Origin of the sequence: Natrinema salaciae, from assembly GCF_900110865.1 — an archaeon.
In the GTDB taxonomy this organism is placed as follows: domain Archaea; phylum Halobacteriota; class Halobacteria; order Halobacteriales; family Natrialbaceae; genus Natrinema; species Natrinema salaciae.
On sequence record NZ_FOFD01000006.1, the window covers coordinates 114,252 to 168,247 of the forward strand.

The following is a 53,996-nucleotide window of genomic DNA, read 5'->3' on the forward strand; positions in this document are numbered from 1 at the left end:
GCCAGCGACGCGATCGAACGGTTCCGCGCGCTCTCGGGCGACGACACGTTCCCGTTCGTCGAGTGTCCCTACGTCTGGCTCGCCCGCGAGGGCGACGCCGATCGGGCGGACGCCGTCCGCGAACAGGTGCGACGGATGCAGGCCAACGACGTCGTGGCCTTCGAGATGGACGGCGACGCGCTCGCGGATCGGTTCCCCGCCCTGCGAACCGACGACGTCGCGGTCGCGGGGATCGCCGGCGGCGCTGGCTATACCGATCCCGCCGAGTACGCGGCCTGTCTCGCGGCCGCAGCCACCGGCGCGGGGGCTACCCTCGAGACCGAGACCCCGGTCGACGTTCGAACCGATCCCGCTCGAGTGGTCCGTCCCGACGGCGAGACCCACGAGGTCGACGCGGTGCTCGTGACCGCCGGTGCGCGCACGAAGGAACTACTCGCGAACGCGGGGATCTCCCTCGCCGTGAAACCGTACCGCGTGCAGGCGCTCGTCGCTGACGGCGACCTCGCGGAGCCGATGTGTTACGACGCGAGCGGCGACTTCTACCTGCGACCGCACGCCGGCGGTTTCCTCGCCGGCGACGGCACCGAGGAGCGCGAGGCCGACCCCGACGCCTACGATCGGGACGCCGATCCGGCGTTCGCCGAGGAGCTCACGGCGCGGGTCGCACACCGGGTCCCCGCTCTCGCGGAGAGCGAACTCGAGCGGGCGTGGGCCGGTCTCTGTACGGCGACGCCGGACAGGGATCCGCTGGTCGGTGCTGTCGCCGACGGGCTCTACGTCGCGACCGGGTTCCAGGGCCACGGCTTCATGCGCGCGCCGGCGATCGGACAGCGACTCGCGGAAGAAATACTCGGCGGATCGGGGATCGACGCGTTCGACCCGACGCGGTTCGACGGCGACGAGTCGTTCGACGTCGTCGAGGGAATGGCACTCGATCGGAACTGACTCAGTCGTCGATGGTGACCGGTCCCGTTTCCGTCCCCGAACCCTGCTCGCGGTCCGATTCGGCCGCGGACCCGTCGGTCGCCTCGAGTCCGTCCGCGGTCTCGCTCTCGTCGGCGTCGCCGATCGACGAGCCCTTCGGAATGTCGACGCTCAGCGTTCCCGTCTCGCTGAGCCGCGCCGTTCCGGCGTCCGGATCGACGACCGCGTCGCTCGGTAACTCGGCGTCGCCGGAGAGCGACATCCCGCGGCCGGGAAATCGCATCTCGTGCCCCTCGTGAAACTGCCTGAACCGGTCGATCCGGATCCTGACGTTCCCGTCGAGGTAGCGGACCTGAACGTCGTCCGGTTCGGCACCGGGTGCGTCGAAGACGACCCGATAGGAGGTTTCGTTTTCGAGGATGTCGACGGGGAGCGAGCGGTAGTTCTGGACGCGGCCGTTCGCGCGGCCGACCTGTCGGTAGAGGGCGTCTCCGAGCGACGAACCGATGTCTTTGATGGTCACGGGGTGTCACCCCGGACGGTGCGCGTGGCGGCGGTCGCGGGGACCGAGAGAAGGACCTGACAATGCATGGAAGGCATGACCGTATCGATGGCTATGATATCGCCGTTGATATCCCTTTCGACGGATTCAAAAGAAACGTCTGACGGATGCGCCCGTTTTCGGGACGCCTCCCTCGACCGAGCGGGCTCCACCGCACCGGTCAAAGTTCGACCCGCTCGAGACAGTCGGTTCCCCCGCAGACCGGACACGACAGCTCCGTGATGTCGAACTCGTCGGGGACGTCGTACGTGTAGTGGTTCTCGAAGAGGTCGAGAAAACAGTCCTCGGCGGTACAGACGATCTCTTCCGTCGGCGGCATACGCGGCCCTTGGTGGGCCGAACTAATCAACATTGGCTTCACCCACGACGACTGCAGGCATCGGCGGGCATCGGCGTCGCCACCGCCTCGCTCGTGGTCTCGGACCGATCGACCGACGCCGTGTAGTCATCGTTTTACCCCTCGAGGCGCTATCGGGAGCCATGACTGCCCCCGAGACGCTGTCGGTGACGATCGTCGATGGCTACGTCGACGAGCCCGCACACTTCGGGGTGCCGCCGTACATCTCGACGTATCCGCGGTACGTCGCGGGCGCGCTCGTGGATGCGGGCGTCCCCCGCGAGACGATCACCTACCATACGATCGACCGGCTTCGCGACGAGCCCGACTATTGGCGGGACGTCGACGAGGCCGATCTCCTGATCTACCTCGGCGGGATGACCGTTCCCGGCAAGTACGTCGGTGGCACGCCGGCCGAGCCGGACGAGGTTCGCAAGCTCGCCTGGACCGCCGACGGGACGAGCCTGATGGGCGGCCCCGTCAAGTTCGGCGTCGGCGACGAGAACGCCGGCGCGACCGAGACCGAACGTCAGGACCTCGACTTCGATTTCGTCGCCAAGGGTGACGTCGAGGCCGCCGTCTACGACCTCGTCGAGAGCGGGCTCGAGGGGTTCAACAACCGAATGCGGGACATCGACGAGGTGTCGCGGTGGGCCCGGGAGGGTGCGTTCGTCGTCGAGCAACACCCCAACCACCCCGACTACCTCATCGCCGAACTCGAGACCTCTCGCGGCTGCGCGTACCGCTGCTCGTTCTGTACGGAACCGCTCTACGGCAACCCGTCGTTCCGGCCGCCGCCGACCGTCGTCGGCGAGGTCGACGCGCTCTCCGACTACGGCGTCACACACTTCCGGCTCGGTCGGCAGGCCGACATCCTCGCCTACGGCGGCGACGGCGAAGCACCCAACCCGGACGCCCTTCGGCAGCTCTACAGCGGGATTCGCGACGTCGCGCCCGACCTCGAGACGCTCCACCTGGACAATATGAACCCGATCACGATCGTGGAGTGGCCCGAGAAGAGCCGGGAGGGGATCCGGATCATCGCCGAGCACAACACGCCCGGCGACACGGCCGCGTTCGGCCTCGAGTCGGCCGACCCGGTCGTCCAGGAGGAGAACAACCTGAACGTCACTGCCGAGGAGTGTTTCCAGGCGGTGCGGATCGTCAACGAGGAAGCCGGCTGGCGGCCCGGTGGGGACCCCGACGCCGCGCCCACCTTCGGGCAAGACGCCCCCAACCGACTCCCCAAGCTGCTCCCCGGGATCAACCTCCTGCACGGACTCAAGGGCGAACGCGAGGAGACCTACGAGCGCAATCGCGCGTTCCTCCAGCGCGTCTACGACGAGGGCTACATGCTCCGCCGGATCAACATCCGGCAGGTGATGGCCTTCGACGGGACCGAGATGAGTGAGACGGGAGCCGAGATCGCCAACGAGCACAAGAAACTGTTCAAACGGTACAAAAAGCGCGTTCGCGAGGAGATCGACAACCCGATGCTCGAGCGGGTCGCCCCTCCGGGGACCGTCCTCCCGGACGTCCACCTCGAGTACCACCAGGACGGCAAGACGTTCGGCCGTCAACTCGGCACCTATCCCCTCCTGGTTGGGGTGCCCGGCGAGCGCGAACTCGGACGGACGATCGACGTCGCGGTCGTCGACCACGGCTATCGCTCCGTCACCGGCGTCCCCTATCCGCTGGATCTCAACGCGGCCTCGATGGACGAACTCACCGCCATCCCCGGCATCGGCGACAGCACCGCCGGGGACATCGTCGTCAATCGCCCCTACGAGGCGGTCGCCGACGCCGACCTCGAGACCGCGTTCGACCTCTCCCGATTCGTCACGACGCGGCCGCTCGAGCCCGCGGACTGAGTCCAGCGCGTTCCATCGCGTCGGCGGGTTCCGCGACCACCTCGAGGGACGAGACGTTCGGAAGGCGGTTGCCCTCGATCCTCCGATGTTGGTCCGTACTGCGGACATTTCCCGCCAATCGATGGTTCGGTGTCGGTAGTTCTATTATGGATGGGAATCTGCACTGAAATAGAGGGTCTACCTGTGGAGATATCTGAAAAATTGCTGTGTCTGTTCAGTACGGACGTTTCGGAAGAGGAGGATCGGTACGTCATCGAGGTTCCGCGTCAGGAAGTCGAGACCGGTGATATCGACCCCGGTGAGGTTTATCGCGTCGCGCTCATCTCGCGCGAGGACGACAGCGGTGCCGACGAGGGGTCGGCCAGTGCCGCGCCCCAGAGCGCGCCGTCGGAGCCGCAGCCACCGGTCGACGTCGGCGAAACGCGCTACGTCGAGATCGAAGACATCGGGAAACAGGGCGACGGAATCGCCCGCGTCGAACGCGGGTACGTCATCATCGTTCCCGGTGCCGACGTCGGCGAACGCGTCAAGATCGAAGTTACCGAAGTCAAGTCGAACTTCGCGGTCGGCGAGATCATCGAGGAGACGTTCTAACGCGCCTTTTTGTGCGAGGAGCTGGCGAAGCCGACCCGCGCGCAAAAATCTAGGACGAAAAACGGCCGAGCGTGCCAGAGATGCGCTCGGAGAAACGGCGCGAACCGCGTCGTACAGCGGCTTCTCGCGCGTCTCCGATCGATTCGCACACGTCGACTTCTCCGTTCGCCGCTCGAGTTACACCGTTCTGAACCCGTCTCACTCCTCGAGCGGCGTCCCGTCGACTCCCTTCGCGCCCTCGGAGTCGTGGACGACGACCTCGCCCGGGCCGGGATCGGCGGGTTCGTACTCGTCGCGGACCGCGATGGCCTCCTCGAGTTCCCGGACTGCCCGTTCTTTCAGCGCTCGAGCCAACGCTTCGGCGTCGTCTCGAGAGATGTCCCGGCCGAGACCCTCGCACTCGTGGGCGCGGACGACCCCAGCCTCGTCGACGGCCTCGCCCATCGGCTGGCTGGTGCCCGCCAGCGCGACGCTGAACGGATAGGTCCGGCAGATCAGCGGGCGGTCGTCGTGAGCGGCGCAGGCACCCACCCCTGCATCGTCTTCCTCGTAAAAGGTGCAGTCACCACAGCCGTCGGTCTGCAGGGCCCACTCGAAGGTCTCGCCCTCGAGGCCTCCTTCCTCCGTCTCCGAGAGTCCGTAGGGCATCGGCCGGGCGACGTCGCGCCAGTCGTCGTCGCCGGCGGCCCCGTCGCGCTCCTCGAGGTCGCGCACTTCGTCCGGGAACACCGTGGCGGTGTGGTCGTCGGCGTCGTCCCCCTTGCAGCAGGCTCCGCAACGGGTACACTCGAAGCCGATCGACTCGATCGCGTCCGCGAGGTCGGCGACGGCGAGCTGGCGTGCGTCTTCGAGTTCGGCTTCGAGCGATTGCACACCTGAGGGGACGCCGCCGACGCGGAAAAGTCAGTCGTCCTCGTCCGCGGACGCGGACGCCCCCGCTCTCGCCGCCCGCTCGCCGTCCCACCGAACGCGTCCCTCGACGGCGAGCTTCTCGAGGTGGGCGACGACCGTCGCCCGCGCGAGGTCGCGCACGCCAGAGAGGTCCTTCTCGTAGGCCCCGTCGAGGACGTCGTCGAGGGTCTCGGCACCGCCGGCGACCGCGTCGAATACCCGCCGCTCGCGCTCGGCTCGGTGGGAGAGCAGTCGCTCGAGCGTCTCGCGGGGCGCGTCGATTTCGGGGCCGTGTCCCGGGTAGAGTGCCGGGGGAGCCGCCGCCCGGAGCCGACGCAACGTCGTCACGTACGCGCGCATGTCGCCCTCGGGCGCGCCGACGACGACGCTACCTTCGCGGACGGCACAGTCGCCACAGAGGACCGGGCCGCCGCGGCCGGCCTCGAGTGCGACGTGATCGGGCGCGTGGCCCGGCGCGTCGAGGACGCGGACGCACTCGTCGCCGAGGCGGATCGTCGCCCCCGGCACGAACGTGCGGTCGGGTTTGCGGCCCGTCGCGTCGCGAAATCGGTCGGTTCGCCCGTATCTGGCCCAGACCGTCGCGTCGGTCGCGGTCGCGTAGGCGTCGACGGCACCGACGTGATCGGGATGGGTGTGCGTGACGAGGATGTGCTCGACGGTTCGCTCGCGGACCAGTCGATCGAGTTCGTCGGTCCGCGCCGCCGGATCGACGAGAACCGCCGGATCGGTCCCGAGCAGGTAGGCGTTGGTATCGCCGCTCGGAGCGCGCGTGGCAACCGGAACGGAACGGGAAACGACATCCATAGGTCGACGTGACACCGAGCGAAAAAATGTATATCGGCGGCCGGCGGGTTCCCCGTGACCGCGTCGGCCGCGTCAGCGAGGGTTGCAGTGTGTTCAGCGCGACCAGTGTGACCAGTCTGACCGATGTGCCGGGTACCGTCGCGGGTCAGTTCTTGAGGTAGTACACCTGCTTGCGGGCGTCCCGGAAACTGTACCGGGAGCCGACGAGATCGACGTCCTCGAGACGATTGAGCGCGTAGCGAACGGTCCGGTCGGGAAGGAGCGATTCCTCGGCGAGTTGGCCCTGCGAGAGCGGCGAGTCGGTTTCCAGCACTTTCGCGACGAGTTTCGCACTCGGGGGCAGCTCTCGAAGCCGGTCGCGGTATTCCTCCTCGGACAGGGTTTCTTCGGCGGCAGTGGCGCGGTCCTCGGCTGTGCTCAGGCTCATACGTACGTCAGCGGAATCGTCGATGGTAAAGCTTCCCTATATGTGGATACGAATAATGCAGTTTGTATAAGGCATATGAATGAGGTATTAACACGAATCCAGAAACGCGTCGATTCCGCGACGTTCGGGAGTGAGACCGCGGGACTCGCTGTCGACTGCGACGGGATTCCGTCAGCGGACTCCAGTATCGTTTTATCCTATCACAACAGTAGGTTCGCCCAGTGTGAAAGGACAGGAGTGGTACCAGGCCGACGACATCGCTGAGGAGTACGACGACAAGCGGTTCTCCCGGGGCGGACAGCTGATCGACCGCCGGGAGAAGGAGGCCGTCCTCGAGGCTATCATGCCGGTCGAGGACCGAAAGGTCCTCGAGATCGCCTGTGGTACCGGGCGGTTTACGGTCATGCTGGCCCATCAGGGCGCCGACGTCGTCGGACTCGATATCTCGGCGGCGATGTTACAGCAAGGGCGACGGAAAGCGCGGAACGCCGACGTCACGGGAACGCTCGACTTCCTCCGGGGCGACGCGGGGCGGCTGCCGTTCCCGGACGATCACTTCGACACCGTCGTCGCGATGCGGTTCTTCCATCTCGCGGACGATCCTCAGGCGTTCCTCCAGGAGATGCGACGGGTCTCCCGCGATCAGATCGTCTTCGACACGTTCAACCGGTTCTCGACGCGGAGCGTCTACAACTGGGCGCTTCCGATGGGGTCGCGGCTCTACTCGAAGAGCGAAGTCGCGGTGCTCCTCGCGAAGACCGACCTGACGCTCGTCGACGTCGAGGACGACTTCCTCCTGCCGTACGGGCTCTATCGGTCGATCCCTAACGGACTCGCGTCGCCGCTCCGAGCGCTCGACAAGACGATTGGCGAACTCCCGGTCACCGATCACTTCGCGTCGGTGTCGTACTGGAACGCGCGCGTTCGCTGATCTCTCGAGTCGAATCCAATCTATTTACTATCAGGAGCCCGTATCGAACGGTATGGAGCTCTCGGTAGTCGTGTCGACGCTCAACGACCGGGAGCGATTACTGTCCTGTCTCGACGCCCTCGCGGAGCGGACGCCGTCCTCGACCGAGATCATCGTCGTCAACGGTCCCTCTTCGGACGGGACGACGGGCGTCGTCCGGGAGCGGGATGACGTCGACGTTCTTGTCGAGATCTCGGAACGGAACTCCGGCGTCTCCCGGAACGCCGGCTTCGAACTCGCCACGGGTGACGTCGTCGCCTTCCTCGACGGCGAGTACGCGATCGACCACAGCTGGTATTCGGCTATCGACGAGTCGCTGGACGACGGAACGGCCGTCGTCACCGGCCCCGTCACCGGCGGTCCGATCGGGACGGAACTGCAGTCGTCGCGGCGGATCGCCGGGCAGACGGTCTCTCACTTCCACGGCGACAACGTCGCCTTCGAGCGGTCGGTCTTCGAGTCTCTGGACGGGTTCGACGAGTACGTCGTGACGGGGAGCGAGCGCGACTGTGCCCACCGCGTGGCCGGGCTCGGCTACGAGGTATCGTGGGCGGCGACGATGGCCGCTCGCTGTGAGGTCGGGACCGACGGCGGCCGGGCCGATCCCGACTGGGGCGCGACCTACCGGTCGCTGTCCTATCGACTGATGAAGAACTACGGGCCGCGACCGACCGTTCTCGCGCGGACCGCCGGCAGCGCGCTCCGGGACGGTGCCGACGGCGTTCGCCGGCTGGCCTCCGGCGAGGCGACGCCGACGGGCTGGGTATCCGACGGGGCCGACGTGATCACGAACGTTACGCGCGGGCTCTGGGACGGCGTTCGCGCCCGCTACACCGATCGATCGCCCCGGCGAAACCCCAACGGCCTCTCGACGCGCCACGACCGGGCGGTTCGCGTCTACGACCGGCGCTGACCGGCGACCGAACCGGTTTCGACCGCTCACTCGCCGCGGAACTCCGGCTCTCGATCCTCGAGGCGCGCCTCGAACCCCTCACGGTAGTCGTGGGTGTCGTCGAGTTCGAAGCCGAGCCGCCGCTCGTACTCGAGACCCCGCTCGAGGGGCAGGTCGAAGGCGGCGTTGAGCGCTCGCTTTCCGTTTCGAAGCCCCAGTGGCGCGTTCGAACAGAGGTCGTCGGCGAAGGCTTTCGCCCGGTCGTCGACGGCGTCGGTGTCGACGACCTCGTGGACCAGTCCCATGTCGGCGGCGTCCTCGGGGTCGACGAACGCGCCGGTCAGGACGATCTCTTTCGCGTTCGAGAGGCCGACCAGCCGCGGGAGCCGCTGGGTCCCGCCGCCGTGGGGGAACGTGCCGAGCGCGACCTCGAGCAGGCCGTACTTCGCGTTCCGGCCGATGATCCGGAAGTCACAGGGAAGCGTGAGTTCGAACGCGCCCGCCGGTGCTGCGCGTTTGATACCGGCGACGACCGGCTGTCGGATCTCCTCGATCGCCGCGAGCACGTCGGGAAAGACGTCGCGATCGATCTCGGAATCCGGCTCGACGCGGTCGCGCATCATCTCGAGATCCATGCCGGCGGAGAAGACGGGCCCCTCGCCGAGCAGGGTGGCCGCGCGGACGTCGTCGGCCGCGTCGACCCGTTCGAAGGCCTCGACGAGGTCCGTCATGAGCGGGACGGTCATCGCGTTTCGCTTGTCGGGTCTCGAGAGATAGACGTCCGCTCGGTGGTCGTGCCAGTCGATTGTGACGAGTCCACTGCCAACGGATTCCATGCGGAGACGGTCGCAGGCCACGGTAATAATGGTCGGGTGCCGTACGGATCGATCACGATTCCGACGAGGTGACCCACTCTCGAGTCGCCCCGTCGACGACGACCGTCGTTCCGACGTCGTCGAAGGAGACTCCGCCGTAGGCGACGCTACTGTCGGACCCCACGTAGAGGCCGACGGTGCCACAGTTCGACGCGCGAGCGGTCGTGAGCGTCGCGTCCACGTGTTCTCGAAAGCGAAACCCCTGGTGGTTGGCCCCTTTCGCCGTTACGGTGCTCAGTTGCAGGTCGACCATGTCGTCGAAGATGATCGCGTTCGTGAACTCGCCGTCGACGATGACGTTCGAGAGCACCGCCCCGTCGAACCCGCTCGCGTACAGCCCCGAGCCGGCGGCCAGTCCGTCGTCATCGGTCCTGATCGTGACGTCGCTGATCGTCAACTCGCGTCGCCCGCTCTCGGCGTGGCCGGTCGTGATCCCCCTGGCGTTTTCGATGCACGAAACGCCGTCGATACGCAGATCGGCGACCGGTTCGTCGGGGTCGGTCCTGATGGCGGTGTACTGGCATCCGGTGATGTAGCCGTCTTCGATGGTGATCGACTCGGTTCTTCCCCGATGGAGGTGGACGCCGTACTCGGGGCCGTTGGTCGGATCGATCTCGAAGTTCGAGAGGGTACAGTTTCTGGTCGGCGTCCCGTCGTCCGCGACGAGGCTATCGCCCCGACCGTCCCACACGCTGTTCCAGGCCGTTCCCGGGCGCTGCACGTCGAACTGCACCGGTGCGTCCGACTCGCCCTCCCCGCCGCGGGTCGCCCAGTAGCCGTTCACCACGACGTTTTTGGACGAGACGACGTCGATGTGGTGATAGTGCACCCGATCGCCGTAGATATTTTCCAGCCGAACGTTTTCCGCGTGTGCGGGCATGATCCCGGTCGCGTCCGGCGCATCGATGCGGACGTTGCGAACGCCCCAGTTCGATGCGCCGGCGTAGCCCGTCGCGTCGTACCCCCTGTTCGAGAGGAGCGCCCGCCCTTCCTCACCGTCGGGGCGCGGCCCGTCGAAGACGGTCGCGCGCCCCGCGCCCAGCAGCATCGTGTCGTCGCCCACCAGCGGCGTCCGCTCGAGGAGGTATCGGCCGGGAGGGAAGTACACGATCCCGCCGCCGGCCCCGTCGACCGTCTCGAGGAGTTCGTGGACGGCCTGGCCGACTTCGGTTTCCCCGTCGCCCTCGATTCCGTGGGCCTCGACGTTCCACACGGGGGTTTCCTCGGTCCGCGCGTGGACGAGCCGCGCCGCCTCGAAGTGACTCGTTCCCGGCACCGGGTGGTCGGCGCACCCCAGACCGCTGAAGTGCTTCCAATCGCCGCTCGCAGCGTCCCAGCGCCAGGTGAGCCCCTGATCGGTCGCGTGGTACAGTTCGTCGTCGTACTCGCCCTCTGCGGGCCGGTCGGCGATCGGTCCGTGCACGATCGCGCGTTCGTCGACCGCCTCGACCGTGTCGGTGTGGTCCCAGTCGTCGCCCCGCTCGTACGTCCCCAGTCCGAGTCGCGGTGTTCGATCGACCACGATCACTCCGCCCCGTATTCGCGTCCGTACGCCGTCCCGTATCCGGACCGGGTGGTCGTGCGATCCGAACAGCCGGCGAGCGTAATGCAACCGCCCGACACTGTCGCGAGGAGGTCGCGCCGCCGCAGTTCTGAACTGCTCATATCACCGGACTGCCCCGATACCGTATAAAAATACGTATGCGACGAGCGCGAGCGGCCGCCGCGGGCACCGATCAGGCCTCATCCCAGGGCTTCGTCTCGAGGCCGACGAACTCGAACACGTCGTCGAACTCGTCGGGGAGTTGCGCTTCGGCGTGGGCCAGCTCGCCGCCGGGGACCCGTTCGCTGACGAGTTCGACGACCGCCTTGATCCGATAGACCGCCTCGGCCCGGTCGACGGTCGACGGTCGCCCGTACGACGCGTCGAGGTCGAGGTCGTCGTAGTTCAGTCGCTCGAGCACGCGGTCGACGAACGCGTCGTAGTCGTAGGTCGCCCCGTGATCGGCGGCCAGCAGGTACCGGTCGATCTCCATCGGCAGCGGACTCGCCATGTCCGTCGCACCGCCCTCGTCGACGCGTTCGCCGAGCGTCTCGAGGACCGCACGCGTCGTTCTGACGGCCTCGGCCTGCGTCCCGGCCTCGATTCGGTGCTGTACCTCGCCGACGAAGTCCGTGTAACTCGTGCTCATTGTCGGTCTCCCCGCGTGCTCGAGATTGTCGGCGGTCGGCTGGAAAAACACCGGCCGCGGATTCGCAAGCCGAGCCGGGCGCGACGGTGGCTCTTCCCGACCGCTACGCGCGCTCGGGTGCCAGCGCCTCGATCGTCGTCTCGGTCACCTCGTTCGAGGCCGGTTCCGGGACGACGACGATCGGGTGGTCGATCCCCGTCTCGGCGACGAGCGATCGGAGTCGCTCCCGGGCTTCCTCGGGCGTTCCGGCGACGCCGAGATCGGCGAGCATCTCGTCGGTCACCGCGCTCGCGGCGTCCCGTTTCTCGCCGCTGCGCCACGCGTCGGCGATCCGGTCCGCTTCGTCGGGGTAGCTCGTCGCGACGGCGCGGCGGTACCCCTCACCGCTCCCGACGTAGTAGGCGACGTGCCGTCGCAGCGTCTCGCGAGCCGCTTCTGGGTCCTCGCTGACCGCCGACGGGACGTACGGCGCGATCGTAATCTCGTCCGGATCGCGCTCGCGTTCTCGGGCGGCCGCCGCGACCTCTTCGAAGGCCTCTTCGAGCCGCGAAAACGGGATATTGTGCGGAATCCACCCGTCGCAGAGCCGACCGACCACGCGACGGTTCGCCGGCCCGAGCCCCGCGTGATAGATCGGGAACGACGCCCCGATCGACGGGAAGTCCCTCGCCTCGAGCAACTCGCCGTCGTACGCGACCGGCTCGCCGGTTCCCGCGGTGAACTCGCGAACCAGTTCGATCGTCTCGTGGGCGCGTCGCACCGGTCGGTCGAACGCCGTTCCGTGGAGGTCTTCGACCGCCTTGGCCGTGCTCGTCCCGAGCCCGAGCGTGAACCGGCCATCCGACGCGTCCGCGAGCGAGGCGGCCGTCATCGCGAGGACGGCGGGCGACCGGGAGTAGACGTTCAGGATCGCGGTGCCGATTCCGATCTCGTCGGTCCGACAGGCCATTTCGGTCGCCTGCACGACGCCGCTCGCGCCCCAGAGTTCGCCGACCCAGACCGCGTCGTACCCCTGCTCTTCGGCTCGAGCCGCGACGTCAGCGAGGTCCACGTCGCCGAACGAGGTGACCATGAGTCCAACGTCCATGGGCGGTCATCGATTCCCAGGAGCAAAAATCGACGTGCTCGTCGCACGCGCGGTGATAGCTTTATTCTCGAGCGCGCCGGTCACGCCGGCGCGATCGTTCCCTCACGGTCCCCGAGCCGGCGACCTGACAGCGACTCGAGTCCGCGGCCGAGACCTATTCGATCGTCTCGAGTTCGATCTCGATCTCGTCGCCGTCGGGTTCGAAGACGAGGACCTGGCCGTCGCCGGTCACGAGCAGCACCCAGTCGGCGATCGGTACCTCGAGGGCGATTCCGGAGCCGGCGGTTCCGGCGTGATCGAACAGTCGATCGAGGGCCTCGAGTTCGATCGTCTCGTAGAGCGGTTCGATCTCCAGTGGCGATCGATCCGCGACCGTCGAGATCGCGTCGATAACTGCGGTCGAGGGTCGTCGCGGGCCGTCCATGTCGAACTGCGTCCGACAGAGGGGGACGGACTCTCGCTGCGCAATGAGGGAACTCATTACCTAGTATACCGGTCTCGGCTGGTTGAACGAGAAGGCGGCATATTCCCGACTTTATATACACCCCCGATCCGTGCGGACCGCCGCTCAGCGCGCGACCGTGTTCGCGACGAGCGCCTCCAGTGCGCGTCGGAGCCGACTGCTTACCGCCGACGAGGAGATTCCGAGTTCGGCGGCCAGGTCCTCGACGGACGCGTCCCGCGGCTCCTCGAAGTACCCGCGCTCGTAGGCCAGGCGTAACGTCTCCCGCTGGACCGGCGTCAGCCCGTACAGCGGACTCGCCTCCTGCTCGCCCTCGTTGGCGTGATAGAGCCTGTCGACCGTGAACTCGACGTCCCTGTCGCGGCAGTACGCTCGAAACGCCTGGAGCGTCTCGAGGGCCGGAACCTCGAGCGTCGCGATCCACCCGCCGCGTCCGCTCGTGGCGTGGAGGATGCGCAGCCCCAGCGCCGCGGCCTCCGGGAGGACGAGCCGTTCGGCGGAGGTCAGCCGCATCCGGTAGACCCTGAACTCGCCGCCGTCGATGATGACCGTCGGCTCGGACACCGTCGGGTCCGTCGCCAACGCCGCCTCGAACGGATCGAACGAGTCGCCGGTGACCTTGAAGAAGAGGTAGTAGGTCCCCGGCGCGGCGATCGTCTGGTACTCGAGTTCGCTCTCCATCTCCGGGACGGCCTCGATCGTCGGCGTGAGGACGAGCTCCGGGTGGACGAGCGTAATCTCCGCGATGGATCGCGAACCCCTCGAGTCGCTCATACGCCGTCGTTCGGTCGCGATGGCAATGAAGCTTGAACCGTCCCGGAGGTCGCGGTCCGCCGGTGCCCGCTGGTCACGCCTCGCGGCCGTCGAAGACGACCTCGCCGTCGACGAGCGTCATCGCGACCTCGATCTCCTCGATCCGTTCGGGCCGCTCCCAGGGCGAGTCCTCGAGGACCACCAGATCGCCCCGCTTGCCCCGCTCGATCGTCCCGAGACGGTCGTCGTCGAAGCCGGCGCGGGCCGCGCCGACGGTGTACGCTCGTAGCGCCTCGGTGACCGACAGCCGCTGGGCGTCCGTCGGCGCGTTCACCGCGTGGTGGACGCCGAACAGCGGGTCCAGCGGCATACAGTCCGAGCCGAACGCGAGCGGGACGCCGGCCTCGAGCACCCGGCGGAACCGGTTCGTCTGCTCGCGTCGTGCCTCGCCGAGCCGCCGGTCGTACAGCCTGTCCGCGTCGGCCCAGCGGTGGAAGTTCGGCTGCATCGACGCGACGATCCCCGCCGCGGCCATGCGCTCGAGTTGGTCGTCGGTCGCCAGCTCCGCGTGTTCGATCCGGTGGCGCGACGCGCCCGGATCGGCGGTCGCCTCGAGGGCCGACAGCGTCTCCTCGATCGCTTCGTCGCCGATGGCGTGAACGCAGAGCTGGTACCCCTCGGCGTCGGCCCGTTCCACGAGGGCGGCGAGGGTGTCGGGATCCACGACCCACTGCCCGCGGTCGTCGGTCGTGTCGCCGTCGATATCCGCGTACGGCTCGCCGAGCCGCGCCGTCCGGCTGCCGAAACTGCCGTCCGAGAACGACTTGATCGCCCCGGTCCGGACGCGGTCGCTCCCGTGGTTCGTCCCCAGACCGACGTCCGCGAGCGCATCGAGGTGATCGCTCCAGTAGTCGATCCGCACGCGTAGCGGGAGGTCGCCGGCGGCGGCCAGCTCGCGGTAGACGCGAGGGGCGACCGAGCCGCGGACCTTGTCGTGGACGCCGGTGACGCCGCGCTCGACCGCGTCCCTCGCCGCCGCCGCGAGCACCGCCCGCATCTCCTCGCGGTCGGCCGTAATCTCCGTTCTGACCGCCTCCGCGGCGTCCTCGACGGCGACGCCGGTCGGTTCGCCGCCCTCGCGCCGGAGGTCGGTCTCGGGCAGGTCGTCGGCGAGGCGCTCGAGCGCGACGGTGTTCAGCGAAGCCGTGTGCAGGTCGACTCGCATCGCGACGACCGGCCGCTCCTCGCTGACCCGATCGAGATCTTCGCGGGTGAGCGGTCCCGACTCGGGCCACTCGCTGTCGTCGTAGCCGAACCCGAGAATCCACTCGCGGTCTGGGTCGCGGTCGGCCCGTTCGGCCAGCGACCGGACGCAGGCCGCCGCGCCGTCCGCGCTCGAGAGGTCGGCGTGGACCAGGTGCTGGCCCAGTTGCTCCATGTGCGTGTGCGCGTCGACGAATCCCGGGAGGACGACGCGCCCCTCGCAGTCGATCACGTCGGTCTCGACGCCGGCGAGAAACTCGACCGCCGCGGTGTCCCCGAGACGGACGATCTCGCCGTCCCGAATCGCGACTGCCTCGTGGACGGTGTCGCTGTCGGGATCGGTGAGCGTGTGGACCTCCGCGTCGACGAGCAGGCGGTCGGCGGCCGCGGTCATGGGGGAGAGGGCACGGCCGAGGGGCAAAACAGTTCGGTTCGCGGTCCCAGCGCGGGCTCGAGGCGACGGCTCGACCCTGTAGGCCGGCCCAAACAGAGAAATCTGGCTGTAAGGGCGGGATACGGTCGGTTTTCGAGCGCAAGGTTGACTTGGCCGTCCGTGGTGGGATGGGTATGTTCGATCGCGAAGGCCGCGTCATCTCTGGGTCGTTTCTGGTGATCGTTCTCGCCCTCGCCGGCTCGGCCGTCGCCGAGAACCAGCTCGGAATCGGGCTTCACGACCGGCCGTTTCCCTCGTTTCTGCTGTTCGCGGGCGTCGCCGTGGTGGTCCCGCAGCTGTACCTCGCGTTCACCGGCGACCGCGACGGCGGCAGCGACGGCGACCGATCCCGAACGAGGCTTCGGTTCACCGCGATCGCGACGGCGGTGTTCGCGGCCGCCTTCGCCGCCGAGGCGGACGGCCTCGCTCACCTGGCGATCGGAACGCTCGGTGCCGGGTCGCTCCTCGGCCTGCTCTGTTACGAGGCGCTCGAGACCTATCAGACCGCGAGCGAGGGGCGGGTGATCCAGCTCCGGTGACGGCTGCGGCGGTCGGCCGTCGCGGGAATCAGCAACTGTTAGGGCCTCCCGCCGTCTCGACCCACCCATGACAGCTCCCGAGGAGCTCGCCGAACGGGTACGCGACGGCGACCTCCGCATTCACGAACTCGAGGACCACGCCGACCACGACACCGCCGCCGAAGCGCGCCGGCTGTTCGTCGAACGCGAGACGGGAACCGACCTCGAGGCGATCGGCGACTACGCCTTCCCCGCCGAGCGAGCGGACCCGAACATCGAGAACATGATCGGCGCGGCGCAGGTGCCGATGGGCGTCGTCGGTCCCGTCACAGTCAGCGGCGGCGCGGCCGACGGCGACCACTACTTGCCCCTCGCCACGACCGAGGGCGCGCTGCTGGCGTCGGTCAACCGCGGCCTCGGCGTGATCCGCGACGCCGGCGGGGCCGACGCGCGCGTCACGAAAAACGGGATGACTCGAGCGCCAGTCTTTCGGGTCGCGGGCGTCGCCGAAGCCGCCGAGACCGTCGAGTGGGTCGAGAACAACGTCGAGGCGCTTCGAACGGCCGCCGAATCGACGACGAGCCACGGCGAACTGCTCGACGTCGAACCGTACGTCGTCGGCGACTCCGTCTTCCTGCGCTTCGCCTACGACACCAAGGACGCGATGGGCATGAACATGGCCACGATCGCGACCGGCGAGGCCTGCGACCTGGTCGAGGCCGAAACGCCCGCCTCGCTCGTCGCGCTGTCGGGCAACCTCTGTTCCGACAAGAAGCCCGCCGCGATCAACGCCGTCGAGGGACGGGGCCGCTCCGTGACCGCGGACGTCCTGCTCCCCGGCGAACTCGTCGAGGACCGGCTCCACACGACCGCCGACGCCATCGCCGAGGCCAACACGCGGAAGAATCTGATCGGCAGCGCCAAAGCGGGCAGTCTCGGGTTCAACGCCCACGCCGCCAACGTCGTCGGCGCGGCCTTCCTCGCGACCGGGCAGGACGAGGCCCAGGTCGTCGAGGCCGCCAACACGATCACCACGATGGACGCCCGCGAGCGCGACGACGGCACCACCGACCTCTACGCCAGCGTCTCGCTGGCCTCCCTCGAGGTCGGTACCGTCGGCGGCGGCACGAAACTCCCCACGCAGGCCGAAGCGCTCGACGTGCTCGGCCTCCGGGGCGGCGGCGATCCCCCTGGATCGAACGCCGACGCGCTCGCCGAGATCATCGCCGTCGGCGCGCTCGCCGGGGAGCTCTCTTTGCTCGGTGCGCTCTCCTCGCGACACCTCGCGAGCGCCCACGAGGATCTGGGTCGGTAGGAGCGGTCCGAGTCGGGACTCGTCGCCCGCGGCCGCGCTCGAGTCGAGCCGTGACGGAATCACCCCCTGCCGTTTTGGGGCCGTACGGGGCAGAGAACGTATGACCGAGACGGTCGCCGTCACCGGGGGCAACGGCCGCGTCGGACGACACGTGATCGCACACCTGGCCGACGAGGGCTACCGCACCGTCAACCTCTCGCGGGGCAAGCGCGACGAGGACCGGGCAGACGCCTATCTCACGACTGACCTGCTCGACGCGGGCGAGGTCTACGGCTCGCTCGCGAAAAGCGACGCCGACGCCGTCGTCCACCTCGGGATGATCCCCACGCCCGAGTCGACGCCCGGCTTTCGGACCTACGAGAGCAACGCGCTCTCGAGCTACTACGTTCTCGAGGCCGCGGGCGAACTCGGGATCGACACCGTGGCACTGGCCTCGAGTCTCAGCGCGCTGGGTGGCGGCTACGAGCCCGAGCCGACCACGGTCGACTACCTCCCAGTCGACGAGGCCCACCGGCTCACGCCGTCGACGTCCTACGGGATCGGCAAGCAGACGCTCGAGATCGCCGCCGACGGAGTCGCACGGCGAACGGACGCCCGACCGCGCACCATCGCCTCGCTCCGGTTCCCCTGGGTCGTCGACGACGACCGAGCCCGCGAGACGTTCCTCGAGACCGACCGGACGCTGTCGGGGCTGCGACAAACGGGGGACTTCCACGCCCAGCGAAACACGCTGTTCAGCTACGTCCACCTGTCGGACGCGGTCGACCTCGTGCGGCGGACCGTCGAGGCGTCGTTCGACGGCCACGAGCGTGTCTGGGTGTCGGCACCCGACACGAGCGCCGAGACGCCCAGCCGCGAACTCGCCGCGACGGTCTTTCCCGACGCCGAGCGCCGCGACGCCCTCGGCGAGGGCGAGCACGCGGCGCTGATCGACACCGCGAAAGCCGAGGCCCTGTTCGACTGGACTCCCGAGTGGAGTTGGCGGCAGTTGGCCTGACCGCGCCGTTCGCGACTCCGCAGCGTCGCACCGAGTCTAGAGGAGTCGGTACTGTCCACGGCTCTCGCTCGCGACGCCCCGTCGCGTCAGCTTCTCGAGCGCGTCCCTGACGTACGCCGCCGAGACCCCGCGTTCGCCCGCGTAGTCGACGACCTCGTCTTCGGTCGGCTCGTCGAGGGCCTCGAGCGCCCCTTTCACGATCTCTTGCTTACTGCCGCTGCGACTCGGGCCGCGCGGATCTCGGTCTCCAGCCGCGTCGACCTCGTCGACGTCCAGCCCGGACTCCTCGAGGTACTCCGCGTCGTCGACGACGCCGTCGGCGACCTCGTCCTCGAGAGCGGCGAACGAGTCGAGTTCCGCGAACGCCTCGCCCTCGCCCTGTCGGTTCGCGAGCATCGAGGCGCGTACGTCGCGGGCGTGGGCCGCGTCGTCGGTCTCGACGAACTTCTTGCGCTTCGCGTAGGCCGTGCGCGAGCCACAGCGTGGACACTGGCTCGTCTCGGAGCGGCCCTCGATGATCCAGAGGTTCGAACACTCGCTACAGCCGACGACGGCGTACATGTCTCGAAGTGGCCCCTCGCGGTAGTTGAAGCTTCGGCACGCGCGGCGAAAGTGGTCATCGTCACCGTCGCCGCCGCCGACCAGGCGTCGGCCCGACGACCGCGCCGCCCGCTCGGCCCGGTCAGTGCGCGGAGATGTCGGAGACGATGTTCAGGCAGTACACCCCGGCGAGAATGAGCCCGACGCCGGCGACGGCCGCGCCGTCGAGTCGCTCCCCGAACGCGACGACGCCGATCGACGCGACGCCGACGATGCCGAGGGCGGCCCACGTCGCGTAGACGACGCCGACCGGTAGCTCCTCGAGCGTCAACGAGAGGAGATAGAAGGCGGCACCGTAGCCGACGACGACGCCGAGGCTCGGCAGCGGCCGCGAGAAGCCGTCGGAAAGCTTGAGCGCCGTCGTTCCGAGCAGTTCCGACAGGATCGCACCGCCGAGTAGCACGTACGGGTTCATACTGATCGGTATGGTTGGAAAATTTATGTTCGTTTCGGAGCGCGCCGGGTTCCGAAGCGACGGCGTCTTCGATCGCCACCGGCCCCCGTCGGGACCCGCGGAATTATGTGGCCCGTGGTCGTTTCACCCGCCTATGGAACGCGTTTCCCTCGACGACCTCGAGCCGTCGGAAGCTGCCGACGGCGTCCGACTGGCGCTGATGGCGGGCACCGAATCGATGAACGTGCAGCACTTCGAGATCGAGCCCGGCGCGGTCGTCGAGGAGCACAGCCACCCCCACGAACAGACCGGATACATCGCCGAGGGGGAACTGGTCTTCCTCACCGACGGGGAGGAGATCGTCTGCGGCCCCGGCGACTCCTACGCGATTCCCGGCGACCAGGCACACGCGGCCGAGAACCGCGGCGACGAGACCGTCCGCGGCGTCGACATCTTCAGCCCGCCGCGGGAGAACCCGAGCTGGCAGTCGGAGTAGGTTACAATACGACGGCGGTGACCGCCGCGAAGAAGACGAGCACGCCGCCGCCGGTGATGGCGGCCGCGATCGCGAGCGGGAGGATGAGCCGGCCGACTCGCTGTATCGAGGCGACTGTCGACGTGACCGCGTTCACGGGACGACGAATGTTCTGTTCCATGGCAGCGATGGCCACGTACTATCCCTTGAAAGTCAGTCAGACGCTCGACAGACGCGCTCGAACGACCCGCGGGCGGTGAGCGATTACTCGCCGTACTCCTCGAGCGCGTCCCACTCCCGTCGCATCAGTTCGCGGACGCCGTGTTCCAGGATGCCCTCGCCGAGCGACGTCGCCCGGTAGTACGAATAGAGTCCGTCGCTGTCGGGTTCCGTTCGCTTCCGATTCTCGACGAGGCCGACGTCGACGAGTTCGTCGAGGTGGTAGTGAAGCACGTTCGACTCGATCTCGAGGCGATCGCGCAACTCGCTGGCGCTCCGTGCGCCCTCCTCGACGAGCGCGTTCAGGACGCGAAAGCGCGTCTCGTTACCGATCGACCGCTGCATCGCGAGGTACTCCTCGAGCGAGAGGATACTGTGCTCGGGCAGCAATTCGTCCCCTCGACGGCGTGTTGCGCGCTCGGATTCGCTCATACCGTAGTATCGCGACCCCACTTGCATAAACGTTCCCTGAGTCAGCGAATACTGAAATAGCGTATATTTATATACTACCCGCGAGCAGGCGGCGTATGCGCGACCGCATCGTCGACGAGCTAGGCGACCTCCCTCGCTCTCGATTCCTGGTGTATCTGATGGGGCCGTACGAGGCGTTCGACGTCGAACGCGCCCTCGCGGACGCCGATCCCGAATCGGTTCCCGAATCGATGGACTTCGGAACGCTGGTCGGCTCCGATTACGATCTCGATCGTGACGAGGCGACACTGGACCTGCTGTTGGACGTTCGGGACCGGCTGCGAACGACTGCCGGCGTCAACGCCTTCCTCGCGATCGATGTCGATATTCCTCTCTCGGAGTTGGATGCCGCGTCGCAGAGTATCGCGTTTGCTCGGGCGAGCAACGCCGTCGTCTACATCGTTCCCGCCGCCGGCGACAACCTCGGCGTCGGCATCGAAGTGGGTTCCGTCCTCGAGGCGCTGTTCGACGAGGAGACGGCGGCAGATCACCGCGAACGAGTCGTATTCGCCCACGAGTCGGGTGTTCGAAGCGCGATGATCGCTGCCGTCCGTGACCGCTGGGATGCCCGGATCTACTCGTACGACGACCGCGAGGAACTGTGCCGCCAGGTTCGGTTGTTCGTTCGTGACCTCGTTCGGAAGGAGCGGACCGGCGACCTGTCGCGACTCGAGTAACGATAGCGAGAGAGTCGACGACGGTCAGGCCAGCGACTTTCGCATCTCGACGTGGGGAATGCCGGCCTCCTCGAACTCGTCCCCGCGTCGCTCGTAACCGAGGCGGCGATAGAAGTCGGCGGCCCGCGTTTGCGAGTGCAGTTTCAGCGTCCCGAAGCCGAGCTCGCCGGCTCGCTCTTCGAGGGTTTCCATCAGCGCACGACCCACGCCGCGCTCGCGTCGCGACTCGAGAACTGCGACGCGTTCGACCTTACCGACGCCGTCCTCGTACTCGCGGAGCCGAGCAGCGCCGATCGGTTCGTCGTCGTCGTAGGCGACGAAGTGCGTCGCGGTCTCGTCGTGCTCGTCGTACTCGATCTCCTCGTCGACGCCCTGTTCCTCGACGAATACCGTCCGCCGGACGGCGAAGGCGTCGTCGCGCGCTGCGTCGGCCTCGGCGACGCGAACGTCGATTGCGTCCATCGACCGTCACTAGTCGAGCGGATCGTCAGAAGGGTATCGGTCGCCGACCGATCGCCGCGGTCGGTCGCTTCTCGTCTCGAGCGCCGGCGCTCGTCGCCGAGACGGTGCTGGCGCTCGCATCGGTGCGGTCGGGACGGCTCGTCCCGAAAGAAGTGAAAGAAATATTGCGGGCTCGCTGTGCGCGAGAAACGCTCTACGAGAGCTTCTCGATATTGGCGACGACTTCCTCTGCGTACTCGCTGGTGGCGAGCTTCTCGGCGTCGTCGAGCTGGCGCTCGAGGTCGTAGGTGACCTTGCCCGAGGAGATGGTCTCCTCGACGGCGTCGCGGACGAGGTCGGCGGCGTCGTCCCAGCCGATGTAATCGAGCATCATGCGGCCCGAGAGGATCATGGCGGTCGGGTTGACCTTGTCCTGGCCCTCGTACTTGGGCGCGGAGCCGTGGACGGGTTCGGCCAGCAGGAGGCCGTCGCCGAAGTTCGAACCGGGGGCGATGCCGAGGCCACCGATCTGTGCGCCGGCGGCGTCGGACATGTAGTCCCCGTTCAGGTTCATCGTCGCGATGACGTCGTACTGGTCGGTTCGGGTCAACAGCTGCTGGAGCATGTTGTCGGCGATGCGGTCGTTGACGACGAGGACGTCGTCCGGAGCCTCACCGTCCTGCTCCTCCCAGAGGGTGTCCTCGGTGATGACTTCGTCGCCGTACTCCTCTTCGGCGACCTCGTAGCCCCAGTCGCGGAACTGGCCCTCGGTGAACTTCATGATGTTGCCCTTGTGGACCAGCGTGACCGAGTCGCGGTCGTGCTCCAGGGCGTAGTCGATAGCGCGGCGGACGAGTCGCTTCGTCCCGAACTCCGTGATCGGCTTGATGCCGATGCCGACGGGGCCGTCGTGGATGGTGTTGTCGAAGCCCATGTCCTCTTCGACGAACTCCTTGACCTCCTCGACCTCGTCGGTGCCTGCCTCCCACTCGATGCCGGCGTAGACGTCTTCCGTGTTCTCACGGAACGTGACCATGTCCATCTGCTCCGGCTCGGAGACGGGCGACGGGACGCCGTCGAGGTGGTACGTCGGGCGGACGTTCGCGTAGAGGTCGAGCTTCTTGCGCAGCGCGACGTTGAGCGAGCGGAAACCGGCACCGACGGGGGTCGTCAGCGGTCCCTTGATCGCGACGCGGTGTTCCTTGATCGCCTCGACGGTCTCGGCGGGCAGGTTCTCGTCGTACTTCTCGCGTGCGGACTCGCCGGCGTAGAGTCGCATCCAGTTGATGTCACGGCCGGTCGCCTCGGCGGCGGCCTCCAGAACCTTCTGTGCGGCGGGGCCGACGTCGCTTCCGACACCGTCGCCGTAGATAATCGGGATAATCGGGTTGTCAGGTACCTCGAGCTCGTTCTCGGTACCCTCTTTCAGCGTAATCTTCTCCCCCTCGTCGGGGACCTCGATCTTGTCGTAGCTCATCTCGTCTATACGGTTTCCCGATGGGGGTAAAAGGTCTACCATTTCCGTCTCCGCCCGGCAAAAATTGAACGATACCCGTTCGTTCCGAGCACCACCATAACGGCACGAACGACGGTCTGAGCCGTCCGAATTTCTAAAATGCGATCGCCAATCCGACATAACATTCCGTCACGCGGCGGGTGCACTCGTCGCAAAATCAGCACGTCCGTCCGAGAGCAGCGCTCGAGCGCACGAGGCCGCTTCTCGCCGCCCCTCGCGGTCGAAAACTGCCGACGACCGCCGTCGCGAGACGGATGGATCCACCCGCCGGGTGTCGATCGTGCCCACGTCTCGCGGTGGCGATCGTGGCGCTCGAACCGACGGCTGCGTGCCGGCGACCGTCGGCTCAGTGGCGTCTCTCACGCCGACGTACACGAGGCGCGGGACGGGAATAATGCGTGGCGACCGTTTCACCGAACCGGGTGCCGATATCCGTCGTTTCCTCCGCAAACGGTTGGTTCGGGAAGCGGTTCGTCCGCCTCCGCACTGCAGCCGCCGCCGCTCGCCCCGATATTCGACAATCGTCGTAGGATAGTTTTATTATCGACGTATTCATTGCCTTCCCTATGCTTCGACCACCGCAGTACGCCTCGAGCCAGTGTCCACGCTGTGCCGCGACGCTATCGAACGTTCAGGGAGTCGCCGTCTGTGCGGCGTGTAACTGGGTCGACGACGGCTCTCCGGAGCGGTAACCGGGAGTGCGGGATCGTACCGTTCGGTCGATGGGGAGACGGAACCTCTTTTTATCGACCTGTCTAACCCCGGGACATGGCCGAATCCGAGGTGGACCTCGAGTCCGAGCAGTACGAGAAACACCGCGAAGCGGGGGCGATCCTCGCGCAGGTGCGCGAAGAGACAGCCGAGCGCGTCGAGGTGGGGGCGAGCCACCTCGAGGTCGCCGAGTGGGCCGAGGATCGTATTCGGGAACTCGGCGGACGACCCGCGTTCCCCGTCAACATCTCCGTCGACGAGGAGGCGGCCCACGCGACGCCGTCGATCGACGACGAGACCACCTTCGGCGAGGAGATGATCAACCTGGACATCGGCGTCCACGTCGACGGCTGGCTGGCCGACACCGCGATCACCGTCGACCTCTCCGGGAACCCCGAACTGGCGGAGGCCTCGGAGCAGGCGCTCGAGGCCGCACTCGACGTCGTCGAGCCCGGCGTCGAAACGGGCGAAATCGGCGCTGAGATCGAGGATGTCATCGACGGCTACGGCTACAACCCCGTGGTCAACCTCACCGGTCACGGGCTGGGCCACTGGGAGCAACACACCAGTCCGAACATCCCGAACCGCGCGGTCTCGCAGGGGACGACCCTCGAGGTCGGCGACGTCGTCGCGATCGAACCGTTCGCCACCGACGGCGGCGGCAAGGTCTCCGAGGGCGCCAGCGAGGAGATCTTCTCGCTCGAGCGCGAGGGAACCGTCCGGAACCGACAGGCTCGCGAGGCGTTAGAACAGATCTCCGAGGAGTTCCGGACGCTACCGTTCGCGACGCGGTGGCTCGAAACCGATCGGCCCGAGATGGCACTGCGTCGGCTCAAGCGCAACGACATCGTCCACGGCTATCCGGTACTCAAGGAGGACGACGGCTTCCTCGTCAGTCAGAAAGAGCACACCATCATCGTCACCGAGGACGGCTGCGAAGTGACGACGGAACGGTAATTCAATAGTTTCGGAGATTCGAATCGGTAATCCCGTCGTGGGAAAAACGCCCACTCGAAACGTAAACGGTAGCGGGAGACCAGGCAACGAGGGCGGTTTATCTGTTCTATCGCGTGTCGGTATCGGTCGGCCGAGCGCTCAGGCGTTGTTCATCCGCTGGCTCGAGCGGTTACCACATCGCTGACACTCGCTCACGCGGTACGGTTCGCGGGAGAACTGTGCGTTCTCTTGCTTGAGGCTCTCGGTTCTGATCTGGACGGAGACTTCGTGGAGGGTTTCTAGGTCGCACTCGGTGCAGTGTTCGGTCATCCCGTTGAAGGAGTCGTCAGTCGTTGCCATTACTGGATTACTTGCAGTAGGCCTATCTTAAACCCACGCTTCATTTTGATCCGTGAGTCGTCAAAATCGCAAGAGGGCGTCGACCTCGGCACGAAACTCCCTGAAAACGTTCTATATCGTTTATAGATTCTTTTGAGGCCACTATATCGAGATTGTGCGCCGCTTTCGCACGGCTTTAATCACGTATTACCGATGCTATCGGACCACGGTGACGGACTGAAACGCTTTAGGACGGCCTCGCGTGGTATCGGACATGGACCAGGTGTTCGCACCGTGGCGAATCGAGTGGATCCGACGCGAGGAGAAAAACCCTGATATCGAGGACTGCGTCTTCTGCGAACTGCCAGCACAGGCCGACGATCGGGAGAATCTGATCGTCGCGCGGAGCGAGCACGCGTTCGTCATGCTGAACAACTACCCGTACAACCCCGGTCACACCATGGTAATTCCACGTACTCACACGGGCGAGTACACCGCGCTCGACGACGCCGTCCTGCTCGATCACGCCCGCCTGAAACAGCGCGCGTTCGACGCACTCGACGCTGCCCTCGAGCCGGACGGCTTCAACGCCGGCTTGAACCTCGGTGACGGGGCCGGTGGTTCGATCAACGACCACTTGCACACCCACGTCGTCCCGCGGTGGCAGGGTGATACCAACTTCATGCCCGTTCTCAGTGACACTTCGGTGATCGTCGAGGCGCTCGAAGAAACCTACGAGCGCGTCCACGAAGCGTTCGCTTCTCAGGAGGGGGCGAGCGTCCCCGACGAGCGCAGCGCCGTCTCGTTCCGGTAACGGATCGTCGCCGTCCGGAATCGGCACAGGCGGCAATCCGGAACGGTCGACGGGACACTTTTGGTGACTGTTGACGTGGAATGCGGTAGCATGGACTACGAAGTCGTCCAGACCGAGGACGTACCGATCACCGACCTCTCCGACGTCGACGAGGTGCCGCCGGACCTGCGCATCCGCGCGCTCGACGAGTTCTTCGAGACCGACGCGCTCAACCTCAAACTCTGGTACTTCGAACCCGGCGAGGAGATCCGGTATCACGCCCACGCCGAACAGGAGGAGCTGTACTACGTCCTCGAGGGCGAGTTCTCGCTGAAACTCGGCCGCTCGGGGGAGGAAGAGTACGTCGACGCCGGGCCGGGAACGTTCTGGATCGCCAAACCGGAGGTCGGCCACGGCCACCGAAACGTCGGCGACGAGGAGGGGGTCGTGCTCGCGATCGGCGCGCCCGCGATCGAAGACCCCGGGCTCGATCCCCACAGCCTCGAGGACGACGACGACTAGCCGCGACAGCTCCGTCCTCAGGCGTAGTTCGACTCGAGGTAGTCGAGGATCCGCTTGGATTCGGCCATCGTCACGCCCCGATCGTCGTCGACGATGATCGGAACCTGTCGCTGTCCGGACACCCGCTTGACCTCGTTTCGTTTCGAATGCAACCCCTCGACCCAGACGCTCTCGTAGTCGAGGTCGAGTTCCTCGAGGCGGTCGACGACGTGTTCGCAGTACGGGCACCCCTCCAGACGGTAGAGCGTTACCATGACCCGCGATACGGAGCGCTCCGTCAAAAGGGTACGTGTCGTTCCGCGACCACGTCGAGGACCGATCCGCCGGGGAACGGAGTTTTTTGTGGTCACGTGACAGTCGTGGCGTATGCCACCGACAGCGGGTGACACCGTGACCGACTTCGAGGCGCTCCTGTGCGACGGCGAGACGTTCCGATCGACGAGCCTTTCCGCGGCGCTGGGCGATCGCGGCGGCGTCGTGATCTGTACGGGCTTCGCGTTCAGTGCGATCGCACAGAACTGGTGGAAACAGTTCGTTCGCGCCGGCTGGGACGAGTTCGAGGACGTTCCGGTACTCGGCGTGAGTAGAGACGGCCCCTACGCGCAAAACGAGTTTCTCAGATGGCTGGACGAGCCGGCGTTTCAGTTCTTCGCGGACGTCGACGGCGCGGTGAGCGAGTCGCTCGACCTGCTCGCCGACCGGTCACACATGACGAACGTCTCGACGCCCTGGCGATCCGCGTTCGTCCTCGACGCCGACCGGGAGGTCCGGTACGCCTTCGTCGCCGACGACTGGATCTCGCCGCTCCCGCGCGAGGAGATCGAAGACGCCGTCGCGGCGTTGTAACGAGCCGGCTGCGACCCGGGACGGCCTCAGGGCTCGCAGTATAGCGGTCTCCCGTTGCACGTACACTCGATCCGGAGCGGATCGTCGTAGGTCACCGAAACGTGGTCCATGGCTCGGACGTAGTGGGCGGGGGTGCCGGTCCGCGAGCGGTCGTTGAGCTGCGAGAGCAGCCCGGCCTCCTGCAGGTTCTCGACCTTTCTGTACGCCGTCGACTGAGGCAGGCCGACCGCCTCGGCGATCTGGCTGACCGTCGCCGGCTCCTCGGCGTAGAGATACACCGCTCGCGCGTCGTCGTCGTTGAGCAACGTCACGATCCGATGGGGATCACATCCGAGTTCGCCGTCCCGCTCGATCCGCGGACACCGGGTCGGTTGATCGACCGTGTCGCTCATAGGAGACGATTGGCGGCGCTCACACTTGAGCGGGTCCCGTCTTCCCGAGAACTGGGCATCGGCCGGTACGCGCGGTGACGCCGCCGCGCGCTATACCGGCACACCGAACGCGTACATGGTCTCGTGGGCCGTCACCTCGAGGTCGACGAAGTCGCCGGGCTCGAGGCCATGCTCGCTCGCGTTTTGCACGATGAGCTGCCGATACGCGGCGTCGCGACACTTCACGGAGTCGGCGGTCCCCTCCTCGACGACGAGGCAGTCCTCGCGCCGCTGGCCGACCATGTCCGCGTAGGCGTCGGCGACGAGCTCGCGTTTGACCTCGCTCATCTCCTTCGAGCGTTCCTTCTTGATCGTCCCGCCCAGCCCCTTCATGTCGGCGGCGTCGGTGCCCGGCCGCTTGGAGAACCGGGTGACGTTGATCTTCTCCGGGCGCGTCTCCCGGAGCAGGGCCATCGACTGCTCGTGGTCGTGGTCGGTCTCGGTGGGGAAGCCGACGATGAAGTCCGTCGACAGCGTCCAGTAGTCCAGCGTCTCGTCGAACGTCTCGACGACCTCGAGATACTCCGCGACCTGATGTTGCCGGCGCATGTCGCCGAGCACGTCGTCCGAACCGGACTGGACGGGCGCGTGCAGGAAGTCGTAGAGTTCGTCGTACTCGGCGAAGACCGCGGCGAGTTCCTCGCGGATACCGTGGACGCCCTTCGGGTTGGCCATCCCGACGCGGACCCGGAACTCGCCGTCGATCTCGCAGATCCGCTCGAGCAGCCGGTGGAGTTTGCGCTCGCCCTCGTCCCAGCCGTAGACACCGGTGTCCTGCCCGGTAATACGGATCTCCTTCGCGCCGGCGTGGATCAGTGCACGGGCTTTCTCGACGTTCTCCTCGATCGAGGGCGAGTCGATCTTGCCCGTCGCCTGCTTGGTGATGCAGTACGAGCAGTCGGACATACAGCCCCGCGCGATGGGGAGGATGCCCACGACGCCGTCGAGGATGGGTTTCGCGTCGGGCGTCGTCGTCGGACACTCGCCGTTGGTGACCGCTTCGGGTACCTCGTCCCAGTGGAGGACCTGGCCGTCGACGTCCGCCCGTGCGAACTCCTCGCCCTGCGCGAGCGCCATACAGCCCGTGATGAAGAGGTCCGCCGTCTCGTCGGCCAGTTCCTCGGCCCGTCGGAGCATGTTGCGCTCGGTCTTTTCGACGACGGTACACGTGTTGAGGATGGCGACGTCCGCCTCGTCCGGGCCGTCGACCCGGTAGTGGCCCGCGTCGCGGAGCCGTCGCTCGATCTCGCGACTCTCTCCGCGATTCGACGTGCAGCCGTACGTTTCGATGTGATACCGGGCCATTCGTCGTTGCACCATCGTCGGGTGCGAGAGGCCAAAAGCCCGACGGATCCCGGCCGCAGCGCGCGTCGTGATCCGTTAGCAGGGTTCGAGACCCCTCACTCTCACTCCGACTCCTCGTCGGCGGGGGTGTCTCCGTCGTAGAGATCGCTCCGGACGCGCACGGTCACGCTACGTTCCGGGCCGGCTTGAACGCTGTACCCGGAGTGGATCGCCCACGTGTCGCGTCCGCCGGCGGCGAACGTGAATTCGAGGGTGAACGAACGAGGAAAATTTTTGGTGGTGGGACCGAGAATTCGGGCCATCACCCTCCATGAAGCTTCGGTTACAGATCTGTGCGGTCCTCGGCGTCTTCGTCGCGGTCAACGCCGTGTTCGTCCTCGTACTGCTGTGGACGTACGGCGTTTTGTTGCCGGTAATCGTCGGCGGCGCCATCGTCTTCCTCCAGCACGGGACCGTCCCGGTCGATTTCGTCCGCCTGCCGGTGTCGTGGGCCACGGCGCTGTTGCTGATCGTCGGATTCCTCGCGGCCCAGACCTACTACGGGTACCGACGCGTCCTCGCCGGAACCGGTGGGACGGCCGGTGACGGTGACCACGCCGTCGCCCGAACGGTCCGACGGCTGGCGATGATCGCCGACATCCCGGAGCCGGACGTCCGCGTCGTCGACGACGAGACGGCGAGCTGTTACACCGTCGGCCGGCTCACCGACGCGACGATCGTCGTCACGACCGGGGTCGTCGACCGCCTCGACGCCGACGAACTCGAGGCGGTGCTCGCCCACGAGATCGCACACGTCGCCAACCGGGACGTGACGCTGATGACGATCGCGACGCTGTTCCTCGAGATCGCGGATCGAGCGTACCATGCTGCACTGCTCGCCCGCCGTGCCCTGACCGATCCCGACGAACTGTCCGGCGGCGGCCGGGTCGCGCTGTACTGGTTTCTCCCGCTGGTCGCGCTCACCTACGTGCTCGTCGCGCCGATCCTGTGGGTGTTCCCCGCGATCGCCGACTGGGCGACGCGGGCCCTGTCGCACGCACGGGAGTTCAGCGCGGACGCCGCGGCCGCCCGGATCACCGGCAAGCCGATGGCGCTGGCGAGTGCGCTGGTGACGCTCGCCGAGACGAGCGAGACGCCGGCGACGGACCTCCGAACGGACCGAACCAGCGCGCTCTGTATCGTCCCGAGCGAACTCGTGACCGGCGACGACACCGCGTCGCTGCCCGCGATCCGCCGACCGCTGGACGCCCCCCAGCGGCGCGAGCGCGTGACGTCGTGGCTCGAGGGCACCACGCCGCCGGGCCCCGTCGCGTCGCCGTCCGACACCCACCCGTCGGTCGAGCAACGCGTGCGCGAGTTATCCGATATGGCGGTCGAACTGGAGGGGCAGCCGTGACGGGAGGACGACGACTCCTGTTCGTCGTCGGGTGCCTGTGTTGTCTGTTCGTCGTCGCCAGCGCACTTCCCGCGGCCGATCCGCGACTCGACGGCCCCGGGCAGTCGGACGGAGAGCCGATCGCGGGCGACTGGGACTCGATCGACGGAACCCCCGAGATCGTCACGGACCCGTCGGATGTCGCGAACGAGACGGACGATGTCGACGACGGCGACACCGACACCGAGGAAATCACGATCGACGGCGCGCTCGAACCGGGCAACGTGGTGACGGTCGATATCGGCCTTTCTGGGATGTACAGCGCCGAGACGATCGCGGTGAACGGCGAGAACGTCACGGAAGCCAGCGTGCTTGGCGAGTCGAACATCACCGTCCCCTACGCCGAGGCGATGACCGTCTCGGTTCCCGCGGACGGCCGCTCGCGGACGTTCGATATCCGGACCGACGCCACGATCGAGACCCACGGTGAGGTGGCACCGAACCGCGACCTCGAGATCGCGGCGGCGGTCGGATCGACGCCGGTGCCCGGCGCGACGGTGACGCTCGACGGCGAGGCGGTCGCGACGACCGACGAGGACGGCGAGGCGACGGTGACGATGCCCGAGACCGCCCGGTCGGTGGAACTGCACGTCGAACGCGATCCCGTGACCGGCGAGCGCACCGTCGACGTCGGCGAGCCGACGGTCACGTTCGTCTCCCCGCTGTTGTTCCCGGGCGGGCCCGCCCCGGTACAGGTGTCGGCCGACGGCGACCCCGTTCCGAACGCGACGGTGACGCTCGAGGACGGCGGCACGTCGAGCACCGGCGACGACGGGATGGCGCGGCTCTGGCTGCCGATCGACGACGAGGCGACCGTGACGGTCGAGGTCGGCGCGGAGACGGCGACGGCGACGGTCGGGAACCTCTATCTCCGACTGACGGCGGTCGTCGTGTTCGTCCCCGGGTTCGCGATCGGCGGCGTGCTGACCTACCTTCGGGTGGCCGCCGCCCGCGAGCGCCGTCGCGGAATCCAGTGGTCCGGTTCGTTCGTCGCACTGGCGGACTTCGTCGCGGGTCTCGCGGACGCGTTCGAGTGGCTTTTCGGCGCACTCGTCGGCTGGGGCGGGCCGTCGCTGTCCATCCCGACGATTCCGCTGCCGACGTTCTCGCTCCCGCGTCCCGCGTTCGACGGCGTCGGTCTCGGGGCTCCGTCCCTCGGCTCGGCGCTCTCGTTCGGCGGCCTCCCGTCGCTCGGGTCGCGCGATCGGCCATCGACCGGCGGCGGGGGCTCGCTGCTCGAGCGCTTGCTGGGAACCGACGACGAGCCCGAGACGCCGCCGGCGGAGGAGACGGGGCCCGAACTGGCCGACGAGCCGCTCGCGCCTCGCGGCCCGCACGCGGAGATCCGCGCCGCGTGGCACGCGTTCCTCGACCGACTCGGGCTCGAGGATCGGGAGACGGCGACCCCCGGAGAGGCGGCCCGGACGGCCCTCGCTGCCGGGCTCCCGGCCGACCGCGTGACTCGGCTCGTCGCGATCGTTCGCGACGTCGAGTACGGCGGGCGCGAGCCGACGCCGGATCGAGTGGCCGAGGCTCGAGCCACGGTCCGTGAGCTGCTCGACCGCGATGACGACGAGGAGGGATCGACGTGAGCCGCAGCTCGTCCGACGGGCTGGGGTCGCGAACGATCGCCCTGCTCGGGTCGGTCGACACGGAGCGACTCGCGACTACTGTCGTCGGTGCCGGTGCCCTGCTGGCGGTCGGGACGGTGCTGTTTGGCGGCTTCCTCCCGTCCGCCCGCTTCCTCTCGTGGCTGCTGTATCCGCTCGCGGTGCTGTTCCCGGTGTTCGGCGTGGTGATCGCCGCGGGCGCATGCTGGTGGGTTTGGACCGTCGAGCGACCGAGCGACGCGCCGCTGGTCGCGGAGCCGCCGCCCGAGACGGCGCTCACCGGAACGGAGTACACGGTCGGTCGCACGGCGGATCGAACCCTCTCCACAGCCGCGCAGGGGTGGTACCGTTGCCGACCGAACGAGTCGACTGCGGACGTTCGTCGTCGGCTCTTCGCCGGCGCGGTTCGCGTCGTCACCACGAAACGCGGGCTCGCGACCGACACAGCCCGCGACGCCGTTCGATCGGGAACGTGGACCGACGACCCGGTCGCTGCTGCGTTCCTCGCCGACAAGCTGCGCCAGCCGCGTCGCGAACGGCTGCGGGCCGCGGTCGATCCCGGAGCAGCCTATCGTCGCCGCGTTCGGCGCACCCTCGCGGCGATCGAAGCGATCGATGACGGCACGGACCGGACCGCTGGAGAGGTGGACCGATGACCGGCCGAACCGTCGACCGGCTCGACGGCGGCGAGTGGGCCATCGCCGCGACGCTCGTGTTCGCGGGATTCGGCCTCGTCGTCGGCAGCCAACTCCTCGTCGTCGCCGCCACGCTCCCGCTGTGGTACGTCGCTGCAGCCGTTTTCGGGACCGAACCGGATACGATGCTCGACGTTCGGCGACGAATCACGGTCTCCGACGGCTCGAGCCGCGGATCGACGACGGACGACGGCGAGCCCGCTCGGTCCGACTCCGGGGTGGTCGCCGGCGATCCCGGCGAGACAGTCACCGTCCGGACGACCGTCCGGAACGCCGGGTCGGACACGATCGTCGATCTGCGCGTCGTCGACGGCGTGCCGGACGCGGTCCCGGTCGTTTCAGGCTCCCCGCGGACGTCGGCCACCCTCGAGCCGCTCGCGGAGACGACCCTCGAGTACGAGGTCGAACTCCGGCGCGGCGAGTACGCGTTCGACGACCCGACGGTTCGAGCGCGCGACCTCACGGGGACGATGGCCGAGACGTGGCGGCCGAGCACGGACGGCGACGACGCGATCCGCTGTTCGTCGGTCGTCGAGTCGGTGCCGCTGGGCGACGGAACGAACGACTACGCGGGCGAGGTACCGACCGACGAGGGCGGGAGCGGAGTCGAGTTCTACTCCGTCCGGGACTACGAGCCGGGCGATCCGGTCGGCTCGATCGACTGGCGGCGATACGCCGGGACGCGGGAGCTGGCGACCGTCGAGTATCGCGCCGAGCGAGCGACGCGGATCGTCTGCGTCGTCGACGCCCGCTCGAGCCAGTTTCGCGCGGCGACGACCGCACACCTTCCTGCGATCGAGCGCTCGGTCGCCGCGGCCGAGCGGACGTTCGAGGCGCTGGTGGACGCGGGCCATCCGACCGGCATCGTCGGCATCTACGCCGATCAGCTGCCGTCGGTCGCCCCGGGGACCGATCCCGCCACGCGACGGGAGGCGTCTCGCGTACTGGACGCGCTCCGGGACTCCGAACGAGTCGGGTACTGGCCCGTTGCCCAACCGGACACCGACGATTTCGTCACGGACCTCCCCCGCAGGCTTCCCGGCGAGGCGCAGGTGTACCTGTTCTCCTCGTTCGTCGACGACGACCCGGTCGAACTCGTCGCGGCGCTTCGGGCCCGCGGGTACGCCGTTCGCGTCGTTTCGCCCGCCGTCACCGCCGGCGAGACCGACATCGCGACCCGGCTCGAGGCCCTCGATCGGGGGACGCGACTCGCTCGAGCCCGTTCGACGGGGGCCCGCGTGATCGACTGGGAGCGCGAGCGATCGCTCGGCGTCCTCCTCCGCGACGCGATCGGCGAGGTGAGGACCCGATGAGCCGCGACGATCGGCTCCCAGCGACGACGGGACGAGCGATCGTGGTCGCAGCCGCCGTCGGGACGATCGCGCTCGCCGTGTTCGAACCGACGGTGGTCGCCGGCGCGCTCCTCGGAATCGGGTTCGCGGCGACGGTCGAACTGTTCGACGGCTCGTACTGGCGTGTAGCGGTCGCCGCAGCACTGCTCCCGCCCCTCTCGCTCGCGGGGGTCGCCGTCGTCGGTCTCTCTGGGACACCGGTTCCGGCCCTCCTGGTGATCGTGGGCGCGCTCACCGCCGGAACCGCCAGCGGTGGCGTCGTCGGTCATCCGACGCCGTCCGTCCTCCTGCGAACGGGTGCGGCCGCGCTATGTGGGGCGGTCGCCGCCGGCGGCGCGGCGCTGTTGGCGATCGGTTCCGGTTCCGCGGGCGGCCTGCGGCCGCTACTCGCGTCGGCGATGTGGATCGCCGGCGACGGTGCGATCGGACTGGCCGTCGCGATCGGTGCCGCCTGCGTCGCGGTCGTGGGCGCGCTCTTCCTCGTTCCCCCCGCGGCCGTCACCGTCCCCACGGGACGCAGCTCCTACCGCACGAACCGAATCGCGATCGCGACGGGTATCGCGGTTCTGACCGTGCTCGCGCTCGTCGTCCTGTCGGCGCTAACGGTCCTCTCCTGGTACGTGCCGGCGCTCGAGTCGATCGTCGACAGCGCCGTCGTTCGGGGACCGATCGCGGCCGTGACGATCGCGGCGGTCGCCGTCGCCGGGTTCGCGGCGGTCGTTCGCGGATCGTGGGTCCAGAGCGAGGGCCGGCGCAACGCCGTCGTCGCGTTCGTCGTCGGATCGATACTGGGCGTGGGGCTCTCGTTTGCGGGGACGGTCGCTGCCGGCGTCGAAACGTCGCTCGCGGTCCTCGGCTTCGGCGCGACGGCGGTCGTTCTCGGTGGCGTCTGGCTGGGTGCCTGGCTGTACGAGGGCAGACTGCTGGCAGACGACACGATGGTCCCGCACCCCGTGACCGCGCTCGCTGCCGTGCTCGGGGTCGGCGCCGTCGTCGTCGGGACGAGCGCCGATGTCGCGACCCTCGACCTCGAGACGGTCCGGGCCGGAACGGCGACGCTCGTCGCAACCGCGGCCGCCCTGTTCGCGTACGATGTCGGCCGCTACGGACGGACGCTCACACGAGAGGTCGGACTCGAGGCCGACCGGCGGGCACAGCTCGTGCGACTCGGGTGGAGCGGGGCGGTCGCGGCCGTCGGCGTTCCCGTCGCGGCCGTCGGTCTGGTGGGGGCGACGGTCCTGGCGCCGACGCTGTCGATTCCGGCGACGGCGGGCGTGGTCGCGGCCGTGATCGCGGTCGTCGGCGGCGCGTGGTTACTGGTCGGCTGACGGGGACGTCATCGCCGGCACGTCACACTCCTCGAGGACGGAGTCGATGACCGCACGCCGAGAGACGCCGTCGACGCTGGCTTCCGGCGTCAACACGAGCCGGTGGGCGAGCGCTGGCCCGGCGATCCGCTTGACGTCCTCCGGGACGACGTACTCGCGACCCTCGAGGGCGGCGCGGGCACGGCTCACCTCGAACAGCCGCTGGACGCCCCGCGGCGAGACGCCGACGTCGACGCGGCCGTCGGTCCGCGTCGTTCGGCAGACGTCGCCGATGTAGTCGCGTACGGGTCCCTCGACGGCGATCGTCTCTGGGACGTCCTGGAGTTCCAGCACGGCCGCACGGTCGATGACCGGCTCGACGGTCGGGTCCGGACGGTCGCGGTCGGCCCGACGGTCGATCAGTTCGCGGGTCCCGTCGGCGTCGGGGTACCCCAGCGAGGTCTTGATCATGAAGCGGTCGCGTTGGGCTTCCGGGAGTTCGAACGTCCCCTCCTGCTCGACGGGATTCTGCGTCGCGATGACGACGAACGGCTCCGGAAGCGCGTGGGTGTCGCCGTCGACGGTCACCTGCCCTTCCGCCATCGCCTCCAGTAGGGCGGACTGGGTCTTCGGCGGCGCGCGGTTGATCTCGTCCGCGAGCACGACGTTCGCGAACACCGGGCCGGGTGTGAAGTGAAACTCGCCGGTCTCCTCCTCGAACACGTACGAGCCGGTGATATCGGAGGGCATGAGATCCGGCGTGAACTGAATCCGGGCAAACTCGAGCCCGAGCGCGGTCGCGAACGACTGCGCGGTGAGCGTCTTGCCCGTTCCGGGCACGTCCTCGAGCAGGACGTGCCCGCGGGCGAGCAACCCGGCCGTGACTTCCTCGAGGACGGTTCGATCGGCGACGACCGCGGAGAGGATCTCGTCGACGACGGCCTCCGCCGTCGCCGCAGCGTCGGGGACTGACATACCCATACCGGTTCCGCGGTCGACTTATAACTCACGACAGCCGACACGAACGGGCCCGGGTCGGGGGGATAGCCGTTCGCGGGCGACCGGCAGTGCGAGCGGCATCGATCGATACCCGTACTCGGCCGGCCGGTCTCCGATTCGCTTCGGCGTCTCCCGGCCGAAGTCGGGTTGTTCGGCCGAACGGCCGGTGAGAACCGTCGATTCGTGTTTTCCCGACAGGTGCAGGCACTGTCGTTTTGCCCGGACCGCAGCTATCGTGTTTCGAGGAACACATGAGTGATACCCCGAACACCGAGGCCGGCCGCGACACCCGCACCGACTACACCTCACTGAACACGGACGCGATGCAGTGGGTGAGTGCCCTCATCGCGCTGATCGGGCTCTACCTCGTCGCGTCGCCGTTCATCTTCGAGTCGACGGACGCGGCGATCTGGAACGACACGCTCGTCGGAACGGCAATCTTCCTGACCGCCGGCTACAACTTCTACCGGCTGTCGAGGAATCGGTTGGCGAGCGTCGGCGTCGCCTCGTTGGCCGCCCTGCTCGGCCTCTGGGCGCTCGTCTCGCCGTCGGTCATCGAGATGGGGAGCGGCCAACTGGCGACCGGAACCGCGATCTCCGGCGCGGTCGTCGCCGCCCTCGCGGCGTACAACGCCTACGCGAACAACAAGGCCGACACGCCCGAGCAGGCCCGCGCTCGAGCCCGAACGTGAACGGCCACGTGTTTCGACCGCAGTCGGCGTTCCGATTTCGAACGGGGCGAGGAGCGCGACGCGAGCGAACCCGCTGTATGTCAGCCGGCGGTCGAAGGTCGCAGTCGCTCGGTGTCGCCCGCCGACTCACTGCATGCCTGACGCGTCCTCGAGCCGCTCGTAGTGGTCGTTCACGACGTCCAGCGTCGCGAGCAGCGCGCCGAGGACGACGGGGCCGTAGAACAGCCCCATGACGCCGAAGGCGTAGACGCCGCCGAGGACGCCGAGGATGATGACGGCGGGGTTGAGTTCGGCGTACCGATCGACGAGAACCGGTCGGAGGTAGTCGTCCGAGAGGCCGACGACGACCGTGCTGTAGGCGAACAGCCCCACCCCGAGCAGCGGCTCCCCGGTCAGGAACAGGAAGATCACGGCCGGCCCCCACACCATGAACGAGCCGATCAGCGGGATCAACGAGAGGATGATCATGATGAACGTCCAGAACGCCGCGTTCGGGACCCCGGTCGCGAGCAGTCCCAGCCCGGCGATCGTCCCCTGAATGATCGCGATCAGCACGTGCCCCGCGAGGACGGCCCACATGACCTCGTCGAGCTCCCGGTAGAAATCGTCCTGTACGTCGTCCGGCAGCGGCGTCAGCTCTCGCATCCACGCCAGCAGATCGGTGCCGTCCTTGAGCAGGTAGTAGAGCAGGAAGACCGCGAGGCCCAGCCCGATCAGCACGTGCGTGATCGTGCTGAACCACTCGGTCGATCGCTCGAGTGCGACCGTTCCGACGTTCTGTGCGGCGTCGGCGAGCGCCGACGGCAGATCGACGTTGCGACCGGTCTCCGCCTCGATCGCCCGCTCGAGCTCCGCCATCTCCAGCGAGTCGGTGTTGACGTTCTCGAGGAGCCGCCGGGCGTCGCTGGCGACCGCCGCGACGACGGCGACCAGCGGGACGACGAAGCCAGCGATCGCGAGGGCGACGAGTGCGAGCGCCGCGATCGCCGGCGGGACTCGCCGTTCGAGCCGCTCCTGCGCCGGATAGAGGACGTACGCCACGAGGATGGCACCGAGAACGTACTGGAAAAAGGGCAGCACGAGCAACAGCGAGAGGTACGCGAAGAGTGCGACGAGTACGAGGAGGAACCCCTTGCTGAGATTCACGACCATTATTTCCGGCCTCGGGGAGATAAAACCACAGCTTGAACTTATTCTCAGTCCGGACTGTCGTGTGTAGCCGTCACACGGCTTCAAGGGGCTGGTTCGCTAATTCCTATCCGAATGTCGACTCAGCTCGATCCCCTCTCGCTCTCGGCCGATCTCCTCTATACGGTCAAGACCGAAGGCGACGCTGACCCGCTGCGAGAGCATCTGGCAGCGCTCGAGCGATCGCAACTGGATCGAGCGCTGGCCAGTCGCGAGGGGAAGCTTTCCTTCTGGCTCAACTGTTACAACGCCTACGCGCAGCTGCTGCTGGAGGAGGAAGACCCCGACCTGCTCGAGGGGGGCCTCCTCGACCAGTGGAAGTTCTTCGCGCGGGATCAGATCCCCATCAGCGGAGTCTGGCTGAGTCTCAACGACATCGAACACGGGTTGCTCCGCAGTTCGAAACAGCCGTGGGGGCTCGGCTACGTGCCTCGCGTGTTCCCCTCGTCGTTCGAGCGCCAGTTTCGTCTCGCGGAGTGCGATCCGCGGGTTCACTTCGCGCTGACCCACGCGGCCGGCCACTGCCCGCCGATCGCCGTCTACTCGCCGCGGGATGTCGACGAGGAACTGGACATCGCGATCGAGTGGTTCCTGGAGGAGAACGTCACGTACGATTCCGGGGCGAACACTGCGACGGTCCCGCGGCTCTTCCGACAGTACCGCGGGGATTTCGGCGGGAAACGCGGCATCGTCTCGTTTCTCCGGCAGTACAACGCCGTCCCGGACGACACCACGCCGTCGCTCGAGTACGAACAGGTCGACCACTCCGCGGAGCTCGACGTGAATCTCGAGGGCGACGACGTCAAGCCGTAGGCCGCGCTCGTTCCGGACCGTCGTCGGCTCACTCCCGTCGTTCGACGGTCGCGGTCGGCGCGCTGCGCATCACGCTCCGCGCGGCTCGTTCGGCGTTCGACCGCGAGGCGTACCCTTCGCCGCTGTCGGCGACGATGTTCCCGTTCCAGTGGACGAGCCGCCAGCGCCACTGTCCGGCCCTGTCCTCGTAGACCTCGAAGCGGCTGGTGCGGCCGGTCTCGCCGTCCGCCGCCCCGTCGGCGTCCTCGGCCGCGTCGGCCTCGTCTTCGCGTCCGCCGCGATCGGTGACTCCCTCGAGCGGCATCACCGCCGCCGCGGGATCGACGTCTGCTGCGTCCGTCCTGACGCGGTCATCGTCGGCATCAGCATCGGCGTCGGCACCGGCATCAGCATCGCCGTCGGCGTCGGCGTCGCTGGCAGCGTCCCGCTCGGCGATCCGCACGCTCGAGTCGTCCGGGTCGTCCCACTCGAGTTCGACCTCCAGTTCGGCGACCGGCGGCTCCGCGACGGCATCGTGCCCAGCCTCGAACTCGGCGACGACCCGCTCCGGGACCGCGACCCCGACGCTCCGGTCGTCGCCGTTCAGCCGGACCGGTTGCCCGGTTTCGAAGGCCGTCGCGAACTCGCGGAAGACGGTGGCGAGGGCCGCGCGGTCGTACGCTCGCTCGAGTTTGAATTCGTCCTCGTCGGCCGCGTCCGAGTCGTCCGGTCGGTTCGCATCGTCCGGCGAATCGTTCATACGGGATCGTACCACGGACTGCGGGATAGTGTTTCGTCCGCTCCGCTCACCTTGCGCTCCCGATCGCGCCCTGCCGGAGCGTTTTTGTCGTCTCGCTGTCTTCGCTCGCCCGTGACTTCACGCGACTGGACTGCCGACTCGGATGCCGTCTTCGACCGCGACGCGTTCACGTGTCGCCACTGCGGGGCCGTCGGCGACGACGAACCGACGACGCACCGACCGTTCCCCGTCGGCGACGTCCCGCTCGAGGGCGACGTCCACGAGAGCGCGCTCGTCACCGTCTGTGACGAGTGTTTCGAGACGCTCGACGCCCCGGCCCCGACGGAAGCCATCGCCGGCGACGAACTGTTTCGGCTCGTTCGCGACACAACTCGCGTTCAGGGGGCGACCATCTCGGACGTCGCCGGGTTCGCGTCGCTCGCGACGTCGCTTCCCGCGACGCTCGAGACCGCCCTCGAGCCCGGCACCGACGCGGACGTCGACGAATCGGTCTCGGAGTTCCGCCGGACGAGACGCGACGTCCTGCTCGCGATCGCCGTCGTCGACGCCCGCCTCGAGCGACTCGCCGCGCTCGAGGACGAGGGGTACGACGCCGAGACGCGGACCGCGCTACGGGCGTTCGCCGACACCGCGGTCGAACTGCAGTCGGCACTCCGCGAGGTCGTCGCGCTCGGCGAAACGGTCGCGACCGGACTCGATCGCTGTCACGGCTGCTTCGAGCCGCACGAGGGCGAGGTGTGTCCGACCTGCGGGCTCGAGACGCGCGAAACGGACGACTGGCGTCAGGACGACGGGACTCTCGCGTTCGACCGGCTGTTCACGACGATCAACGAGCGGCTGCAGGGGGCCGCCGAGACGACCGAGACGCTGACCGACCGAACGACGGCGCTGGCGGAGCAACTCACGGCGCAGTAATCGGGACGGCAACCGCTCTCGTCGGCCACGCCGGGGTCAGGAGTCGGCGACCTCGCTTGAGCGGAAGCTCGTGATCGTCTCGTCGGTCACCCCGTTGCGGGAGAAGACCGTGACGATGTCGTCCGGGCGAATTTTCGTGTCACCGTGGGGCGTCACGACGGTGTCGTCCCGTTCGATCGCGATCACGAGCGTATCGTCGGTGAACGTTTCGCGACGAGCGGCTTCCTGTAAACTCATGCCGGCGACGGGAGCGTCGCGATCGACCGTCACCTCGGCGACCTCGGCGTCGCCCGAGAGGCTGATGAAGTCCGTGAGCATGGCCTCGCGGGTCTCGTTCCCGGGGCCGAACGGCGAGTACGCCTGCGTCGTCTCGCTCTGGACGAGGACCTCGTCTTCGATCTCGAGGCCGAGATCCGAGAGCGAGCGGGCGATCCGGCGCAGATCTTCGGTATCGGCCCCGACCGCGAGCACGTGCAGATTCCGGCGGCCGGTCAGCAGCTCCCGAATGTTGATCACGCCGGGGATGATCCGCGCCTGTTGCGCGATCGCTTCGCGCTCGGAGACGGGCGCGTTGCACATGAAGAGGTTCGTGAGGTGTCCCTCCGCCTGCTCGAAGTCGATGCTCGCGTGATAGCCGGTGATCACGCCCCTGTCCTCGAGCTGTGCGATCCGGTTTCTGATCGTCCCGGGCGAGACGTTCACTTCCTCCGCGATCGTCGGTGCCGAGATCGTCCGCGCATCGTCCATCAGCGCGTGAACGATTCGACGATCGATCTCGTCGAGCCGCGTGTCCATACTCTCCCTGTATTCGGTCGACTACTATATGCTATGTTACTCGACGCCGGTGTCGGTACCCGTTCGCAGCGAGCCGAAGATCGCCGCTCGCGGATCGACGAACGCGGGCCGGTCACTCGCACCGAGCGCTTTATGCACTCGTCGTCGAACGATCACGCGAATGATCGAGGACGCGGACGGGCCCGCTGATTCGGGCGAGTATCGCGTACTGGTACCGCTGTCAAATCCCCACACGGAGCAGCACCTGATCGAGCTGGCCAGCACGCTCGCCGCCGAACGCGACGGCGTCGTCGACGCGGTACACATCGTGCAGGTCCCCGATCAGACGCCGCTGGAGCGCGCCGGCGAACATCTCGACCGGATCGACGAGGAATCCGCGAACCTACTCGAGCAGGCCCGCGAACACGCCACGGCGTACGATGTGCCGATCGAAACGACGACGATCGTCTCCCACCGCTCGTTCGAGGAGGTGTTCGACGCCGCTCGTGAACACGACGCCGATCAGGTCGTGATCGGCTGGGGAGAGAACCGACCGTGGGCAGCGGGCCGTGCCGAGCAACCGCTCGACGAACTCGCCCACGACCTTCCGTGTGATTTCCTCGTCCTGAAAGATCGGGGCTACGACCCCGGACGGATCCTCCTGTCGACCGCCGGCGGCCCGGACTCCGAGCTTGGGGCGGAGGTCGCGAAAACGCTGCACTCGCAGACCGGCGCGTCGGTCCAGCTGCTCCACGTCGTCGACGAGGACGAGCGGGAGGCCGGCGAGCAGTTCCTCGCGGACTGGGCGGCCGAGCACGGCTTCGGAGACGCCGTGCTGACGGTCGACACCTTGGGCGACGTCGAGGGCGCGATCGCCCGCGAGGCCGCCGACGAGACGCTCGTGATCATCGGTGCGACGGAACGCGGGCTCCTCTCCCGACTCGTCCGCGGCTCGCTCGTGTTCGACGTCGTCGACGACCTGGACAGCTCCGTGCTGCTCGCCGAGCGGCCGACGAAACGGTCGCTCCGCGAACGGCTCTTCGGTCGCTCGAAAGAGTAGGTGCGGGCGTTCGGTTCCGAGCCGTTACAGTTCGGTCGCGGCCTCGAGCGCGATGTCGATCGCGCGGCCGACGTTGTTCTTGGCCTTGTCGGGGAGTTCGTCGTCCTCGGTGTCGGTCCCCTTCTGGGTGCCGTCGACGAGGTTGCCGTCGACGGTACAGATCGCGCCGGCGCGCAGACCCTTGCGGCGGGTCAGCGAGAAGACGGCGGCGGCCTCCATCTCGACGGAGAGCATCCCGGCGGCCTCCCAGTCGTCGACGGCGTCGTCGGTCTCGGCGTAGTAGGCGTCGTCGGAGGCGATCGGTCCCACGTGAACGTCCTCGCCGTTCGCTTCCGCCGAATCGACGAGCGCCGACAGGACGTCGTAGTCCGGCACGGCGGGGTACTCGGCGGCCTCGTAGCGCTTGCTCGTCCCCTCGTTTTTCGCCGCGCCCGTCGCGACGATCATGTCGCCGATCTCGATGCCCGACTGGAGCGCCCCGGTCGTTCCGACGCGGACGAACGTCTCGACGCCGACGTTGGCCAGTTCTTCGACGGCGATCGCGGCGGAGGGACAGCCGATCCCCGTCGAGCAGATGGTCAGCTCTCGTCCCTCGTAGGTGGCGTTGACCACCTTGTACTCGCGGTTTTGCGCGATCGTTTCGGACTCGTCGCAGTGGTCGGCGATCCGGTCGACCCGCCCGGGATCGCCGGGAATGAGCGCGATGTCGGTCAGCTCTCCGTCGTCGACCAGCAGGTGTGGCTGCGTCGCCATACCGTCGGATTCCGCGGGTGGCACAAAAAAAGTTCGAGGAAGGGCCGAGGAGCGTCCCACTCGTCGGGCGATCCTCGACGCCACCCCCTTTCTGTACCCGACCGGTGGTCGCCGCGGTGAATCGGTGTCGCCGGGTGTCGTCGGGCGATCACTCGGTCGGGCACACGTCGACGCGCTCGGATCGGATCGTGACCACCGCGTCGTCTATCTCGAACTCGACGACCCCCTTCGAGCGGGCGGTACCGCTGTTCGTCTCGGCGAAGAGGCTGTCGAGTGCGTCCGGATCGATGTAGTCGTACAGCTGCGTGCTGGCCGCGGTGACGTCGTCACCGAAATACCGGGCCAGTGCCATCGCAGCGGCGATACTCGGCGGCTCGTCCGCACGTCGGTCGTATTGGATGCGCCGTCGAAGGCCACATCCGTGGGACTCGGTTACCCTTCCTTCCGTCATGTCTCTCAGTCACAGGATCGTGACTGTTCACTCGAGTGGGCAACGTCCCCGCCCATATAACTACCGTCAGACAACATCGGGTGAGAACCGCACGACGGCGGCGGCTCCGGGGGAACACGGGGGTGGGATGAAAGCCCCGGTCAGGATCGGCGCGTGAGAACGTCTTCGACCGCCCCCGCCGTCGGCGCGCTCCGCGCCCCGTCGCGGCTCGCGGTCAGCGCACCGCAGGCGTTGCCGTAGGCCAGTGCGCGGTCGATATCGCGCTCCTCGAGCCACGTCGCGAGGAATCCCGCGGCGAACGCGTCGCCCGCGCCGGCCGTGTCCACGGGGTCGACGTCGAACCCGGCGTGGACGAACTCGCCGTCGGGCGCGTACGCCTCCGCGCCGTCGGCACCGCAGGTGACGACGACGATTCGATCGCTCCCCGCGTCGATCGACTCGCCGTCGAACAGCGCCGCGGCCTCCCGGTCGGTCAGGAAGAGGACGTCGGCGAGCGCGAGCGCGTCGCCGTAGTCCCGGTCCCCGAGCCGGCGACCGGGATCGAAGCTGACGGGGATTCCGGCCTCGTCCGCGATCCGCGCGATCGCGGCGGCGGTGTCGGGTCGCTGCCCCGTGAGGTGGACGTGATCGGCCGCCCGGATGCGATCCGGCTCGAGGTCGGCCGGCGCGACCGCCTCGTTGACGCCGTCGTTGCCGAGTATCGCGACCTCGCCCGCCTCGTCGACCAGCAGGTACTTGACCGCGGTTTCGGCCCCCTCGACCACGCGAACGCCGCCGAGAGAGACGCCCGCGGCCTCGAGTTCCCGGCGCGCGAGCAGCCCGTTGTCGTCGTCGCCGACGCTGCCGACCAGCCCGGTCTCGACGCCGAGACCGCCCAGCGCGGCGGCGACGTTGGCGGCGCTGCCGCCGCCGGACTGGCGCTGCGAGCGGATCGACGCCTCGCCGTCGGGTTCGGGCAGTCTGTCGACGCGAAGCGTCACGTCCCAGTTGACGTGGCCGGCCGTGAGTACCGTGACCGAATCCATTCGATGCGTGGAGGAAATGGTCCCGTGCGGCAAAAATCTAGGTGGCGGCGCGAGGGGGTCGCGATGCCGACGGCGCTCGCCGCGCTCAGGCCACGGTGAACAACAGCACGTTGTGAACGGCCGGGCCGAGGCCGACCGCGGCGACCAGCGCGAGGAGCGTCCGGGCCTGCCGCGGCGCTTCCTCGACGTACTCCCGGAACAGTCCGAGGATGCCCATCGCGAGCGCGACCTTGACGAGGACGAACAGCCAGCCGGCACCGATGTAGTCGGCGGTCGGCAGCGCCTCGCCCGCCTCGAGGATCAGCAGGGAGAGCGGGACGTCCTCGCCGGCCGCGAGGACGTCGTAGCCGATCGCGGTCGTGACGCCGTCCAAGGTGTGGCCGAAGACGACGAGCGCGCCGGTCGCGCCCGTGGTCGCCGCGACGTCGGTGAACCAGAGGCTCAGTGCGATCCAGGCGATCGCGGTGACGATACCGGCGATGACGACGCTGATGACCGGCCAGAACGGCTCGAAGGTCCCCAGATCGAGGCTCTGAAAGAGCGCGAACATCGTGAAGACGGCGAAAAACGCCGTCCCGGCGATGCCGACGAATCGGGGAATCGTCGACTGGAGCCCGCCGACGTGGAGGAACACGCCGACGATCCAGACGATTCCGGCGAGGATCGCGGTCACCGCGTAGACCATCGGCGCGGTGAACAGTGGTTCGATACTCGCCGGAAACGCGTCTATCTTGTAGAGTACGTGGAGGGTCGCACCGAACATCATCCACGGCGCGAACGCCAGCACGGTCCGATCAGTTACCGGCGGCTCGATCGCCCACAGCAGCGCGATGACGCTCCCCAGGATCACGACCACCGGAACCAGCAGGTACCACGGCGGGACGACGAACCCCTCGGGTAATACCATAGGGAATACTGGGACACACCAGCAACTAACAGTTTCCGATTGTGAACCGTTCACAGCTGTGACGGATTCCGCGGTGACGGACGGCGGCCGTCGCCCGTCAGACCGGGAATCCGTCGGCTCACGTCTCCCAGGGTTCGTCCGTCGTCTCGCCGAATAACTCCCGCATGAGTGTCACGATGCTCTCCGGCGGGAACTGGCCGCGTTCGGTGACGATCGCGTCGACGTACCGCGGCGGGGTGACGTCGAAGGCCGGGTTCTCGACGCGCAGTCCGTCGTCGGTCGCGACCGCGTCGGGTCCGTCGCCATCCGCCCCGTCGGCGTCGGCAGCGCCGGTGATCGACGCTCGCTCCTCGTCCGAGAGCAGCTCCCGCTCGTCGCGCATCTCGATCTCGACGGTGTGGCCCGTCATCGTGTCCGGATGGAGCTTGATCGTCTGGGCCGCCACCATCACCGGCACGCCCCGCTCGCGGGCGTTCACCGCCAGCCCGCTCGTCCCGATTTTGTTGACGACGCTGCCGTCCGCCGCGATGCTGTCGGCGCCGACCAGCACGTGGTCCGCCCGATCCAGGTATCGGCGAGCCGCGTTGTCCGCGATCAGCGTCACCGGCACGTCCCACTCGCGCAACTGCCGCGCCGTGATGTGGCCCTGCTTGCGGGGCCGGGTCTCCTTGACGATCGCCTCGAGTTCCGTGCCCGACTCGAGGGCGGCCTCGAGACACGAGAGGGCGTCCGTCGAGTGGCAGTGGGTCATCACGACGTCGCCGTCGCGGAGGCGGTTGGCGCCGATCTCGCCGAGCGTGTCCTGGGCGGCTGCGAGGTCGCGCTGGAAGGACTCGGCGCGCTCGATCGTCGACGTCCGGAGGGCGGCGACGGTGTCGCCGTCGACGCCGCGGAGGACGTACCGGAGGGCGTTCGGGAGGCTGACGGCGGTCGGTCGGGTCTCGTAGAGCGTTCTGGCGGCGGTTCGCAGCTCTCGTCGGAACGCGGCCGGGGTGTCGGCCGCGGAGCGGTCGGCCTGGGTCGCAAGCGCCGCGGCGGCGGCGTCGGCGATGGTCGCCGCGCCGCGAATCCGCATCTCGGAGATGTCCTCGGCGGTGGATTCGACGGCTGGAACGACGCTGGGTTCGCCAGTGACCATGGAGTCTCCTTACACCGCACCGCTGAAAAGCGTGCTGTCGGGTGGCTGGCCGAGAGCGCCGTCGGTGTCGCCACTCGAGCCCGACCGACATTCGGTAGTCGCCACGGCGCATAGAACTCAGCAGCAGTCTTCAGACGGAACGGCGACAATCCGGTGGACGGATCGCCGACGCCCACCGGATAGCCGGCCGCGCCGACGGCGACAGTCGCGTTACATCCAGGGGATGTACTTCCTGCGCTCCGTCTCGTACCCGTTGTCGATCACGGAGACGGCACTCGAGACGGCCTCGGTCTCGTTCTGGCCGATCCCGACACTCGTCAGCCACGTGAGATTGTCGACGTCACCGGCGTAGAGACCGACGCCGACGTCGATACGGCCCTGATTGTGTTCGTTGCTGTCGATCCACCCGTCGTTCTCGGTGTAGATGTCTTCCCGTGCCGTCTTTCCGTCTGGAGTCCCGATTCGTTGCCCGTCGAACTCTTTCTTCCAGTCCTGCCGCTGGGCGAAGGCCACGTACTGCCCGTCGTGAGTAGCGACGACGACGTCGTATCCATCCCGACTGGTCAGCCATGCTTCGTTGTCCGTCCCGTCGTCGGACCCGATCGTGGGCGTCGCGATCGTATAGAACGTGTAGTCACCGTTCGCGGAGAGCGTAGCTTCACTGCGAAGAAGGATCGCGGGCGTGTCCTTGGATATGAGGGCCAGCTGGTAGAGATCGACGGTTCCGTTCGTTACGGGTAGCAAAGTCGACATATACGCTTCCATAACAAGTGCATTCGTCACGTTCACCTCGCTTGACGACGCGTCCGTCCGGGCGTTCCGTGTTACGGATCCGTCGTAGACGATCGTATCCACCCCATCAACGAGGATATTCGACCGATTCTGGCTGTAAACCTCCTCGAGGCGTGCGCCTCGCTGATCCGCCGTGTCGTATTGCTCGGCCGAGGCACCGATCTCCCAGCCGTCCCCGCTCGAAGAGAGCGGGATATCGACGTCCTCGGCGGCCACGGGTTTCGCCGCTCCCAATACGCCGAGACTCGGTATCGCTGTCGCTGCACTCTTCAGGACCGTCCGACGAGTACTCTGGTCAACCATTGCATCTAACGTTATGTGGCAGTGGAAATTAAATTCTCCTATGCTTATACAATCATTTTATTTATTTTGTATTAAGAACAGCTCTGGGGGTTCGAGAGCGGTTTACTCGCAGTGTGTAATTCTCTCAGACGGCGTGGCGACGGGTATGCGCTCGTCTCGACGGATGGTACCGACCGCGATGCGTTTCGAGAACCTGCCGCCTCAGCCTCCGATGGGAACGGTTCCAGATCGACGATCCCGTCTCCGGATCGAGTTGCACGTGCTCGTCGCGGACGGTGCAGAGAGGGGGAGAGCGATCTGCGATCGTGTACTGGCGGTGCAGCTGAATCGCGGGTCGATGCCCGAGGTCCGGACAGCGCAGTCGCGGGTAATCGGGCGACTTTTTGCCCGTCCGGAAATTCGAGGGAGGTATGAACCGGAACGAACTCGCCCCCCTGATCGATCACACCGTTCTCGGTCCGGAGACGACCCCTGACGACGTCCGGACCGTCCTCGATGCGGCCGCCGAATACGGAATGAACGCCTGCATCCCGCCGTACGCGGTCGAGATGGCCGCCGAGTACGCTCCCGACGTGACCCTCGCGACGGTGGTCGGCTTCCCGCACGGCCAGCACGCTCCCGCGGTGAAGCGACGCGAAGGGGTGATGGCCTGGAAGGCCGGCGCGGACGAACTCGACGTCGTCATCAACGTCGGCCGCCTGAAAGCCGGCGAGACCGACGCCGTCAGGGACGAACTCGCGGAGCTGGTCGCCGCCGTCCCGATCCCGGTCAAGGTGATCATCGAAACCGCGCTGCTGACCGACGCGGAGAAGCGGCTGGCCTGCGAAGCCGCCGACGCGGCCGACGCCGCGATGGTGAAAACGTCGACCGGCTTTGCGGACGGCGGCGCGACCGTCGCCGACGTCGAACTCATGCGCGAGTACCTCCCCGTCAAAGCCAGCGGCGGCGTCGGCAGCTACGAGGACGCCCTCGCCATGCTCGAGGCCGGAGCCGAACGGATCGGGGCCTCGAGCGGCGTCGAAATCCTCGCGGGCGCGCCCGAGTCGGAAATGGATCGCGGACGATAGGACGCGGACGATAATGGATCGCGGACGATAGGACGCGGACGACCGGGGACGAACCGGTCGGCGCGGGCCGCCCCAATCGTCCGAGCGAAGCCAAACAGTTTTGACCGATCCCCGAACTACGAACCCCTATGCTCGAGCAGGTGCGAGCGCGATTGGTCGCGCTCGCGAGGCGGCTCCGACGACTCGAGCGACGCGAACTCGACTCCTTCGTTCGGTGGCTCGAGCACACGGGGAACCTGTTGCACCTCTCGGTGCTGGTGTTCGTGCCGCTGCTGATCGCGGCGGTGACGTGGCTCGCGAATATGTCGGCGGCGATCTCGTTCCTGCTGTTTCCGCCGCTGGCGTCCGGGACGTACACGCTCTTTGCCGACCCCGAGGGAAAGTACGCGACGCCGTCGAAGTTCGTCGGCGGGATGACCGTTGGGGCGCTCTGTGGCTGGCTCGCACTCGCGCTCGCGGCCACGGCCGGCTTCGACGACGGTGGCGTCAGCGCGTCCGGTGCCGCTCTCGGCGTCTTCTTCACCGGCGTCTGTACCTGGGCGCTCGACCTGGAGGAGCCGACGGCGTTCTCGACCGCGCTCCTCGTGCTCGTCACCGGCAACGCGCAGTTGGCCTACGTCCTCGGGATCGTCGTCTCGAGTTCGTTCGTCGCGGCCGCGTTCGTCGTCTGGCGGAACCACTTCTACGAGCAGCGCGCGCGATATCTCTACCAGACGACCAACGGAGACGACCACGTCCTCGTCCCGATGGCCGATACCGGGGAGTCGGTCGCCCGTTTCGCCGCGTCGATCGCCGGCGCACACGATGCGGGGAAGGTGGTCCTCTTCGACGTCGTCGACGAGGAAGACGTCGAGCAACGAGGCTCCGCGGACGACGCGGGAGACGAGACGACGGCGGCCGAACGCGCGGCCAGCGACGCCGGTCGCCGCCTCGAGTCGCTCGCAACGTCCCTCGAGCGCGCGTACGACGTCCCCTGCGAAGTCGTCGTCGCGGCCGACGGGCGGCAGTCGGCCGGCCTCGTCCTCCGCACCGCGCGCCAGCAGAACTGCGATCTCATCGTCACGCCCTACGCGGAGAGCGATCGCGGCGGCCTCTCGACGTTCATCAGCGGCCTGTTCGACAGCGAAATCGACGTGATCGCCTTCCGGTCGAACGGGGACGGTGACCGACGGCAGTGGCGAGATAGTCTCGTCGCGGTCCGGGGTGCCGGCGACACCGCTCGCGCGATGCTCGACTTCGCGATCCGGGTGACCGAGGCCGGCCGGACGATCAGCGTGTGTACCTGTATCGACACCGAATCGCGTCGCAGGATGGCAGAGAGTTCGCTCGCGGACCTGATCGACGCGTTCTCCGGCCGGTTCGAGACCCACGTCGCGACCGAATCGGTCGAGTCCTACCTCTCGCGGGTCGCCCCGCGGTACGACGTCTGTGTCATCGGCTCGAGCACGGACCGGTCGGCCGCCTCGCGGTTCGTCTCCCCGCCGACGTTCCGGAAGCTCAGCGACCTCGAGACCGACGTGGCGATCGTCCACCGCGGGCGGCACCGATAGCGATGGCGCGCTAGCGCTCGAGAATGCGATCGATCAGCCCGCTCTCGTCGCTGCCGAGCGCCGACCGCACGAGCAGGTGGCCGCCGAGCATCGAGGGGCTGATCACGGCGTTCGCGCCGGCGCGCTCGAGTTTCTTCGTGTTTTCGCGGTCGGTCGCGGCGGCGACGATGCGGGTGTTCGGTGCGAGTTCGCGGGCGGTGAGGACGGTCAGCGCGTCCTCGGCGTCGTGGTTCGTGGCGACGAGGATGGCGGCCGCGCGGTCGATCTTCGCGCGACGGAGCGGTTCCTCGTCGCTGGGGTCCCCGGTGACGACCGAGATCCCCCGTTGGGAGAGGTTCGCCGCGACCTCGCGGTCGCTGGTGACGACGACGAACCCCCGACCGGTGTCCGCGAGTTCGTCGACGATCGGTTCCGTCAGTTCGCCGTAACCGAGCACGAGGATGTGCTCGTCCAAGAGTTGGAGCTGTGATTCGGTCATCTTTCCGAGTGTCTTCGAGATACGGTCCTGAATGAGCGGGCCGACCAGGGCCCCGATAGCGATACCGAAACTGGCCACGCCGAGGACGAGGACGGACATGGTAAACAGCATTCCCTCGAGCGACTCCTGGTTCGGGGTCACGTCGCCGTAGCCGACCGTACTCGAGGTGATCAGCGTGAAGTAGAAGGCGTCGAGGATGTTGTTGATACCCTCGAAGTGGTCCCGCAGGGCGTAGCCACCGATGGTACCGTACAGTTGGACGCCGACCAGTGCCGCCCCGGCCGCGATCTGTGTCGTCGTTAGCGAGAGCGGTTTGTCGAATCGGCTGCGGGTCAACAGGAGGGCCGGAATCGACACGATGGAGAGGACGACGAGCGGAAACGAGTACTGACTCGACTGGAGGAATCCCTGTGCCGCAGTCATCGGCAGCAACAGCAGCGTCGCCCACCACCCGGCCCGGAGCCCGCGTCGGAGGGCGAGGGCACTGCCGACCATCATGAATCCGGTAAGTGCTCCGGTGAACGCGGCGGCGCTTTGAATCGCTTCGGGAACGTACCCGTGGAGCGGTCCTGGATTCGGGGTCCAGATGTTGATGACTGCAGTGGCGACCGAGAGCAGCGCGACGAGCAGGACGAGGACCACGGTTGCGCGCGTTGTCAGCACTCGCCGCCAGTTGTCCGGGAGTCGCGCTCGAACCGACCGGTCGCCGACCATACACACCGCTCGGCGGCGGTGTTAGTTAAACGTCTCCGTCTCCCGTCGAGCCGGCGCGACGCACTCACACCGCATCGGCCGCCGCCTCGAGGACGACCGACCACCACCCTCGTCGATCGTGTCGGTGCTAATTTAACGGTTCCAGCCCACCGACACACAATGCAATCGCTTCCGGTCGACCTGCTGGTCGAAGTGCTGCTCGGCCTGTATCTCGGCCTCCTGACCGGCATCGTCCCCGCGTTCGTCGCCGGCTCGCTGGGCTTTCTCGTCCGGTATTTCACCGGCGTCACGCTGCCCGGGTTCGGTGTGGTCGTCCTCGCGCTGTCGATCGCCAGCGTCCAGGGCGGGTTGCTCGGGCTCGTCGAACCGACCATCACCCAGTCGCCGCGACTGTTGGTCGCCGTGCTGGTCGTCCTCATGCTCGCACTTTACGCCCACAACCAGGGCGACAAGCTCGGGTCCGAACTCCCGCGCCGGCTCTCGTTGACCCGCCTCCGCCAGCGCACGCTCTCGGCCGACGTCGTCGAACTCGTCGGCTCGGTCGGGCAGGTCTCCGTCCGTCCGACCGGCGAGATCCGTGACATGGAGGGCTACCCGCCGCTGTCGGCCGATCTCAGGCGGGATCTCAAGGCCGGATCCTGGCGGCTCCCCGCGGACATCCCGCTCTCGGAACTCGAGTCCCGACTCGAGGAGCGCCTCCGAACGGACCACGACCTCGCGGACGTCGACGTCGCGATCGACCAGCGGGGGCGGGCGACGATCGTCGCGGCACCGCCGTCCGGCGCGCTCTCGCGACGGGTGCCGACGGGCCAGCGCGCCGTCTCGGTGACGACGCTCGTCCCGACGGGGCTCGCTCGCGGAGACGACGTGACGGTTCGGGACGGCGACCGGTCGATCGCCGGAACGGTGCTGAGCGCCCGGACGGCGGTCGACGACGAACACACCGCGAGCGCCGTCCCCGACGAATCGGCCGCCGACGTCGCGACTGACGGCGGCGACGCCGCATCCGCGATGGCCGACGCGAAACCGAGCGCGGCGACCGCCGGCGGACAGGGTCGCGTCACCATCGCCGTCGCCCGACGAGACGTGAGCGCCGTCCTCGAGGCCGAGTCGCCGCGGCTCGTCGTTCGATCCCGCGGGACGAGCCGCGAGTTCGAGGCGTTCGCGCTGGTCAAACGCGAGGGGTACGCCATCCACCGGTTCACGGTCGGCGCGACCGGGCCGGACGACGAGACGAGCGAACTCGACGACCCCGCTTCGGCGGCGGACGTGACGATCCTCGCGGTGCGACGGCAGGGCAGCGAGACGGGGGGCCGCCGCCACGGCTGGGTGTTCGGTCCCGGCATCGAACGGCGGCTCGAGCCCGGCGACGAGGCGTTCGTGGCCGGCCCGGAGCGTGTGACCGAGGCGTTCGTGGAGGAGATCGCGCGATGACCGCGTCGGTGGTCGTCGCCCAGCTGATCTCGTCCGAGACCCTGCTGAACGCGCTCGTTGGGATCCTCGGCTTCGCGCTGCTCGCTGGCGGGGCCGGAGCCGGCGTCGCGTTCGTCTACCGGTGGTACAGCGCCGACGAAATCCCCGAGGGCGTCGCGGTCCTGTTCGGCGTCGCGATGGTCGCGCTCTGGCTGAACACCCAGACGGCGTTGCAGCAGGCGATCAGCGACGAGACGACGCTGACCGATCCGGCTACCGCGGTCTCTACCGTCGGGACGTTCGCCGCCAGTGCGATCGCTGCCGACGCCGGGCGGCGGCTGGGCGACTTCCTCGCTCGGGACGTGTTCATGGTCGCGACGCCGCGGACGATCACCGAGGTCACGCAGCTCGTGCGCGCGGCCGGCCGCGTCGTCACGGTCGAACTACCCGACGAGATCGGCGACGTCGACGGCTACGACGCCGTCGACGAGTCGGTGAAAGCCGAACTCGCGGGGCAGACGTTGCTCTTCCCGCGGCGGCTCACCGTCGACGAACTGCGCGAGCGACTGGTCGCCCGCCTCGAGCGCGATTTCGGGATCGGCCACGTCGACGTCGACCTCGAGGCGGACGGAACGGTCGCGTACATCGCGGTCGGGAGCCGGCAGGCGGGCATCGGGCCGACGCTCGCGCCGGGGACCGTCGCCGTCGCGTTCTCGGGCGATCCCGCGGCCGACGCCAGTCCGGGCGACGCGGTCCGGATCTGGACGCGCGACGAGGGGGCGACCGTCCGGATCGCCGGCGGCGAACTCCGCGCGACCGCCGACGACGTCGTGACCGTCGCCCTCGACGCCGACGACGCGCGCGACCTCGAACCCGATCGCGACTACCGACTGGTGACGCTCCCGGGCAGTCCAGACTCCGAGCGAGAGCTCGTTTCCCTGCTCCGGGCGGCCGACGAGAC

Annotated in this window: 62 protein-coding genes (2 of these 62 cut by a window edge); 28 read left to right on the forward strand and 34 right to left on the reverse strand. The window is 67.8% G+C overall.

Features of this window, described 5'->3' with window-relative positions:
- Positions 1–945, forward strand: partial view of an NAD(P)/FAD-dependent oxidoreductase gene (locus tag BMX07_RS18945; protein ID WP_090620971.1) — the 3' portion only. It extends 240 nt beyond the left edge of the window; the window shows 945 of its 1,185 coding nt (coding positions 241–1,185); its start codon lies beyond the left edge, outside the window; it ends in the stop codon at positions 943–945.
- Position 946: 1 nt separating this feature from the next.
- Here the strand turns inward: BMX07_RS18945 and BMX07_RS18950 are convergent, their stop codons facing one another.
- Together BMX07_RS18950 and BMX07_RS24685 are read right to left on the reverse strand one after the other, a co-directional pair.
- Positions 947–1,447, reverse strand: a complete 501-nt coding sequence (locus BMX07_RS18950; RefSeq protein ID WP_090620973.1) for an Hsp20/alpha crystallin family protein — start codon at positions 1,445–1,447, stop codon at positions 947–949.
- 199 nt (positions 1,448–1,646) lie between these two features.
- Positions 1,647–1,805, reverse strand: coding sequence for a DUF7559 family protein (locus tag BMX07_RS24685; RefSeq protein WP_175480211.1), 159 nt, complete (start codon positions 1,803–1,805; stop codon positions 1,647–1,649).
- 161 nt (positions 1,806–1,966) lie between these two features.
- Here BMX07_RS24685 and BMX07_RS18955 point away from each other — a divergent pair, with 161 nt between their 5' ends.
- The gene (locus tag BMX07_RS18955; protein WP_090620975.1) at positions 1,967–3,694 is read left to right on the forward strand and encodes a radical SAM protein; all 1,728 of its coding nucleotides are present in this window, start codon (positions 1,967–1,969) and stop codon (positions 3,692–3,694) included.
- A 183-nt stretch (positions 3,695–3,877) separates the two neighbouring features.
- Positions 3,878–4,288, forward strand: a complete 411-nt coding sequence (locus BMX07_RS18960; RefSeq protein WP_090620978.1) for a TRAM domain-containing protein — start codon at positions 3,878–3,880, stop codon at positions 4,286–4,288.
- Between the two features lie 198 nt (positions 4,289–4,486).
- Here BMX07_RS18960 and BMX07_RS18965 read toward each other — a convergent pair whose 3' ends face one another.
- The 3 genes from BMX07_RS18965 to BMX07_RS18975 all read right to left on the reverse strand — a co-directional run bounded on the left by BMX07_RS18965 (position 4,487) and on the right by BMX07_RS18975 (position 6,431).
- Entirely contained in the window at positions 4,487–5,161 is a 675-nt protein-coding gene (locus tag BMX07_RS18965) for a YkgJ family cysteine cluster protein (protein ID WP_090620981.1), read from the reverse strand.
- Positions 5,162–5,191: 30 nt separating this feature from the next.
- Positions 5,192–6,004, reverse strand: a complete 813-nt coding sequence (locus BMX07_RS18970; RefSeq protein ID WP_090620984.1) for an MBL fold metallo-hydrolase — start codon at positions 6,002–6,004, stop codon at positions 5,192–5,194.
- Positions 6,005–6,149: 145 nt separating this feature from the next.
- Entirely contained in the window at positions 6,150–6,431 is a 282-nt protein-coding gene (locus BMX07_RS18975) for a MarR family transcriptional regulator (RefSeq protein WP_090620987.1), read from the reverse strand.
- A 223-nt stretch (positions 6,432–6,654) separates the two neighbouring features.
- On the opposite strand from BMX07_RS18975, the gene BMX07_RS18980 reads away from it, so the two are divergent.
- Positions 6,655–7,362, forward strand: a complete 708-nt coding sequence (locus BMX07_RS18980; protein ID WP_090620990.1) for a class I SAM-dependent methyltransferase — start codon at positions 6,655–6,657, stop codon at positions 7,360–7,362.
- A 52-nt stretch (positions 7,363–7,414) separates the two neighbouring features.
- Positions 7,415–8,314, forward strand: coding sequence for a glycosyltransferase family 2 protein (locus BMX07_RS18985; protein ID WP_090620993.1), 900 nt, complete (start codon positions 7,415–7,417; stop codon positions 8,312–8,314).
- Positions 8,315–8,340: 26 nt separating this feature from the next.
- Here the strand turns inward: BMX07_RS18985 and BMX07_RS18990 are convergent, their stop codons facing one another.
- From BMX07_RS18990 to BMX07_RS19020, 8 genes are all read right to left on the reverse strand, one after another.
- The gene (locus tag BMX07_RS18990; RefSeq protein WP_090620996.1) at positions 8,341–9,129 is read right to left on the reverse strand and encodes an enoyl-CoA hydratase/isomerase family protein; all 789 of its coding nucleotides are present in this window, start codon (positions 9,127–9,129) and stop codon (positions 8,341–8,343) included.
- A gap of 52 nt (positions 9,130–9,181) precedes the next feature.
- The gene (locus tag BMX07_RS18995; protein WP_090621403.1) at positions 9,182–10,690 is read right to left on the reverse strand and encodes a glycosyl hydrolase family 28-related protein; all 1,509 of its coding nucleotides are present in this window, start codon (positions 10,688–10,690) and stop codon (positions 9,182–9,184) included.
- 2 nt (positions 10,691–10,692) lie between these two features.
- The gene (locus BMX07_RS24690) at positions 10,693–10,833 is read right to left on the reverse strand and encodes a hypothetical protein (RefSeq protein ID WP_175480212.1); all 141 of its coding nucleotides are present in this window, start codon (positions 10,831–10,833) and stop codon (positions 10,693–10,695) included.
- 71 nt (positions 10,834–10,904) lie between these two features.
- Positions 10,905–11,360: a DUF2267 domain-containing protein gene (locus BMX07_RS19000; RefSeq protein ID WP_090620998.1), complete on the reverse strand. Its 456-nt coding sequence runs from the start codon at positions 11,358–11,360 to the stop codon at positions 10,905–10,907.
- Positions 11,361–11,463: 103 nt separating this feature from the next.
- On the reverse strand, positions 11,464–12,447 hold the full coding sequence (locus BMX07_RS19005; protein ID WP_090621000.1) for an LLM class flavin-dependent oxidoreductase: 984 nt from the start codon (positions 12,445–12,447) through the stop codon (positions 11,464–11,466).
- Positions 12,448–12,601: 154 nt separating this feature from the next.
- A complete protein-coding gene (locus BMX07_RS19010) occupies positions 12,602–12,928 on the reverse strand; it encodes a HalOD1 output domain-containing protein (protein ID WP_090621003.1) in 327 nt (108 codons plus the stop codon).
- Between the two features lie 87 nt (positions 12,929–13,015).
- A complete protein-coding gene (locus tag BMX07_RS19015) occupies positions 13,016–13,684 on the reverse strand; it encodes a helix-turn-helix domain-containing protein (RefSeq protein WP_090621006.1) in 669 nt (222 codons plus the stop codon).
- Between the two features lie 73 nt (positions 13,685–13,757).
- The gene (locus tag BMX07_RS19020) at positions 13,758–15,320 is read right to left on the reverse strand and encodes an amidohydrolase (RefSeq protein ID WP_090621009.1); all 1,563 of its coding nucleotides are present in this window, start codon (positions 15,318–15,320) and stop codon (positions 13,758–13,760) included.
- Positions 15,321–15,493: 173 nt separating this feature from the next.
- On the opposite strand from BMX07_RS19020, the gene BMX07_RS19025 reads away from it, so the two are divergent.
- From BMX07_RS19025 to BMX07_RS19035, 3 genes are all read left to right on the forward strand, one after another.
- Positions 15,494–15,898 (forward strand): hypothetical protein, encoded by a 405-nt coding sequence (locus BMX07_RS19025; protein ID WP_090621405.1) that lies wholly within the window; start codon positions 15,494–15,496, stop codon positions 15,896–15,898.
- Between the two features lie 67 nt (positions 15,899–15,965).
- On the forward strand, positions 15,966–17,192 hold the full coding sequence (hmgA, locus tag BMX07_RS19030) for a hydroxymethylglutaryl-CoA reductase (NADPH) (protein WP_090621012.1): 1,227 nt from the start codon (positions 15,966–15,968) through the stop codon (positions 17,190–17,192).
- Between the two features lie 100 nt (positions 17,193–17,292).
- Complete coding sequence (locus BMX07_RS19035; protein WP_090621014.1) at positions 17,293–18,189, forward strand: NAD-dependent epimerase/dehydratase family protein; 897 nt, start codon at positions 17,293–17,295, stop codon at positions 18,187–18,189.
- Positions 18,190–18,225: 36 nt separating this feature from the next.
- Here BMX07_RS19035 and BMX07_RS19040 read toward each other — a convergent pair whose 3' ends face one another.
- The gene (locus tag BMX07_RS19040) at positions 18,226–18,750 is read right to left on the reverse strand and encodes a DUF5817 domain-containing protein (RefSeq protein ID WP_090621017.1); all 525 of its coding nucleotides are present in this window, start codon (positions 18,748–18,750) and stop codon (positions 18,226–18,228) included.
- 121 nt (positions 18,751–18,871) lie between these two features.
- On the reverse strand, positions 18,872–19,204 hold the full coding sequence (locus BMX07_RS19045; protein WP_090621020.1) for a DMT family transporter: 333 nt from the start codon (positions 19,202–19,204) through the stop codon (positions 18,872–18,874).
- 133 nt (positions 19,205–19,337) lie between these two features.
- On the opposite strand from BMX07_RS19045, the gene BMX07_RS19050 reads away from it, so the two are divergent.
- Positions 19,338–19,679, forward strand: coding sequence for a cupin domain-containing protein (locus BMX07_RS19050; RefSeq protein ID WP_090621023.1), 342 nt, complete (start codon positions 19,338–19,340; stop codon positions 19,677–19,679).
- Position 19,680: 1 nt separating this feature from the next.
- Here BMX07_RS19050 and BMX07_RS24695 read toward each other — a convergent pair whose 3' ends face one another.
- Both BMX07_RS24695 and BMX07_RS19055 read right to left on the reverse strand, forming a co-directional pair.
- Positions 19,681–19,839, reverse strand: coding sequence for a hypothetical protein (locus BMX07_RS24695; RefSeq protein ID WP_175480213.1), 159 nt, complete (start codon positions 19,837–19,839; stop codon positions 19,681–19,683).
- A gap of 83 nt (positions 19,840–19,922) precedes the next feature.
- Positions 19,923–20,309 (reverse strand): winged helix-turn-helix domain-containing protein, encoded by a 387-nt coding sequence (locus BMX07_RS19055; protein WP_090621026.1) that lies wholly within the window; start codon positions 20,307–20,309, stop codon positions 19,923–19,925.
- Positions 20,310–20,404: 95 nt separating this feature from the next.
- On the opposite strand from BMX07_RS19055, the gene BMX07_RS19060 reads away from it, so the two are divergent.
- Positions 20,405–21,025, forward strand: a complete 621-nt coding sequence (locus BMX07_RS19060; protein WP_090621028.1) for a DUF7509 family protein — start codon at positions 20,405–20,407, stop codon at positions 21,023–21,025.
- Positions 21,026–21,049: 24 nt separating this feature from the next.
- Here the strand turns inward: BMX07_RS19060 and BMX07_RS19065 are convergent, their stop codons facing one another.
- Positions 21,050–21,487: a GNAT family N-acetyltransferase gene (locus BMX07_RS19065; protein WP_090621032.1), complete on the reverse strand. Its 438-nt coding sequence runs from the start codon at positions 21,485–21,487 to the stop codon at positions 21,050–21,052.
- A 193-nt stretch (positions 21,488–21,680) separates the two neighbouring features.
- Positions 21,681–22,943 (reverse strand): isocitrate dehydrogenase (NADP(+)), encoded by a 1,263-nt coding sequence (gene icd, locus BMX07_RS19070; protein ID WP_090621035.1) that lies wholly within the window; start codon positions 22,941–22,943, stop codon positions 21,681–21,683.
- A gap of 605 nt (positions 22,944–23,548) precedes the next feature.
- On the opposite strand from icd, the gene BMX07_RS25485 reads away from it, so the two are divergent.
- Both BMX07_RS25485 and map read left to right on the forward strand, forming a co-directional pair.
- Positions 23,549–23,674, forward strand: coding sequence for a hypothetical protein (locus BMX07_RS25485; protein WP_281246981.1), 126 nt, complete (start codon positions 23,549–23,551; stop codon positions 23,672–23,674).
- Between the two features lie 76 nt (positions 23,675–23,750).
- A complete protein-coding gene (gene map / locus BMX07_RS19075; protein ID WP_090621039.1) occupies positions 23,751–24,650 on the forward strand; it encodes a type II methionyl aminopeptidase in 900 nt (299 codons plus the stop codon).
- 138 nt (positions 24,651–24,788) lie between these two features.
- On the opposite strand, the gene BMX07_RS19080 is transcribed toward map, so the two are convergent.
- Positions 24,789–24,989, reverse strand: coding sequence for a DUF7835 family putative zinc beta-ribbon protein (locus BMX07_RS19080; protein ID WP_090621042.1), 201 nt, complete (start codon positions 24,987–24,989; stop codon positions 24,789–24,791).
- A 253-nt stretch (positions 24,990–25,242) separates the two neighbouring features.
- Between BMX07_RS19080 and BMX07_RS19085 the strand changes: the two genes are divergently transcribed.
- Positions 25,243–25,782, forward strand: a complete 540-nt coding sequence (locus BMX07_RS19085; protein WP_090621045.1) for an HIT family protein — start codon at positions 25,243–25,245, stop codon at positions 25,780–25,782.
- A 90-nt stretch (positions 25,783–25,872) separates the two neighbouring features.
- Entirely contained in the window at positions 25,873–26,283 is a 411-nt protein-coding gene (locus BMX07_RS19090) for a cupin domain-containing protein (RefSeq protein ID WP_090621047.1), read from the forward strand.
- Positions 26,284–26,300: 17 nt separating this feature from the next.
- Here BMX07_RS19090 and BMX07_RS19095 read toward each other — a convergent pair whose 3' ends face one another.
- Positions 26,301–26,537, reverse strand: coding sequence for a glutaredoxin family protein (locus BMX07_RS19095; protein WP_090621050.1), 237 nt, complete (start codon positions 26,535–26,537; stop codon positions 26,301–26,303).
- A gap of 112 nt (positions 26,538–26,649) precedes the next feature.
- Here BMX07_RS19095 and BMX07_RS19100 point away from each other — a divergent pair, with 112 nt between their 5' ends.
- Complete coding sequence (locus tag BMX07_RS19100; RefSeq protein ID WP_090621053.1) at positions 26,650–27,129, forward strand: redoxin domain-containing protein; 480 nt, start codon at positions 26,650–26,652, stop codon at positions 27,127–27,129.
- 26 nt (positions 27,130–27,155) lie between these two features.
- Here BMX07_RS19100 and BMX07_RS19105 read toward each other — a convergent pair whose 3' ends face one another.
- Positions 27,156–27,521: a winged helix-turn-helix domain-containing protein gene (locus BMX07_RS19105; protein ID WP_090621055.1), complete on the reverse strand. Its 366-nt coding sequence runs from the start codon at positions 27,519–27,521 to the stop codon at positions 27,156–27,158.
- Between the two features lie 90 nt (positions 27,522–27,611).
- Entirely contained in the window at positions 27,612–28,865 is a 1,254-nt protein-coding gene (locus BMX07_RS19110) for a tRNA (N(6)-L-threonylcarbamoyladenosine(37)-C(2))-methylthiotransferase (protein ID WP_090621058.1), read from the reverse strand.
- Positions 28,866–29,175: 310 nt separating this feature from the next.
- Here BMX07_RS19110 and BMX07_RS19120 point away from each other — a divergent pair, with 310 nt between their 5' ends.
- The 5 genes from BMX07_RS19120 to BMX07_RS19140 are packed head-to-tail and all read left to right on the forward strand — an operon-like array spanning position 29,176 to position 35,285.
- Positions 29,176–30,261 carry a M48 family metallopeptidase gene (locus BMX07_RS19120; protein ID WP_090621064.1) on the forward strand — a complete coding sequence of 362 codons (1,086 nt, stop codon included), beginning with the start codon at positions 29,176–29,178 and terminating at the stop codon, positions 30,259–30,261.
- Positions 30,258–31,892, forward strand: a complete 1,635-nt coding sequence (locus BMX07_RS19125) for a DUF4129 domain-containing protein (RefSeq protein WP_090621067.1) — start codon at positions 30,258–30,260, stop codon at positions 31,890–31,892. Before BMX07_RS19120 ends, BMX07_RS19125 begins: the two co-directional genes overlap by 4 nt.
- Entirely contained in the window at positions 31,889–32,566 is a 678-nt protein-coding gene (locus tag BMX07_RS19130) for a DUF7269 family protein (protein ID WP_090621070.1), read from the forward strand. Before BMX07_RS19125 ends, BMX07_RS19130 begins: the two co-directional genes overlap by 4 nt.
- Complete coding sequence (locus BMX07_RS19135) at positions 32,563–33,918, forward strand: DUF58 domain-containing protein (RefSeq protein WP_090621073.1); 1,356 nt, start codon at positions 32,563–32,565, stop codon at positions 33,916–33,918. Before BMX07_RS19130 ends, BMX07_RS19135 begins: the two co-directional genes overlap by 4 nt.
- Complete coding sequence (locus tag BMX07_RS19140) at positions 33,915–35,285, forward strand: hypothetical protein (RefSeq protein ID WP_090621075.1); 1,371 nt, start codon at positions 33,915–33,917, stop codon at positions 35,283–35,285. Before BMX07_RS19135 ends, BMX07_RS19140 begins: the two co-directional genes overlap by 4 nt.
- Here the strand turns inward: BMX07_RS19140 and BMX07_RS19145 are convergent.
- Positions 35,271–36,239, reverse strand: coding sequence for an AAA family ATPase (locus tag BMX07_RS19145; protein WP_090621078.1), 969 nt, complete (start codon positions 36,237–36,239; stop codon positions 35,271–35,273). The genes BMX07_RS19140 and BMX07_RS19145 overlap by 15 nt on opposite strands.
- Positions 36,240–36,514: 275 nt before the next feature.
- Here BMX07_RS19145 and BMX07_RS19150 point away from each other — a divergent pair, with 275 nt between their 5' ends.
- Complete coding sequence (locus BMX07_RS19150; RefSeq protein WP_090621081.1) at positions 36,515–36,955, forward strand: SPW repeat protein; 441 nt, start codon at positions 36,515–36,517, stop codon at positions 36,953–36,955.
- A 126-nt stretch (positions 36,956–37,081) separates the two neighbouring features.
- On the opposite strand, the gene BMX07_RS19155 is transcribed toward BMX07_RS19150, so the two are convergent.
- Positions 37,082–38,101, reverse strand: a complete 1,020-nt coding sequence (locus tag BMX07_RS19155; protein WP_394328402.1) for an AI-2E family transporter — start codon at positions 38,099–38,101, stop codon at positions 37,082–37,084.
- Positions 38,102–38,218: 117 nt separating this feature from the next.
- Here BMX07_RS19155 and BMX07_RS19160 point away from each other — a divergent pair, with 117 nt between their 5' ends.
- The gene (locus BMX07_RS19160) at positions 38,219–38,956 is read left to right on the forward strand and encodes a DUF547 domain-containing protein (protein ID WP_090621087.1); all 738 of its coding nucleotides are present in this window, start codon (positions 38,219–38,221) and stop codon (positions 38,954–38,956) included.
- Positions 38,957–38,984: 28 nt separating this feature from the next.
- On the opposite strand, the gene BMX07_RS19165 is transcribed toward BMX07_RS19160, so the two are convergent.
- Positions 38,985–39,695, reverse strand: a complete 711-nt coding sequence (locus BMX07_RS19165) for an amphi-Trp domain-containing protein (RefSeq protein WP_090621089.1) — start codon at positions 39,693–39,695, stop codon at positions 38,985–38,987.
- 111 nt (positions 39,696–39,806) lie between these two features.
- On the opposite strand from BMX07_RS19165, the gene BMX07_RS19170 reads away from it, so the two are divergent.
- Positions 39,807–40,610: an HNH endonuclease gene (locus tag BMX07_RS19170; RefSeq protein ID WP_090621093.1), complete on the forward strand. Its 804-nt coding sequence runs from the start codon at positions 39,807–39,809 to the stop codon at positions 40,608–40,610.
- A gap of 36 nt (positions 40,611–40,646) precedes the next feature.
- Here the strand turns inward: BMX07_RS19170 and BMX07_RS19175 are convergent, their stop codons facing one another.
- Entirely contained in the window at positions 40,647–41,405 is a 759-nt protein-coding gene (locus BMX07_RS19175) for an Lrp/AsnC family transcriptional regulator (RefSeq protein WP_090621097.1), read from the reverse strand.
- A gap of 160 nt (positions 41,406–41,565) precedes the next feature.
- Here BMX07_RS19175 and BMX07_RS19180 point away from each other — a divergent pair, with 160 nt between their 5' ends.
- A complete protein-coding gene (locus BMX07_RS19180; protein WP_090621098.1) occupies positions 41,566–42,444 on the forward strand; it encodes a universal stress protein in 879 nt (292 codons plus the stop codon).
- A 24-nt stretch (positions 42,445–42,468) separates the two neighbouring features.
- Here the strand turns inward: BMX07_RS19180 and BMX07_RS19185 are convergent, their stop codons facing one another.
- The 6 genes from BMX07_RS19185 to BMX07_RS19210 all read right to left on the reverse strand — a co-directional run bounded on the left by BMX07_RS19185 (position 42,469) and on the right by BMX07_RS19210 (position 47,726).
- Positions 42,469–43,197: a nucleoside phosphorylase gene (locus BMX07_RS19185; RefSeq protein ID WP_090621100.1), complete on the reverse strand. Its 729-nt coding sequence runs from the start codon at positions 43,195–43,197 to the stop codon at positions 42,469–42,471.
- A 148-nt stretch (positions 43,198–43,345) separates the two neighbouring features.
- Positions 43,346–43,648, reverse strand: coding sequence for a HalOD1 output domain-containing protein (locus BMX07_RS19190; RefSeq protein WP_090621102.1), 303 nt, complete (start codon positions 43,646–43,648; stop codon positions 43,346–43,348).
- 140 nt (positions 43,649–43,788) lie between these two features.
- Positions 43,789–44,673, reverse strand: a complete 885-nt coding sequence (locus tag BMX07_RS19195) for an ATP-dependent ribose-1-phosphate kinase (protein ID WP_090621103.1) — start codon at positions 44,671–44,673, stop codon at positions 43,789–43,791.
- Positions 44,674–44,758: 85 nt separating this feature from the next.
- The gene (locus BMX07_RS19200; protein ID WP_090621104.1) at positions 44,759–45,580 is read right to left on the reverse strand and encodes a DUF63 family protein; all 822 of its coding nucleotides are present in this window, start codon (positions 45,578–45,580) and stop codon (positions 44,759–44,761) included.
- A 118-nt stretch (positions 45,581–45,698) separates the two neighbouring features.
- Positions 45,699–46,718: a ribose 1,5-bisphosphate isomerase gene (locus BMX07_RS19205; protein ID WP_090621106.1), complete on the reverse strand. Its 1,020-nt coding sequence runs from the start codon at positions 46,716–46,718 to the stop codon at positions 45,699–45,701.
- 210 nt (positions 46,719–46,928) lie between these two features.
- Positions 46,929–47,726 carry a hypothetical protein gene (locus tag BMX07_RS19210; RefSeq protein WP_175480214.1) on the reverse strand — a complete coding sequence of 266 codons (798 nt, stop codon included), beginning with the start codon at positions 47,724–47,726 and terminating at the stop codon, positions 46,929–46,931.
- A 497-nt stretch (positions 47,727–48,223) separates the two neighbouring features.
- Here BMX07_RS19210 and deoC point away from each other — a divergent pair, with 497 nt between their 5' ends.
- Positions 48,224–48,880, forward strand: coding sequence for a deoxyribose-phosphate aldolase (deoC, locus tag BMX07_RS19215; RefSeq protein WP_090621111.1), 657 nt, complete (start codon positions 48,224–48,226; stop codon positions 48,878–48,880).
- A gap of 128 nt (positions 48,881–49,008) precedes the next feature.
- On the forward strand, positions 49,009–50,430 hold the full coding sequence (locus BMX07_RS19220) for a universal stress protein (RefSeq protein ID WP_090621112.1): 1,422 nt from the start codon (positions 49,009–49,011) through the stop codon (positions 50,428–50,430).
- A 10-nt stretch (positions 50,431–50,440) separates the two neighbouring features.
- On the opposite strand, the gene BMX07_RS19225 is transcribed toward BMX07_RS19220, so the two are convergent.
- The gene (locus tag BMX07_RS19225) at positions 50,441–51,622 is read right to left on the reverse strand and encodes an NAD-binding protein (protein ID WP_090621117.1); all 1,182 of its coding nucleotides are present in this window, start codon (positions 51,620–51,622) and stop codon (positions 50,441–50,443) included.
- 159 nt (positions 51,623–51,781) lie between these two features.
- Here BMX07_RS19225 and BMX07_RS19230 point away from each other — a divergent pair, with 159 nt between their 5' ends.
- Both BMX07_RS19230 and BMX07_RS19235 read left to right on the forward strand, forming a co-directional pair.
- Positions 51,782–53,056 carry a DUF8167 domain-containing protein gene (locus BMX07_RS19230; RefSeq protein ID WP_090621121.1) on the forward strand — a complete coding sequence of 425 codons (1,275 nt, stop codon included), beginning with the start codon at positions 51,782–51,784 and terminating at the stop codon, positions 53,054–53,056.
- Positions 53,053–53,996, forward strand: the 5' portion of a protein-coding gene (locus tag BMX07_RS19235) for a TrkA C-terminal domain-containing protein (RefSeq protein ID WP_090621124.1). The gene runs 328 nt beyond the window's last position; the window shows 944 of its 1,272 coding nt (coding positions 1–944); its start codon is at positions 53,053–53,055; its stop codon lies off the right edge, out of view. The genes BMX07_RS19230 and BMX07_RS19235 overlap by 4 nt, the downstream gene beginning before the upstream one ends.

Bases quoted from the DNA above. Each gene is read 5' to 3' on its own strand.
- BMX07_RS24685 (WP_175480211.1), bottom strand. From the start codon at position 1,805: ATGCCGCCGACGGAAGAGATCGTCTGTACCGCCGAGGACTGTTTTCTC.
- BMX07_RS18955 (WP_090620975.1), top strand. From the start codon at position 1,967: ATGACTGCCCCCGAGACGCTGTCGGTGACGATCGTCGATGGCTACGTC.
- BMX07_RS18970 (WP_090620984.1), bottom strand. From the start codon at position 6,004: ATGGATGTCGTTTCCCGTTCCGTTCCGGTTGCCACGCGCGCTCCGAGC.
- BMX07_RS18975 (WP_090620987.1), bottom strand. From the start codon at position 6,431: ATGAGCCTGAGCACAGCCGAGGACCGCGCCACTGCCGCCGAAGAAACC.
- BMX07_RS18985 (WP_090620993.1), top strand. From the start codon at position 7,415: ATGGAGCTCTCGGTAGTCGTGTCGACGCTCAACGACCGGGAGCGATTA.
- BMX07_RS18990 (WP_090620996.1), bottom strand. From the start codon at position 9,129: ATGGAATCCGTTGGCAGTGGACTCGTCACAATCGACTGGCACGACCAC.
- BMX07_RS24690 (WP_175480212.1), bottom strand. From the start codon at position 10,833: ATGAGCAGTTCAGAACTGCGGCGGCGCGACCTCCTCGCGACAGTGTCG.
- BMX07_RS19000 (WP_090620998.1), bottom strand. From the start codon at position 11,360: ATGAGCACGAGTTACACGGACTTCGTCGGCGAGGTACAGCACCGAATC.
- BMX07_RS19005 (WP_090621000.1), bottom strand. From the start codon at position 12,447: ATGGACGTTGGACTCATGGTCACCTCGTTCGGCGACGTGGACCTCGCT.
- BMX07_RS19010 (WP_090621003.1), bottom strand. From the start codon at position 12,928: ATGAGTTCCCTCATTGCGCAGCGAGAGTCCGTCCCCCTCTGTCGGACG.
- BMX07_RS19015 (WP_090621006.1), bottom strand. From the start codon at position 13,684: ATGAGCGACTCGAGGGGTTCGCGATCCATCGCGGAGATTACGCTCGTC.
- BMX07_RS19020 (WP_090621009.1), bottom strand. From the start codon at position 15,320: ATGACCGCGGCCGCCGACCGCCTGCTCGTCGACGCGGAGGTCCACACG.
- BMX07_RS19025 (WP_090621405.1), top strand. From the start codon at position 15,494: ATGTTCGATCGCGAAGGCCGCGTCATCTCTGGGTCGTTTCTGGTGATC.
- hmgA (WP_090621012.1), top strand. From the start codon at position 15,966: ATGACAGCTCCCGAGGAGCTCGCCGAACGGGTACGCGACGGCGACCTC.
- BMX07_RS19035 (WP_090621014.1), top strand. From the start codon at position 17,293: ATGACCGAGACGGTCGCCGTCACCGGGGGCAACGGCCGCGTCGGACGA.
- BMX07_RS19040 (WP_090621017.1), bottom strand. From the start codon at position 18,750: ATGTACGCCGTCGTCGGCTGTAGCGAGTGTTCGAACCTCTGGATCATC.
- BMX07_RS19045 (WP_090621020.1), bottom strand. From the start codon at position 19,204: ATGAACCCGTACGTGCTACTCGGCGGTGCGATCCTGTCGGAACTGCTC.
- BMX07_RS19050 (WP_090621023.1), top strand. From the start codon at position 19,338: ATGGAACGCGTTTCCCTCGACGACCTCGAGCCGTCGGAAGCTGCCGAC.
- BMX07_RS24695 (WP_175480213.1), bottom strand. From the start codon at position 19,839: ATGGAACAGAACATTCGTCGTCCCGTGAACGCGGTCACGTCGACAGTC.
- BMX07_RS19055 (WP_090621026.1), bottom strand. From the start codon at position 20,309: ATGAGCGAATCCGAGCGCGCAACACGCCGTCGAGGGGACGAATTGCTG.
- BMX07_RS19060 (WP_090621028.1), top strand. From the start codon at position 20,405: ATGCGCGACCGCATCGTCGACGAGCTAGGCGACCTCCCTCGCTCTCGA.
- BMX07_RS19065 (WP_090621032.1), bottom strand. From the start codon at position 21,487: ATGGACGCAATCGACGTTCGCGTCGCCGAGGCCGACGCAGCGCGCGAC.
- icd (WP_090621035.1), bottom strand. From the start codon at position 22,943: ATGAGCTACGACAAGATCGAGGTCCCCGACGAGGGGGAGAAGATTACG.
- BMX07_RS25485 (WP_281246981.1), top strand. From the start codon at position 23,549: ATGCTTCGACCACCGCAGTACGCCTCGAGCCAGTGTCCACGCTGTGCC.
- map (WP_090621039.1), top strand. From the start codon at position 23,751: ATGGCCGAATCCGAGGTGGACCTCGAGTCCGAGCAGTACGAGAAACAC.
- BMX07_RS19080 (WP_090621042.1), bottom strand. From the start codon at position 24,989: ATGGCAACGACTGACGACTCCTTCAACGGGATGACCGAACACTGCACC.
- BMX07_RS19085 (WP_090621045.1), top strand. From the start codon at position 25,243: ATGGACCAGGTGTTCGCACCGTGGCGAATCGAGTGGATCCGACGCGAG.
- BMX07_RS19090 (WP_090621047.1), top strand. From the start codon at position 25,873: ATGGACTACGAAGTCGTCCAGACCGAGGACGTACCGATCACCGACCTC.
- BMX07_RS19095 (WP_090621050.1), bottom strand. From the start codon at position 26,537: ATGGTAACGCTCTACCGTCTGGAGGGGTGCCCGTACTGCGAACACGTC.
- BMX07_RS19100 (WP_090621053.1), top strand. From the start codon at position 26,650: ATGCCACCGACAGCGGGTGACACCGTGACCGACTTCGAGGCGCTCCTG.
- BMX07_RS19105 (WP_090621055.1), bottom strand. From the start codon at position 27,521: ATGAGCGACACGGTCGATCAACCGACCCGGTGTCCGCGGATCGAGCGG.
- BMX07_RS19110 (WP_090621058.1), bottom strand. From the start codon at position 28,865: ATGGCCCGGTATCACATCGAAACGTACGGCTGCACGTCGAATCGCGGA.
- BMX07_RS19120 (WP_090621064.1), top strand. From the start codon at position 29,176: ATGAAGCTTCGGTTACAGATCTGTGCGGTCCTCGGCGTCTTCGTCGCG.
- BMX07_RS19135 (WP_090621073.1), top strand. From the start codon at position 32,563: ATGACCGGCCGAACCGTCGACCGGCTCGACGGCGGCGAGTGGGCCATC.
- BMX07_RS19140 (WP_090621075.1), top strand. From the start codon at position 33,915: ATGAGCCGCGACGATCGGCTCCCAGCGACGACGGGACGAGCGATCGTG.
- BMX07_RS19145 (WP_090621078.1), bottom strand. From the start codon at position 36,239: ATGTCAGTCCCCGACGCTGCGGCGACGGCGGAGGCCGTCGTCGACGAG.
- BMX07_RS19150 (WP_090621081.1), top strand. From the start codon at position 36,515: ATGAGTGATACCCCGAACACCGAGGCCGGCCGCGACACCCGCACCGAC.
- BMX07_RS19160 (WP_090621087.1), top strand. From the start codon at position 38,219: ATGTCGACTCAGCTCGATCCCCTCTCGCTCTCGGCCGATCTCCTCTAT.
- BMX07_RS19165 (WP_090621089.1), bottom strand. From the start codon at position 39,695: ATGAACGATTCGCCGGACGATGCGAACCGACCGGACGACTCGGACGCG.
- BMX07_RS19175 (WP_090621097.1), bottom strand. From the start codon at position 41,405: ATGGACACGCGGCTCGACGAGATCGATCGTCGAATCGTTCACGCGCTG.
- BMX07_RS19180 (WP_090621098.1), top strand. From the start codon at position 41,566: ATGATCGAGGACGCGGACGGGCCCGCTGATTCGGGCGAGTATCGCGTA.
- BMX07_RS19185 (WP_090621100.1), bottom strand. From the start codon at position 43,197: ATGGCGACGCAGCCACACCTGCTGGTCGACGACGGAGAGCTGACCGAC.
- BMX07_RS19190 (WP_090621102.1), bottom strand. From the start codon at position 43,648: ATGACGGAAGGAAGGGTAACCGAGTCCCACGGATGTGGCCTTCGACGG.
- BMX07_RS19195 (WP_090621103.1), bottom strand. From the start codon at position 44,673: ATGGATTCGGTCACGGTACTCACGGCCGGCCACGTCAACTGGGACGTG.
- BMX07_RS19200 (WP_090621104.1), bottom strand. From the start codon at position 45,580: ATGGTATTACCCGAGGGGTTCGTCGTCCCGCCGTGGTACCTGCTGGTT.
- BMX07_RS19205 (WP_090621106.1), bottom strand. From the start codon at position 46,718: ATGGTCACTGGCGAACCCAGCGTCGTTCCAGCCGTCGAATCCACCGCC.
- deoC (WP_090621111.1), top strand. From the start codon at position 48,224: ATGAACCGGAACGAACTCGCCCCCCTGATCGATCACACCGTTCTCGGT.
- BMX07_RS19220 (WP_090621112.1), top strand. From the start codon at position 49,009: ATGCTCGAGCAGGTGCGAGCGCGATTGGTCGCGCTCGCGAGGCGGCTC.
- BMX07_RS19225 (WP_090621117.1), bottom strand. From the start codon at position 51,622: ATGGTCGGCGACCGGTCGGTTCGAGCGCGACTCCCGGACAACTGGCGG.
- BMX07_RS19230 (WP_090621121.1), top strand. From the start codon at position 51,782: ATGCAATCGCTTCCGGTCGACCTGCTGGTCGAAGTGCTGCTCGGCCTG.